Here is a 57,671-nt window from a genome sequence, read left to right as displayed (position 1 = left end):
GCTTTCGCTGCCGGATTACTGGCGCCGGATGACGATTACAGCAAACTGCTGTCGCCTGAGTTTGCCCGTTTCTTCAGCCAGTACAGCATCGCCGTTGGCTCCACGGGAAATCTTGGGTTATCGATCGGAATTATCAGCGCGCGACTTGGTTTTCGCGTCACGGTGCATATGTCGGCCGATGCCCGGGCCTGGAAAAAAGCGCTACTGCGCAGCCACGGCGTAAACGTGGTGGAGTATGCCGAAGATTACGGCGTGGCCGTTGCGCAAGGGCGCAAAGCGGCAGCAGCGGATGCGAACTGCTTTTTTATTGATGATGAGAACTCTCGTACCCTCTTTCTGGGCTATGCCGTCGCCGGACAGCGTCTGAAAGATCAGTTCACACGGCTTGGCAAAGTGGTGGACAACGCGCATCCGCTGTTTGTCTATCTGCCATGCGGCGTGGGTGGCGGGCCTGGCGGCGTCGCCTTTGGTCTGAAGCTGGCGTTCGGCGATGCTGTACACTGCATTTTTGCCGAACCAACGCATTCTCCTTGTATGCTGCTGGGCGTGTATACCGGGCTACATGACAGCATTGCGGTGCAGGATCTGGGGATTGATAACCAGACGGCGGCCGATGGTCTCGCGGTCGGGCGCGCTTCCGGCTTTGTCGGACGGGCAATGGAGCGCCTGCTGGACGGCTTCTACACCGTCGATGACAACACGCTTTACCAGCAACTTGGCTGGCTGGCGCAGGAGGAAGGTATCCAACTGGAGCCGTCGGCGCTGGCGGGAATGTCCGGGCCACAGCGGATTTGCAGCGATAGTGGCTATCATCAATTGCACGGCTTTAGCTCCGAACAACTGGCACAGGCCACCCATCTTGTATGGGCCACCGGCGGTGGAATGGTACCCGCCGATGAGATGGCGCACTATCTGGCTAAATCCCGCTAAATCAGCCGCTCCGGCGCAGCCAGTCCATCAGTTCGACAGGGGAGCGTCGTTGGTGCAGCAGATCGCGCATTACGCGCATATGCGGCGCGCTGTGGCTGAAAAAGTGGTAATAACCGTGGCACAGCGCGCTTTTTCCCTCGATGATGCGGTGCTTCGGGCAATCGCCCCGGCAAAAACGCAGGACGTCGCAACGCTGACAGGCTTCGCTAAGGCTGGCTTTTTTACTCTCCCCGAAAGCGGCTGCTTCGTGGCTGGCGTTGAGGGTTTTAATCGGGATCTGATGCAGAAAAGCGTGGCCGCAGGTCTCGCCAAAACTGCACATTTGCGACGGATAGCGGCTCCAGACGCCGAGCGTGGAGTCAAATAACTGCACATAAACCCGGCCAATATCTTCCCGTACCCAGATGTCAAATACGGCGGTAAGAAAGTTTCCCCAGGCTTCGCCGCTGACCGATTCGGCAGACAAGCGCCCATGTGCGTCCTGTTCCACCAGCGGAATAAACTGCAAAAACGGTGTACCGAGCGCACGCAAATAGCAATACAGGCGCTGTGGCTGCTGACTATTGAGATTATTGACGACGCACAGCAGGTTGTACTTGACCCGATGTTTCGCCAGCATCGCAATAGCATTAAGGACTTTTGGGTGCGATGGTTTGCCGCTACGGTTCACACGGTAAGCATCATGCAGATCCGCCGGGCCATCGATGGAAACACCCACCAGCCAGCCATTGTCGTGAAAAAAATGGCACCAATCCTCATTCAGTAGAATGTCATTCGTCTGGAAGGCATTTTCAATACGTTTGCCGTTGGCGTACTTTTTTTGCAGTTCGGCAACGCGCTGAAAGAATTCCAGCCTGCAGAGCGTCGGTTCGCCGCCCTGCCAGACAAACGGCACTATTTCGCCCGGCTGGGCATCGATCTGCTGGCGAATAAACGCCTCCAGCGTGGTGTCATCCATAACATTTTGCTGCGGTTTTTCGAGGTAAAAACAGTAGCGGCAGTTAAGGTTGCAGCGTGAACTGGCGGGCTTAGCCATAACGTGGCAGCCTGGCATGCAAATGTCCTCACAAAAAAAGAATAAGCTGACGGATATGCGTTACAGCAAACAGTAATGCGAGGGAAAGCACTGCGAGGGAGATCAATAATTTGTCACGTGTTGCGCCGGGCAAGGCGAAATCGCTTTTATTGACGTCCATTAAGATACGCTTATGGGTATAGCGCCAGAGCAGTAACGCTGCCAGCGCCAGAATGATGAGCGAGATCCAGAAAGGTATGTCCGAATGTTGCCAGTTATGCCTGACGGCCAGCGCCATCAGCGCGCCGTAGCCGAACAGAGTACGCAACCATGCCAGCGATGTCCGCTCCGGTTGCAGACCAGGATCTGTTTCGCGCCGGGCTTTGCGGTTATTCGGCATAAAACACCAGCACCATTACCACCAGTGCAACCGCCAGCAGCAACACGCTTATTAACATCAGCACATGTGTATAAGGCAGATCTTCTTTCAGGCGCATCGCTTTTTCATTGCGCAACCAGCGCAGATAGCCATAGAGCGCCAGTGCGCCGGAGAAGAGACACAGTAGCAGTGCCAGCACTTCACGGATCAGCGGCGTGGCAAACTGCGGCGCCAGTTGATCCAGCCCGACACCTGCCGCGAGAAACCCCAGCGCGGTACGGATCCAGGCAAGAAAAGTACGCTCATTCGCCAGCGAGAAGCGGTAGTCTGGCGCTTCACCGACGCGGGAAATTTTCATCTTTTCTCCTTCCACGTTGATAATCCTGCCAGCGTTGTACCCTCTTGCAGCGGTAAAGGGAAAACTGAACCGGGCAGGTCTTCAAGGTAGCGGATAAACTGATGCTTTTCGACTCTTTCGCGCAACGGAAAACCGGCACCCTGACGGTGCCGGGCAGGAGAATTAATGCAGCGGCGGCCAGTACGCTTTGTTCGCTTCCAGCAGATCGTCGAGAATAGCTTTCGCCACCGTTGCACTGGGCACGGTTTTCGACAGCGTGATGGCCTGCCACAACTTCTGGTAGGAGCGCTGTTCCCAGGCATCGACCACCAGTTTTTCTACAGCTACCTGCTGGCTCATCAACCCTTTCTGAAAATGTGGTATATCACCGACCGTCAGCGGCTCCGGGCCGTTTTTCCCCACCAGACAAGGGATTTCCACCATCGCATCGGCATCAAAATTATGAATAGCGCCGTTGTTTGGCACAATCAGCAACATGCGCTCCTGGGTGTTAAAGGCAATAGCAGTTGCCAGATCGACAATGTAAGAAGCATGCTCGTCAATCTCCAGCTCACCAGCGGAGGATTTACCGGCGGCAATAATCGCCCGGCAGGCGCCAAACACCTGCTTCTCACGATGATCCATCACCTCATTGGCACGCGTACGTTCAGGGTTACTGTGGGCAACCACATAGTCCGGGAAGAGGTAATACTTCAGATAAGTGTTCGGCATGGTATCCGGGTCGAGCGCCTGCACATCTTTCGCTTTGGCGAACGTATCGTTCCAGCTCGCTTCGGTATGCGCGTTATCCGCAGGCGGAACATAACCATGTTTCGCCACATATTCGCGCAATTTCGGCATTAGATCGTTACCGTTCATATCTTCAATCGATGTCCACCAGCCGAAGTGGTTAAGCCCGTAGTAGCGTACCCGCATCTCTTTGCGGTCTTTCAGGCCGACAATTTGCGCCATCCGTCCTTCAATGCCGATAGGCATATCGCAGATGTTAAGAATTTTGGCCTGCGGACGCAGGCGGCGCGTGGCTTCCGCGACAATCGCTGCCGGGTTGGAGTAGTTAAGCATCCACGCATTGGGCGAATATTTTTCCATATAATCAACCAGCTCCAGCACGCCGCCGATAGAACGCATACCGTAAGCGATACCGCCAGGCCCGCAGGTTTCCTGGCCTAATACACCATGGCGCAGCGGGATTTTTTCATCTTTTTCACGCATCGGGTATTTGCCGACGCGGATATGTGCCATCACAAAATCGACGTCGGTAAAGGCTTTTTTCGGGTCGGTGGTGTAGCTGAATTCAATCTCCGGCGCTTGCTCCTGTAGGATAATTTTGCAGGCTTCGGCGATGGTTTCCTGGCGCGCGCCATCGTTGTCATAGAATTTTAGCACCCGCAGCGGGAAGCGATCGCGGTTAGCCAGCAACATCAAAACGATACCGGGAGTAAAAGTGCTGCCGCCGCCAGCGATAACAACTGAAAACTGTTTCATGATACTGCCTCCGTCATGGTGGATGGTTCATTGGTCAAAGGGGTTTTCATCAGGGATTCAAGCTGGTCACGCAGTAAAGGAACATGCAGGCCGACAATCACCTGGATGGCGTTGCCGCGTCGCACGACACCGTGCGCGCCCAACGCTTTAAAGACGTCATCGCTTTGGGTTTTCGCCATATCGACCAGCGTGATGCGCAGCCGCGTCGCGCAGTTGTTGACGTTTTCGATGTTTGCCGCACCGCCCAGCGCCTGCAAAAATCCGCCAGCCTGGCCCAGCGAGTCTTTCGCTGCCGCCGTGGTTTGCCCGCGCGCCGCTTTGTAATCGGCCTTGCTGTAGAGTTTGATTTCACTCGCTTCCCGGCCAGGCGTTTTCAGGTTTAAGACGGCGATCAGCGTGCGGAAAACGATGAAATAGAGCGCGGTAAAACAGAGGCCGACGGTAATCTGGGTGAAAATCATCGCCGCATGGTTATGGAACATCGGGATCCAGTTTTGTGGCAGAAACTGGTCGAGCAGTCCGCCGCCCATATTGCCCACCACGCCGAAGCTATACATCACCGTCGCCATCGTCGCTGCCAGTACAGCGTGGACGGCAAACAGTAGCGGGGAGATAAACAGGAAGGTAAATTCCAGCGGTTCGGTAATACCTACCAGCACGGCAGTCAGCGTTGCGGGGATCAGCAGACCCGCGACTTTAACGCGGTTTTCCGGCGCGGCGGTATACCAAAGCGCCAGCGCAATGCCGATGGAGCCGAACACTTTCGAGTTACCGTGCAGCGCAAAGCCGCCTTCCGGGAACAGAACTTTCAGTGGTTCGGTACTCTGGCTAAATGCCTGTAGATGTTGCGCCCAGTACATCTGAATACCGCCTTCTACAGCCGCCGGGCCGAAAATAAAGGGACCGTAGACAAAGTGGTGCAGCCCGGTCGGGATCAGGATGCGTTCCAGGAAGGTGTAAATCCATACACCCAGAGCCCCGGCAGAGCGCAGAAAATCCTGCAACGACGCAATACCAAGCTGCACTTTTGGCCAACCCAACAGCGTCAGCCATGCACAAGGGATCATCACAAGGAAGGCGATAATCACCACAAACGAGGTGCCCTGGAAGATGCCGAGAAACACGGGCAGCGGTTTGTCGAAAAAGCGGTTATGGATGGCGGTGACAATGCCGGAAATCGCAATCGCCCCAATAATGCTGGTGTCGAGTGTTTTGATCCCGGCAATTAGCGCTAAACCGCTGCCCGCCGTGGGTTCAATGCTGAAATCGACGCCAAAAAAGTGACCCCAGGTCATCCCCATGGCGTTAATGAAGTAGTTCCAGGTCAGAAAACTAATCAGCACTGCGAGGCAGGCTCGCCCTTGCGCCTGTTTTGCCAGGCCAATCGGTAAACCGACAGCGAAAATCAGCGGCATATTGCGAAACACCGCCCAGCCGCCCTCTTCGATGATATGCACACATTGCGCAAACAGATTGTCGGGTGCAGTTAACGTTTCGCCGACAAACAGGGGATTACTCAGCATGATGGTGATACCTACCACCATACCGGCAAACGGGAAGAGCAGCACCGGTGTGAACATGGCGCCGCCGAAACGTTGTATTTGACTGAGCATCTTAGAATCCTCATGTAACAACTTGTAGGGGTAGAGGCCTTGTTGGTTTTTTGTGGGCCTGCGAGCAGCATAAGAAGCCGCCACCGCGCCAACATGGTGCGCCGCCGCGATTCGTGATCGCTTTCATGGTTTTATTTCACACACTCATGTCTACTTTTCAGGCAAAACATAGACATGTTCAGAGGCGATGTTTCCGCTGACGGGGGCAAAGAGGTCTACAGGTGATCTATAAATCTATTGCCGAGCGATTACGCCTGCGGCTCAATTCATCGGATTACCATATCGGCAGCCCGTTACCGGGCGAAAAGGCGTTAGCGCTGGAGTTTGGCGTGGCGCGGATGACGATTCGCAAGGCAGTCGATCTGCTGGTGGGTTGGGGATTAGTGGTACGCCGTCACGGTAGCGGGACATTTGTCGCACGCAAAGATGTCCATCATGAAACGGCCAATCTGACCGGGCTGGTTGAAGTACTGCGCCGACAGGGCAAAGAGGTGCAGAGTCAGGTTTTGCAGTTCGAAGTGATGCCCGCGCCACCTGCAATAGCCAGCCAGTTACGCATCCAAATTAACGAACGGATCTACTTCTCGCGGAGGGTGCGCTACGTGGAGGGAAAACCGCTGATGCTGGAAGACAGCTATATGCCGGTGAAGCTGTTCCGTACGCTGTCATTGGGGCATCTGGAGGGGTCGAAATTCGATTATATCGAGAAGGAGTGCGGCATCACTATCAGCGGTAACTACGAAAGCCTGACGCCAGTGCTGGCCGATAAACAGATGGCCAGCTTGCTAAACGTGGCGGAACAAACGCCGCTGCTGCGTATTACTTCGCTCTCCTACAGCGACAGCGGCGAATTTCTTAACTACTCAGTAATGTTCCGCAACGCCAGCGAGTATCAGGTGGATTACCACCTGCGCCGTATTCATGCCGGGACGCTATCAACCCATCCCCCAAAACAGCACCGCCAGAAGCTGTGGGGTGATAATACGTAAAAACATCACCAACGGATAAACCGTCGCATACGAGAGCGCCGCTGCACCGCTGGTGGCATGCAGGCCGTTGGCAAACGCTAGCGCTGGCGGATCGGTCATCGACCCGGCCAGCATGCCGCAGAGAGTCAGATAGTTCATCTTCACCAGCATTCGCGCCAGCAAACCGACGGTTACCAGCGGAATGGCGGTGATAAAGATGCCATAACACATCCATTTCACCCCATCGCCCTGGGTCAGCGTGGCGATAAAGTCGCCACCGGATTTCAGCCCCACCACCGACAGGAACAGCACAATTCCCAGTTCGCGCAGCGCCAGGTTCGCGCTGGGCGGCATAAACCAGTACAGCTTGCCGATCGTGCCAATTCGCCCAAGGATCAGTGCCATAATCAGCGGCCCGCCCGCGAGACCCAGCTTCAGCGCCGCCGGAAACCCCGGTATATACAACGGCACCGATCCCAGCAGAACGCCAAGCCCAATACCAATAAACACCGGCAGCATTTGTACCTGCTGCAATTTGTGCTGCGCATTGCCAACCTCGTTAGCCACTGCTTCGATTGCTGACGGACGCCCGACAAGATTAAGGATATCGCCGAATTGCAGGCTGGCGTCGCTGCTGGCTACCAGCTCCACACCGGCACGGTTCAGGCGGGAAATCACGACGTCATAGCGCTCCTTGAAGTGCAGATCGCGGATTTTTTTCCCCAGCACTTTTTCGTTGGTCACCACTACGCGTTCGACGCGCAAATCCGTGCCGCGCGTCGACAAAGAGGTATCGACTTCTTTGCCTATCACCAACTGTGCGTTATGCAGATCGTTCGGTAGCCCCACCAGATGCAATAAATCTCCGGACTGAATCAGCGTGATCGGCGAGGGCACCATCAGCAAATCATCTCGTTTGAGACGCGAGCAGATGATTTTGTCGCTGTTAAGAATGGGAACGTCCTGAATCGCCATATTGTTGAGATTCGGGTTTTCCACGCGGATATTAATGGTGCGGATCGGCGAAGTGCCATGGCTGAGCGTTGCGTCGTGCTGTAGTGCCTCTTCATCGATATTAACGCGAAACAACACGCGCATCAGCCACATACTGAGCAAAATACCGCAAATACCAAACGGATACGCCATGGCATAGCTCATCCCCATCAGGTCGAGCTGCGGGCCAGGAATGCCTAAATCACGCAGGATTTGCTGCCCCGCGCCAAGCGCTGGCGTATTGGTGACCGCACCGGAAAAAATCCCCAGTACCACCGGCAGTGGAATAGCAAAAAGTTTATACAGAATGGTGGTGACAAGACCGCCGAGAACAACGATTAAAACAGCGAACAAATTCAGGCGCAGACCAGAAATGCGTAAAGAAGCGAAGAACCCCGGCCCCACCTGAATGCCGATGGTATAAACAAACAGGATCAGGCCAAATTCCTGCACAAAAAGCAGTATCTGACCGTTTATAGAGATACCCAGTTTATCCAAAAGGTGGCCGACAATTATCCCGCCAAACAGCACACCACCAATACCAAAACCCACGCCACGAATTTTCACGTTGCCAATCCACAACCCGACAACGGCTACCAGCGCCAGTACGCTTACCGTTAATGCGATATCACTCATGATCTTTTCCCTGTACATGATGACTGCAAGGAGTTTGGCAGAACCCGTAATAGCTGTATAGGTTATACCCTACATAGTGTACGGAATTTCTTTGCTTCAGAATGTGGCGAAGATTGCACCCGCAGAAAACCGTTGCCCTGAACAAAAGTGGGTCTGATGGTGCGCTGGTTCCCGGAAAAACGCGGATATGCCACAGGGAAGGTAGCGGCTATATTTCGCAGGATATTGGTTCCATCTTTGGCGGCTGCTGGCAGCACTGATGTATCAGCAAACGGCAAGCTGGAATCTGGTGTTTGGCTGCGCCATCACGCTTGATATTCTCTGTGCGCTGCTGGCTTTTTTGTGTTCAAACCCTGGCGGCAGCGTTTTTTGCAACGCGTTCGCGCATAACAATAAAGGCTCCGCATTTGGAGCCTTTTGTTCTGACGCCGTTAGCTATTTAACGCCGGGCGATTACTGATGGCAATCCGCTGTGGCGCTGCGCTTTCCGGCACATTGCGCAGTAGATCGATATGCAACAAACCGTTGGCAAAGGTCGCGCCGGAGACTTCCATAAAGTCTGCCAGCGTAAAGCTCAGGCTGAACGGCTGTATTACCAGCCCCTGATGCAACCATTTCGGCTCGTTGGCCGGTTTTTCCGGCGTGCCTTTAATGGTCAGGCGGCTATTTTCCAGTTGAATATCCAGTTCTTCCTGGCGGAAACCGGCCAGCGCAAGGGTGATGCGGTAGTGGTTATCGTCGCCTTTTTCAATGTTGTAAGGAGGGAAAGACTGCTGTTCAGTGGTGCTTTGCAGGGCGTTAGCCAGTTTGTCGAAGCCAATCCACTGACGAAAAATCGGGGATAAATCATAGTTACGCATGGGTGTTTCTCCTTCTAAGAAGCGAGTGAATACCTGCGAGCACAATGGCTCACATATGCCCCCTGTCGGCGGGCATGTCGGAACCGGGCCGCCAGAGGCGGCCTGGAGTAATTAGTTAATTTCGATGCGACGCGGTTTTTTCTCTTCCGGGATCACGCGTTCCAGATCGATATAGAGCAGGCCGTTCACCAGGTTGGCGCCATTGATGTGAATATTTTCCGCCAGCTGGAATTTGCGTTCGAAGTTGCGCTCGGCAATGCCCTGATAGAGGTAAGTACGCTCTTTTTGCTCGTCACTGTGGGAGCCTTTTACCACCAGCAGGTTGTCCTGCGCGGTGATTTCCAGTTCGCTCTCAGCGAAACCGGCCACAGCAATGGCGATGCGGTAGTGGTTTTCATCCACTAATTCAACGTTGTACGGAGGGTAACCGCCATTGCTCTGGTTCTGGTTGTTTTCCAGCAGATTAAACAGACGGTCAAAACCAATAGCTGAACGATAAAGCGGGGAGAGATCGAAATTACGCATACTTAAAAACTCCTGAAATCAGCGAGATTTTTCCATGCCTTCCTCAATGGACAGGCCGTTACCGTAACCCAACACCCTTCCGGCGTGTTTTGTGGTTACATTTCTAAAATATGGCTGAAGGGTCTGATTTCAAGGGCGGAATACCGACTTTTTTTTGCACTTTCTGGCGCAATGCATAGACTAGGATCACAGCACAAAAGGACAAAGTGCGAGTACCGCCACAGAGCGGAACCCGAATGCTATTTCTTTCCCAAAAGGGAGGCTATAACCGCCTGAGTAGCATTCAAACTACAAATAACGATGATTAATCGATGATGAAAACAACGCTTATAGTTTCTGCTTTGCTTTACGGAATGATGTTGTCAGGTTGCTCAAGCGTCATGTCGCATACCGGCGGCAAAGAAGGGGTTTATCCGGGAACGCGCGCCAGCTCGGCCATGCTTGCCGATGATGACACAGGCATTGGTACCAAGTCGCTGGTGGTGCTGGATATGCCTTTTACCGCTATCATGGACACCTTACTGCTGCCGTGGGATCTCTTCCGCAAGGATGATTCCATCAAATCGCGGGTTGAAAAGAGCGAACAGGCAAACCTGGCGACCGACTCGGTGATCCCGCCAGCGCCCATGCCGGCTCCCTGATTTACAGTCTGGTTTGCGTCATCCATAACTGGCGGAAACCGTCTACCTCTTCCATCCAGGCGATCAGCTTTCCGTCTGGTGAAAACACCACGGCCTCGGCAGAAGGCGGATTTTCGCGATCGGATGTCAAAAAGGTGATGTCGCCGCGCCCGGCATCGCATAGCGCAATGCGGTTTTCCAGTACAAATCCCAGCGCATTGCCAGAGGGATGCCAGTTAAACGCCGACTGGATACCGCTTGCGGTAAAGGTTAATTGGCGCGGTTCACCACCGTTCGGGCTTATTAACCACAACTGCACAATACCGCGCTCGTCACGCATCAAAAACGCAATCTGCGTGGCCTGTGGATTGCTGCGCACCCAGTGACGCGGCACGTTCACTAAGCCAGGATAACGGCGCTGGTGAGTGAATGTCAGGCGTTTTTGCACCACGCCTTTTGGCGGTGCGGGCAGGGTTTGTTCGCTGCCTGACAGCGGCGCATCACCTGCGGTTTTCCAGCCTTGTTCATCGCCAGGCAGCGCGACGATAAACAGCTCCGGCACTTTTTCACCGCTGGTCGAAAGCGTATCGCCGATAAACGCCAGTCTGTCGTTGCCGACCCATCCCTCTTCATAAGCACGATTGATATCGTTGCTGCCCGGCACTGGCGTGGATGTTGTACGGCTGATCAGTACGCACCAGTGGCTGCCACCATATTCACGTGGATGCGTGCAGGGTGGCGTTACCGGGCCAAACGGTACCGCAACGCCGACATTGCGCAGATCTTTTGCCGGAGAAAGCGTATGCATAACGTGGTCGTTATAGGTAAAGCTGACGTTTTCACCGTTCGGGCTGAACACATGCACGTGTGTGCCGCCGCGCAGCGCGCCCGGAGTGTAAGGCGCGGTGATATCCAGCGCATCCAGATTCCGCGTCACGCCCTTTTCCGTAATAACGCCCCGGCGATGGTGAAAATCATATTGCCAGTTGTCATCAGGGTTTTCCGGGCCATGGATAAAGACATATTTTTCCGCCTGCGGGCTAACCGTTACCACGCCGACATGCGCGCCTTCCCTTGCGGTATAAAGCACTTCAACCTCACCGCTGTATACGTTAACACGCTCAATAGTTTTCCCGGTAAACGACGCGCCGGAAGGACGAACATCGAAAACCAGCCACTGGCTGTCCGGTGTCCAGCTATGAATATTGGTCAGTTGATGGTGGCGCGCAGCGAAGGTGAGTTGTTTCATTAGCGGATAAACCCGGAAGCGGAGTAAGCGCTTCAGAGTAATGTATCCGTGAGGAAATGACTACGATTCCGGAAGGCGCACAGGCAAGGGCATGGTCTCCCTGCCTGCGAGAATCGCTTAGTTCAGGGCAAACTTCTCAATGATGTAAGCAACGCCGTCTTCAAGGTTGGATTTGGTGACAACGTTCGCAACTTCTTTCACCAACGGAATGGCGTTATCCATCGCCACGCCCACTCCGGCATACTCAATCATCGCGATGTCGTTTTCCTGATCGCCAATCGCCATGATCTCGTCCTGCTTGATATTCAGCGCCTCGGCAAGGGATTTCACACCGGTGCCCTTATTGACGCGTTTATCCAGAATTTCGAGGTAGTACGGCGCACTTTTCAGCACGGTATACTTCTCTTTCACTTCCTGTGGGATACGGGCAATAGCCTGATCGAGGATCACCGGATCATCAATCATCATGACTTTGAGAAACTGCATTGCGGGATCCATCTTTTCCGCCTCGCAGAACACCAGCGGGATCGTTGCCACGTAAGATTCATGCACTGTGTAGTAGCTGATGTCCCGGTTTGCGGTGTAAAGCGTATTGCGATCAAGGGCGTGGAAATGGGAACCGACTTCGCGGGAGAGTTTCTCCAGATAGCGATAATCATCATAGCTCAATGCCGTTTGCGCCACCGCGCTGCCATCGCTGGCATTCTGTACCAGTGCGCCATTGTAGGTGATGCAATAATCACCTTCGCGCTCCATATGCAGCTCTTTCATGTAGCTGTGAACGCCCGCATAAGGTCGACCCGTTGTCAGCACCACATGAATACCGCGCTGGCGCGCAGCGGCGATAGCATTTTTGACAGCGGGAGAGATGGTGTGATTTGGCAGCAGCAGCGTGCCGTCCATATCGATTGCAATAAGTTTTATAGCCATGAGATCCCCTGATGAGATTTTTCAGAACCCATGCTAACGCGATTCCGCTCAAAAAACAGCAGATCGGCGGGGAGAAAAGGGGGGATAGAAAGGGGAACCGGGATTCCCCTTTTGAGCTTTAAAATGGAGGATTCGGCCTGTAGGCCTGATAAGCGAAGCGCCACCATCAGGTGCTTTCCGCCGGGTGACGCTGCGTTCACCCGGCCCGACCTGTGAGCCGTTAAATATCGAGATTTGCCGCTTTCAGGGCGTTCTCTTCGATAAACGCACGACGCGGCTCAACGGCATCGCCCATCAGCGTAGTGAACAACTGGTCAGCCGCGATGGCATCTTTCACGGTCACGCGCAGCATGCGACGGCTTTCCGGATCCATGGTCGTTTCCCACAGCTGATCCGGGTTCATCTCACCCAGACCTTTATAACGCTGAATAGCGAGACCGCGACGGGACTCTTTCACCAGCCAGTCCAGCGCCTGCTCAAAGCTGGCGACTGGCTGACGGCGCTCGCCGCGTTCGATAAAGGCGTCATCTTCAATCAGGCCGCGTAGTTTTTCACCCAACGTGCACAGACGGCGATATTCGCCACCGGTAACAAATTCATGATCCAGAGGATAGTCGGTATCGACGCCGTGCGTACGTACGCGAATGATCGGCTCGAAGTAACTCAGTGCGCTATTTTCACGCACATCAAACTTCCACTGGCTACCGTGCTGTTCGTTCTCATTTAGCTCAGTAACCAGCGTGTTCACCCAACGGGTCACTTTCTGTTCGTCGGAAAGATCGGCTTCCGTCAGCGTCGGCTGATAGACCAACTCTTTCAGCAGTGTACGCGGGAAGCGGCGCTCCATACGGCCGATCATTTTCTGTACCGTATTATACTCGGCAACCAGTTTTTCCAGCGGTTCGCCCGCCAAAGCTGGCGCGCTGGCGTTGGTGTGCAACGTTGCGCCGTCCAGCGCGATGGCGATTTGATACTGATCCATCGCATCGTCATCTTTAATGTACTGTTCCTGTTTGCCTTTCTTCACTTTGTACAGCGGCGGCTGAGCGATGTAGACGTGACCACGCTCAACGATTTCCGGCATCTGACGGTAGAAGAAGGTCAACAGCAGCGTACGGATGTGCGAGCCATCGACGTCCGCATCGGTCATGATGATGATGCTGTGATAGCGCAGTTTATCCGGATTGTACTCGTCGCGGCCAATGCCGCAGCCCAGCGCGGTGATAAGCGTCGCCACTTCCTGCGAAGAGAGCATCTTGTCGAAGCGTGCTTTCTCAACGTTGAGGATCTTACCTTTCAGCGGCAGAATCGCCTGGTTCTTACGGTTACGGCCCTGCTTCGCAGAACCGCCCGCTGAGTCCCCTTCCACTAAGTAGAGTTCGGACAGCGCCGGGTCGCGCTCCTGGCAATCCGCCAGTTTGCCCGGCAGACCGGCCAGATCCAGCGCACCTTTACGGCGGGTCATTTCACGCGCTTTACGCGCGGCTTCACGGGCGCGCGCCGCATCAATAATCTTGCCAACCACAATTTTCGCGTCGGACGGGTTTTCCAGCAGGTACTCAGCCAGCAGTTCATTCATCTGCTGTTCAACCGCCGATTTCACCTCAGAGGAGACCAGTTTATCTTTGGTCTGTGAGGAGAATTTCGGATCCGGCACTTTTACCGAAACCACAGCGATCAGCCCTTCGCGGGCGTCGTCGCCGGTGGCGCTGACTTTGGCTTTCTTGCTGTAGCCTTCTTTATCCATATAGGCATTCAGCGTACGGGTCATCGCTGCACGAAAGCCTGCAAGGTGAGTACCACCATCGCGCTGCGGAATGTTATTGGTAAAGCAGTAGATATTTTCCTGGAAGCCGTCGTTCCACTGCAATGCTACTTCCACACCGATACCGTCTTTTTCCGTGGAGAAGTAGAAAATATTCGGGTGAATCGGTGTTTTATTCTTGTTGAGATACTCAACAAACGCCTTGATGCCACCTTCGTAATGGAAATGGTCTTCTTTGCCGTCGCGCTTGTCGCGCAGACGGATAGAAACGCCAGAGTTGAGGAAGGACAACTCACGCAGGCGTTTCGCCAGAATTTCATATTCGAATTCGATAACGTTGGTGAAGGTTTCATAGCTTGGCCAGAAACGCACCATCGTACCGGTCGACTCGGTTTCACCTGTAACCGCCAGCGGGGCCTGCGGCACACCGTGCTCATAAATCTGACGGTGGACTTTGTTGTCACGCTGGATAACCAGCTCCAGTTTCTGCGACAGGGCGTTAACCACAGAAACACCTACACCGTGCAGACCGCCGGAAACTTTATAGGAGTTATCGTCGAACTTACCGCCTGCGTGCAGAACGGTCATGATCACTTCTGCTGCGGAAACGCCTTCTTCCGGGTGAATACCGGTCGGGATACCACGGCCGTCATCCTGTACAGAGACAGAGTTATCGCTGTGGATGGTGACAACAATATCTTTACAGTATCCTGCGAGTGCTTCGTCGATAGCGTTATCTACCACCTCGAATACCATGTGGTGCAGACCGGTGCCGTCATCTGTATCGCCGATATACATACCCGGGCGCTTACGCACCGCATCCAGCCCTTTCAGGACTTTGATACTGGAGGAGTCATAAGAATTCGACATCAACGTTTCTCGCTCATTTTGTCTTGGGTTAATCCGTTATTTTACCCTTTTCCACGGTGAACATCTTCGAATTTTTGTCCGACATGTCCATTACGTGCTCGGCGCTGATCGCGCTGACAAAAACCTGTGACTGCGTGGCTTTTAACCGGCTGGCTAACAGACCACGCTTCTCGTCATCAAGTTCAGAGGCAAAATCATCTATCAGGTATAAACAGCGTCGTCCGCTTTCACGCGTTAAAAACTCCCCCTGCGCCAGACGCAGCGCGCACATCAGGAGTTTTAACTGCCCGCGCGACAGCGTATCTTCAACTGGCGCACCGTCCGCCCTGATGCGGAAATCCGCTTTATGCGGGCCGTGAGCGGTGTAAGTCAGCATGCGGTCACGCTCAAAATTGCGCTCCAGCACCTCACTGTAATCGGTCTCCTTTTCCCACCCGCGCTGAAATGAAAAAGTGAGGGAGAACTCCGGTAAAAACTGGCGGCAGGTGTCTGCCATATCTTCCGCAATGGCGGTGCTGTATTCGGCACGCCAGCGGCTTAGCTGATCCGCCAGTGGGATCAGCTCCTTATCCCACGGACGGAGTTGCGCATAGTGGCTCACCTGGCGCAATGCGGCGTTGCGCTGCTTCAGCAGGCGCTTGAGATTACTCCAGGCGGTAAAAAACCCGCTCTCATTGTGAAAACAACCCCAATCAACGAACGCTCTTCGATATTTGGGGCCGCCGTTAAGCAAAGTAAACCCCTCGGGGGTGATGAGCTGCATCGGCATCAGCAGAGCCAGTTCAGCCACTTTGTGACCGTCGGTGCCGTCAATGCGCACCTTGCCTTCGCCGAGCTTATCTTTGGTCAAACCAATCGAGGTTTCGCGCTCTTCGCCCTGCAATCGCCCATGTAAAACAAAGGATTCCTGCTCATGACGAATAACGCGGCCGATTTGCAAACTGCGAAACGCCCGGCCATGACCGAGCGTGTAAATAGCTTCCAGCACGCTGGTTTTACCGCTGCCGTTGGCGCCAACGAGGAAATTAAAGCCGGGAGATAACGCGAGATCTGCATTCTCGATGTTACGGAAATCTTTGATCAGTAATCGGGTTAGCGACATGATTTACTCATCACCAGGGCGTTATCGTCGCAGTTAGTCTGGTTACGGCCAGCGCACAGCAACCGGAGCGTACTGAAGCACGTGAGGATTGCGAGCACTGCCCGGAGCCAGAATAACAAGTAAGATAGCCCGATACTTTTCTACAAACGCATTGGCATAACGACATAGGCTGCGCTTTGACTGGCCGCATCCTCAATCTGCACACTCGAAACTGAATCCGTCAGCAGGATGCGCACGTTCTCGCACTTCAGTGCGTTCAGTACGTCCAGCACATAGCTGACGTTAAAGCCGATTTCCATTTCGCTGCCAGCGTAGGTGACGTCGAGGAACTCTTCGGCTTCTTCCTGCTCCGGGTTATTGGCAGTAATTTTTATCTGGTTCTCGCTGACATACAGACGCACACCACGGAACTTCTCGTTGGAGAGGATCGCCGCGCGGGCAAACGCCTGCTTGAGCGAATCGCAACCCGCTTCCAGCGTTTTGTCCGGGTTTTTTGGCAATACGCGACGATAATCAGGAAAACGTCCATCAACCAGTTTGGAAGTGAAGATGAAGTCACCAACGTGCGCGCGAATATTGTTGCTACCAATCTGCACACGCAGCGGCGTATCGCCACCATCGAGCATACGCATCAACTCAATTACGCCTTTACGCGGCACGATCACCGAATGGTTCGGCAGCGATTCGCCAATCGGCATCGAACAGACCGCCAGACGGTGGCCGTCAGTGGCCACGGTACGCAGCTCCTCGCCTTCGGTTTCGAACAGCATGCCGTTTAAGTAGTAACGTACGTCCTGATGCGCCATGGAGAACTGTGTCGCTTCGATCAGACGCTTCATTGTGGCCTGCGGCAGCGTGAACTCCACTTCGCTTTGCCAGTCGTCCAGATTCGGGAAGTCCGCAGCGGGTAACGTGGATAACGAGAAACGGCTGCGCCCGGAACGGATCAGCATGCGCTCACTTTCCAGTTGCACGGCGATTTCCGCACCTTCCGGCAGACCGCGACAGATGTCGAAGAATTTACGCGCCGGCACCGTGGTTGCGCCCTGTTCATGCGGCTGAACCAGCGCAACGCGCGCCACCATCTCCATTTCAAGGTCGGTGCCAGTCAGCGACAGCGCGCCTTCAGTAACCTGAAGCAGCAGATTACCGAGAATAGGCAACGTCGGGCGACCGCCCAATGGGCCGCTAACCTGTTGCAGCGGCTTTAATAAATGTTCACGTTCAACGGTAAATTTCATAGCGTCACGAAGATAATGTTCTGATTAAATTGGAAAAATCTTCTTTTATATCATGGCTTTCTTCACGCAACTGCTCAATCTTACGGCAGGCATGTAGCACGGTGGTATGGTCGCGACCCCCAAAAGCATCACCGATTTCCGGCAGGCTATGGTTAGTCAGCTCCTTTGCCAGCGCCATCGCCATCTGGCGCGGACGGGCTACCGAACGGGATCGACGCTTGGAGAGAAGATCCGCAACCTTGATCTTGTAGTACTCGGCCACTGTCTTTTGAATATTGTCGATGGTGACCAGTTTTTCCTGTAGCGCCAGCAGATCGCGCAACGCTTCACGGACAAAATCGATGGTGATCGCGCGGCCGGTGAAGTTGGCATTGGCAATCACGCGGTTCAGTGCCCCTTCCAGCTCGCGCACGTTCGAGCGCAGTCGCTTGGCAATAAAGAAGGCCACTTCGCCAGGCAGACGAATATCGTTTTCATCTGCTTTTTTCATCAGGATCGCGACGCGGGTTTCCAGTTCCGGTGGCTCGATCGCTACCGTTAAGCCCCAGCCAAAGCGAGATTTTAAACGATCCTCAACACCATTGATCTCTTTCGGATAGCGATCCGACGTGAGGATGATCTGCTGATTGCCTTCCAGCAGCGCGTTAAAGGTGTGGAAAAACTCTTCCTGGGATCGTTCTTTATTGGCAAAGAATTGAATATCGTCAATCAGCAGGGCGTCAACGGAACGGTAGTAGCGTTTAAACTCTTCGATCGCATTGTTTTGCAGGGCTTTTACCATATCCTGGACAAAGCGCTCGGAGTGCATATACACCACTTTGGCATTCGGCTTTCGCGCCACAATGCCGTTACCCACTGCATGCAGCAGATGCGTTTTACCCAGACCTGTACCGCCATATAAAAACAGCGGGTTATAGGCGCCACCGGGATTATCCGCAACCTGCCGAGCCGCCGCGCGAGCCAACTGGTTGGATTTACCTTCGACGAAGTTATCAAAGGTATGTTTCACATTAACGTTAGAACGGTAAGTTGGCTCTGCCGGCGCAGGAACGTTGTCCCAGCCTGGACGTGCCGCTGGCGCTGCGCGCTGAACGACGACCTGCGCCGCCTGTGCGGGCGCAGAAACTGTCGCTGGTTCTCTCAACGACTGGCTGACCGGGCGGGAACCCACCTCAAAACGCAGCTGTGGGGTATCCGAACCGCAGAACTCATTCAGCAGGCCGTTGATATTATTAAGATATTTATCTCTTACCCAATCGAGCACAAAACGGTTTGGCGCGTACAGTGCCAGCGTGTTATCGCTCAGTTCCGCCTGCAATGGGCGTATCCACATACTAAATTCTGTGGCTGGTAACTCATCCTGCAATCGGGCAAGACACTGCTGCCAAAGCGAAAGTGACACGGCGGACTCCACTCGAACGAAAATCGATAAATAAAAGACAGAAGCATTTAAGTTTTTTGACGCACATCGATAAGACCCAACCGGGTGACGTGCGAACCGCTATCTACGGTTTGTGCCCTAAGAACGATCCTGGATCGCGATCGGGACCGCGGATCATAGCGTAAACCGCCGCAGAGATCTTCTGTTTCTCACAGATTCTTTATGATTTATCCACAGGGCAATTCGGAATCGGCTAAGTGTAATCGATCCTCGAGGGAATGCGGGACGTTTTAGTCCGCATATTGGAAAATTTAATGAGTAATGAAGATTTCTTGCTTAAACGATCTAATGAAGATCCTGAAGGATCCTTGCGCTTTGCCGTTTGCCCCGTATAATTCTGCCTCCGGCGCGTCTTGCTCGTTTTCAGCCGTCGAATACAGCTTATTTTTTGCGCCATTATGTGCAAAAATACGCGCGCTATACTCTAAATAATTCGAGTTGCAGGAAGGCAGCGACGCAGTGAATCCCCAGGAACTTACTCCAGTAAGAGACTGGGGTGAGCGAGGAAAGCCAACGAACATGCAACCTGAAGTATGACGGGTATATAAGGAAAGAGAATTGACTCCGGAGTGTACAATTATTACAATCCGGCCTCTTTAATTACCCATGGCTTACGCGCCTGTCGTTCGATATCCGTTCAGGCATACGCAAAAGTCAGTGAATTTATTCAAGTTTAGGTAGAAACCGCCATGAAACGCACTTTTCAACCGTCTGTACTGAAGCGCAACCGTTCTCACGGCTTCCGTGCTCGTATGGCTACTAAAAATGGTCGCCAGGTTCTGGCTCGTCGTCGCGCTAAAGGCCGCGCACGTCTGACCGTTTCCAAGTAAAAGCTAACCCCTGAGTGGTTAAGCTCGCTTTTCCCAGGGAGTTACGTTTGTTAACTCCCACTCATTTCACTTTCGTCTTCCAGCAGCCACAACGGGCTGGCACGCCGCAAATCACTATCCTCGGCCGCCTGAATTCGCTGGGGCATCCCCGTATCGGTCTGACCGTCGCCAAGAAAAATGTTAAACGCGCCCATGAACGCAATCGGATTAAACGTCTGACGCGTGAAAGTTTCCGTTTACGCCAGCATGAATTGCCAGCAATGGATTTCGTGGTGGTGGCGAAGAAAGGGGTTGCTGACCTCGATAACCGTGCTCTCTCGGAAGCGTTGGAAAAATTATGGCGCCGCCATTGTCGCCTGGCTCACGGGTCCTGATAGCCCTGATTAGGGTCTATCAACGCCTGATTAGTCCGCTACTTGGGCCGCACTGTCGTTTCTCCCCAACCTGTTCGCAATACGGAATTGAGGCATTGCGTAGGTTTGGTATGTTAAAAGGCAGTTGGTTGACAATGAAACGCGTATTAAAATGCCACCCTTTACACCCGGGTGGCGACGATCCCGTCCCGCCAGGACCTTCTAAAACCAGAGAACACTAACGATGGATTCGCAACGCAATCTTTTTATCATCGCTTTGTTGTTCGTGTCTTTCATGATCTGGCAAACGTGGGAGAAGGATAAAAATCCTCCTCCGGCGCAACAGCAGACCACGCAGACTACGACCACCGCAGCGGGTAGCGCAGCCGACCAGGGCGTACCAGCCAGTGGCCAGGGGAAACTGATCACGGTGAAAACCGATGTGCTTGAGCTGACCATCAACACCCGTGGTGGTGATGTTGAACAGGCACTGCTTCCGACGTACCCGAAAGAGTTGGGCTCCAATGAGCCGTTCCAGTTACTGGAAACTACGCCGCAGTTTATCTATCAGGCGCAAAGCGGCCTGACTGGTCGTGACGGCCCGGATAATCCGGCTAACGGCCCGCGCCCACTGTATAACGTAGAAAAAGATGCGTTTGTGCTGGCTGATGGTCAGAATGAACTGGCGATCCCGCTGACTTACACCGACGCGGCTGGCAATACCTTCACCAAAACCTTCACGCTGAAACGCGGCGAATATGCGGTGAACGTAGGCTACAGCGTGCAAAACGCCGGTGGTAAACCGTTAGAAGTGGCAACGTTTGGTCAGTTGAAGCAATCCATCAATCTGCCTTCTCACCGCGATACCGGCAGCAGCAACTTTGCGCTGCATACCTTCCGCGGTGCGGCGTATTCCACCTCTGACGCGAAGTATGAGAAATACAAATTCGACAACATCGCCGATAACGAAAACCTGAACGTCAGCTCCAATGGCGGCTGGGTTGCGATGCTGCAACAGTATTTCGCTACCGCGTGGATCCCTCGTAGCGAAGGCGCGAATAACTTCTATACCAGCAACCTGGGCAATGGCGTAGCCGCTATCGGTTATAAATCCCAGCCGGTACTGGTGCAGCCGGGTCAAACTACCGCGCTGAACAGCACCCTGTGGGTCGGCCCGGAAATTCAGGACAAAATGGCTGCTGTGGCACCGCACCTGGATCTGACCGTGGATTACGGCTGGTTGTGGTTTATTTCTCAGCCGCTGTTTAAACTGCTGAAGTGGATCCACAGCTTCCTGGGTAACTGGGGCTTCTCCATCATCGCAATCACCTTTATCGTTCGTGGCATCATGTACCCGCTGACCAAAGCGCAGTACACCTCCATGGCGAAAATGCGCATGCTGCAACCGAAGATTCAGGCTATGCGCGAGCGTCTGGGTGACGACAAACAGCGTATGAGTCAGGAGATGATGGCGCTGTACAAAGCGGAGAAAGTGAACCCGCTGGGCGGCTGCTTCCCGCTGATTATTCAGATGCCTATCTTCCTGGCGCTGTATTACATGCTGATGGGTTCCGTTGAACTGCGCCATGCGCCGTTCGCACTGTGGATCCACGACCTGTCTGCACAGGACCCGTACTACATCCTGCCGATCCTGATGGGCGTAACGATGTTCTTCATCCAGAAGATGTCGCCGACCACGGTGACCGACCCGATGCAGCAGAAGATCATGACCTTTATGCCGGTCATCTTCACGGTGTTCTTCCTGTGGTTCCCGTCAGGTCTGGTGCTGTACTATATCGTCAGCAACCTGGTGACCATCATTCAGCAGCAGCTGATTTACCGTGGTCTGGAGAAGCGCGGCCTGCATAGCCGCCAGAAAAAAAGCTCCTGATACGCTGTAGGCCGGGTAAGCGAAGCGCCACCCGGCAAAAGGAACAACAAACAAAGGGCGGTCAGTTGACCGCCTTTTTTTATTTTGAGATTTCGGAAAACATACCATGAGCCATAACGACACTATCGTCGCACAGGCAACCCCACCGGGACGCGGTGGTGTGGGCATCCTGCGCATTTCGGGCGTAAAAGCGCGAGACGTGGCGCAGGCGGTGCTGGGCAAGCTGCCTAAACCGCGTTATGCCGACTATCTGCCGTTCCAGGACGCCGATGGCAGCGCACTGGATCAAGGCATTGCGCTGTGGTTCCCTGGCCCGAACTCCTTTACTGGGGAAGATGTACTGGAGCTACAGGGGCACGGCGGCCCGGTTATCCTCGACCTGCTGTTAAAACGCATACTGACTTTACCAGGGTTGCGTATTGCCCGACCGGGCGAGTTCTCTGAGCGTGCGTTCCTTAACGATAAGCTCGATCTGGCGCAGGCTGAAGCAATTGCCGATTTAATTGATGCCAGTTCCGAGCAGGCTGCGCGCTCTGCGCTGAACTCGTTGCAGGGCGCTTTCTCCGCCCGAGTTAATCATCTTGTGGAAGCACTTACTCACCTGCGCATCTATGTAGAAGCAGCTATCGACTTCCCGGATGAAGAGATCGACTTCCTTTCAGACGGCAAAATCGAAGCTCAGTTGAACGACGTTATTGCCGATCTGGACGCGGTACGAGCCGAAGCGCGTCAGGGAAGCTTGCTGCGTGAAGGGATGAAAGTGGTTATCGCTGGTCGCCCAAACGCCGGGAAATCGAGCCTGTTGAACGCGCTGGCCGGGCGTGAAGCCGCTATTGTGACTGATATTGCAGGCACCACGCGCGACGTATTGCGCGAGCACATACATATCGACGGTATGCCGCTACACATTATCGATACCGCTGGTTTACGCGAAGCCAGCGACGAAGTGGAACGTATCGGTATCGAACGCGCCTGGCAGGAGATTGAGCAGGCCGACCGCGTGCTGTTTATGGTTGATGGCACCACCACTGATGCGGTTGATCCGGCGGAAATCTGGCCGGACTTTATTGCCCGTCTGCCCGCCAGATTACCGATCACCGTGGTACGTAATAAAGCTGACGTTACAGGAGAATCGCTGGGTATCAGTGATGTGAACAATCACTCACTTGTGCGTCTCTCTGCGCGCACCGGCGAAGGCGTTAACGTACTGCGTCAGCATCTCAAGCAAAGTATGGGTTTTGACACCAGCATGGAAGGCGGTTTCCTGGCGCGTCGCCGGCACTTACAGGCGCTCGAGGCGGCCGCAGAGCATCTGCAACAGGGTAAAGCACAACTGTTGGGAGCCTGGGCTGGTGAATTGCTGGCTGAAGAACTGCGCCTTGCGCAGCAGAACCTGAGCGAGATCACCGGCGAGTTTACCTCCGATGATTTACTGGGCCGTATCTTCTCCAGCTTTTGTATTGGTAAATAATCGTACGGGACGGCCGTAAAATGGCCGTTCCTGTTATAACGACGAATTATCGTAACGTGCTGAATTAACCAATCAAAGTGTAAATATCTCCGTCAGGGCTTTTCAGATGCCAATTTACACATTAAAACCTATGAACCATGGGCGATAATATTCACCATCGGTTCAATTCGAACCGATTCAGACCATTATCACGGAGAGAAAAATGGCTACGCATTTTGCACGAGGGATAATTTCTGAAGGGCATCTTGTCTCCACCCGACTACCGCTGTCCTGTCACGATATGGCCCGCCAGCTTCCTGCGCATCGCCGCACACGTTTTCTTGCTTCCCGTGCATTACTCGCTGAAATGATGTTTATGCTGTATGGCACCAGCGAACTGCCAGATATAGTCATTGAATCCAGCGGCAAGCCGAAGTTTGCCGACGCTAGTCTGCCGCACTTTTCGCTGGCCTATGCAGGGAACCTGGTGGGCGTCGCCATTACGACTGAAGGCGTTTGTGGTCTGGATATGGAGTTGCAACGTGCAACGCGCAGTTTTCACGCGCAGAAGCCCCTTTTAAGCAATAATGAGCTACTGTGGATCAATAACCAAAACGATCCTGGCGAAGCGCAAACCCAACTTGTAACACTGCGCCAGAGTGCAATGAAATTGATCCATCGAATGCACGACGATCAAGGACTGCTGCAACTGTTGCCGGGATCCGGCCGTCTGCGCCTGATGCCGCTAACGCGTGTTGAAGTGATGTGTGATGCAGAAGATGTGCTGATCTGGTCTGTAGCGGTATCACCTGCCATCGAAAGCCTGAAAATATGGGAATTCGATAGCCGTACAGGGTGGCGTTATCTCTCCGATGTGCAAACGCGCGCCAACGATCCCGCCTCCCGTTTAATGCGTTTCACCAGCTTGCCCGCAGAGAAGACCCTGATCCTTAATTGATCCCATAATGAGGAATCATCATGTCTGTTGAACTCAAGGTTGTGACCCTGCTCGGTAGCCTGCGTAAAGGTTCTTTTAATGCCATGGTCGCGCGCACATTGCCCAGGCTTGCGCCCGCAGGCATGGGCATCACGCCGCTACCTTCGATTGCCAATATCCCGCTGTACGATGCCGATATTCAGCAGGAAGAAGGTTTCCCGGAAAGTGTGCGCGAGCTTGGCGAACACATCCGAGCGGCTGACGGCGTGGTGATTGTGACGCCGGAATATAACTACTCGGTACCGGGCGGCCTGAAGAATGCAATTGACTGGCTGTCTCGCTTACCAGAGCAGCCGCTGGCGGGTAAGCCGGTGCTGATTCAGACCAGTTCAATGGGCGTGATTGGCGGAGCGCGTTGCCAATATCATTTGCGCCAGATCCTGGTGTTCCTTGATGCGATGGTGATGAACAAACCGGAGTTTATGGGCGGGGTGATTCAAAGCAAGGTTGATCAGCAGGCGGGAGAAGTGATCGATCAAAGTACGCTTGACCATCTGACTGACCAGCTTACGGCTTTCGGCGATTATATTCAGCGCGTTAGGCCGTAATGGAAACCCCTCCCGCAGCGCGAGAGGGAAAAGGCATTAATGCGCGTCGATAAAGACGATTTTCAGCAGGAACAGCACCGCAACCACAATCACGCATGGGCTGAGTTCGCGCAGGCGGCCAGTACCGATTTTCATCACGCAGTAAGAGATAAAGCCCAACGCGATACCTTCGGTAATCGAGAAGCTGAACGGCATCATTACCGCAGTGATAAACGCTGGCACAGCTTCTGTCAGATCATGCCACTGCACACGTGCCAGGCTGGACGTCATCAGCACGCCCACATAGATCAGCGCACCCGCAGCAGCATAGCCCGGCACCATACCCGCTAGCGGCGACAGGAAGATTACCAATAGGAACAGCAGGCCAACCACAACCGCCGTCAGGCCGGTACGGCCACCAACAGAAACACCGGAAGAAGACTCGATATACGCGGTAACAGAAGAGGTGCCGATAAAGGCGCCAGTTACCGAAGAGATACTGTCGACAAACAGCGCTTGCTTCATGCGCGGGAACTTACCACTTTCATCCACCAGCCCGGCTTTATCGGTCACGCCAATCAGCGTACCGGAGGAATCAAACAGGTTCACCAGCATAAACGAGAAGATCACACCCGCCAGGCCAATATTAAAGGAACCGACCAGATCCACATTACCGACAACGCTTGTCACGCTCGGCGGCGCAGAAACAATACCGTGATACTGCACATCGCCCAGCAGCCAGCCCAGCAGGGTGGTGACAACAATCGACACCAGCACAGCGGCGTGAATACTGCGCGATGCCAGAATAGCAATAATAAAGAAACCAAGAACGCCCAGCAGAACGCTGTGGGAAGTCAGGTTACCGATGCTCACCAGCGTCTCTTTGTTCGGCACGATTACACCAGCATTTTTCAGCCCCATCATGCCAATAAATAGCCCGATACCGCTGGTGATACCCACACGCAGACTGACCGGAATATTAGCGATCATCCAGTAACGAACACGGAACAAAGTCAGCAGCAACAGACCTACCGCTCCCCAGAAGATTGCGCCCATGCCGATCTGCCAGGAAAGCCCCATGGCACCAACAACCACAAACGCAAAGAAGGCGTTCAGACCCATTGCCGGCGCCAGCGCAACTGGCAGGTTAGCTACCAGCCCCATCAGGATGCTGCCGAATGCAGCAATCAGGCAGGTGGTCACAAATACTGCGCTGGTATCCATCCCGGCGACGCCCAGAATCTGGGGATTAACAAAAACGATATACACCATCGTCAAAAACGTCGTGAAACCTGCGATCACTTCGGTGCGTGCCGATGTGCCGTGCTCGCGTAGTTTAAACACGCGGTCAAGCAACCCCTGGCCCGGGGCCTGGGTAGTGTGTTGTTGGCTCATTATCAATTTCCGGAATTAGGGAGGGAAAATCGTCGCTATCCTATACCAAAATGAGACAATATTGACGGTTATCACACACTTTTTTTCATTGAATTTGCTTATACGGCAACGATTGCGCTTCGCTATCTGCGTTAAGTAAACGTTAAACTCGCAATAACAGGAAATGGCATGTCCCACATTGATGCAATATTCTTCGACTGTGACGGCACCCTGGTCGATAGTGAAGTTATTTGTTCCCGCGCCTATGTGCATATGTTTAAGGCTTTTGGCATCACGCTGGATCTGAAAGAGGTCTTCAAACGCTTTAAGGGTATGAAATTATATGAAATTATTGATGTCATCGCCGGGGAGCGCGGTGTCAGCCTGGCGAAAGAGGAGCTTGAACCCATTTATCGTGGGGAAGTGGCGCGCCTGTTCGACAGCGAACTGGAGGTGATTGCCGGTGCGAACGCATTGCTGGACGCAGTGAGTGTACCGATGTGTGTAGTTTCTAATGGCCCGGTCAGCAAAATGCAACACTCATTAGGCAAATTAGGCATGCTACATCACTTTCCTGACAAACTGTTTAGCGGTTATGACATCCAACGCTGGAAGCCCGATCCGGCGTTAATGTACCATGCTGCCAGAGCGCTGAATGTTGATCCTGTGAACTGTATTCTGGTGGATGACTCCTCCGCTGGGGCACAATCTGGAATCGAGGCAGGGATGGAAGTCTATTACTTCTGCGCCGACCCGCATAACAAACCCATTGATCACCCTAAGGTGACGACGTTCACTGATTTAGCGCAGTTGCCGGAACTCTGGCGTGCGCGTGGGTGGCATGTTACGCGTTAATCTATACCCTAAATAATTCGAGTTGCAGGAAGGCGGCGACGCAGTGACAAATTCGTCGGGAACGAATTTGCCCAACCGAAGGTTGGCCTCTTTGAACGCTGTAAGCAGCGGCCCCGAAGGGGTAAGGCTCAGGGATGAGCCGAATAAAAAAGCCAACGCACATGCAACTTGAAGTATGACGGGTATAAACCACTAAACAGGATGTTTTTATGGCTCAGACAAACCGTTCTCTCCCGGTATTTAAGTACCACCCTCAGCCCCTGGATACGGGCGTCTTTTCACAAAGAAAAACCGTGACTTGCGCCTGCTGTGAACAACTAACGGACGTGTATTACACCAACCCGTTTTACACCACTGCGGATGTCGATACCCTTTGCCCGTGGTGCATTGCGGATGGATCCGCCGCACAAAAATTTGGCGGCAGCTTTCACGATAAGTCCAGCATTGAAGGTGTGGGCAGCCTGTTTGATGACGAGGGTGAATTTACCGGTTTCAAAAATCCGTGGCCGGAAGCCAGTTTGCAGGAACTGACACAGAGAACACCAGGATATTGTGGCTGGCAGCAGGAGTACTGGCTGGCGCATTGTAATGATTTCTGCGCGTTTATCGGCTACGTCGGCTGGCAAGATATTGCCGACAAACTCGATCAGTTCGCAGATATTCAGGCCGACTGCGATGCCTTCGGCATGGATTATGAGAAATTACCGGAACACTTGCTCGACGGCGGCGACTGCCAGGGATATCTCTTCCGTTGCTTACACTGTGGCAAGCTACGGTTATGGGCGGATTTTTCCTGAGCAGCTCCACGGAATAAGGAACAATAGATGTCGAAATTACTCGAATGTTAACATGATAAATTCACCTTTGGGAATTGGGTTAAGCGTTCATCTGCCGTTCTGATTGCTGAATAAGCTATGCAGTATGCCTGATACTCATACTGCATTTCATTAGCACAACCGCTATACCCTAAATAATTCGAGTTGCAGGAAGGCGGCGACGCAGTGACAAACTCGTCGGGAACGAATTTGCCCAACCGAAGGTTGGCCTCCGGTGAGAGACAAATCTGCCGGGAGCCGATTTGAACGCTGTAAGCAGCGGCCCCGAAGGGGTAAGGCCCAGGGATGAGCCGAATAAAAAAGCCAACGCACATGCAGCTTGAAGTATGACGGGTATATGAAGATAAAGGTGAAAGGGCGCTCAGTTAGGCTTTGATTGCAGATATGCGTTTTTCATAACGCTTTTCACTTCCCTGAGCACCGTTCTTAACCATCTCGCCAGAACCTACCAGAATAGTTGCTGGTAGGTTCGCGCTGATTTATGGAGATCCCTCAGCCTTTCCGGGGGGCCGAAGGGATCACTCAATACTCATCGCCGTTTCCACCGGTATAAAGCTATTGATAATGCGGACATAGTGCTTACGTTGCGCTTCGGTAAAGTCGTTATAAACGGCCAGCGTAAACACCAGCAAATTGCGTGAATCGGGGTTGTGCTGCGGATGTTGGGGCAGTGTCACAATCGAAGAGACTTGTCTGACCCAGGCGCCATCTTCAAGGAATTTATTGGCGGTTTGCAGCACCTGTAATTTGGCCGGACCGATTTCATGGCGCAGATTTTTTCCTTCCACCTCAAATCCCGGCACAAAGCGCTTCATTTTATCCCACTGCTTCTCGCAAAAATCGTCCACCGTTTGGCCTTGTTCCAGCGTGGTGCGGTTAATCAAAATGTTGTATTGATTATTGTCTTTGTCCATATATCGCAGAATATTAATGGACTGGTCTTCCTGCGGCATAAGAGTCGTGAAAGTGCCTTCATTAAGAGGATAAGTCATGGGAGTTTTGTTCATGTAAGTCCTTTTCATCCTTAATGGTGTTATCGGGATAAGGGAATAATCTCAACGCGGCGATTTTGCGCCCGTCCTTCTTTGGTGTCGTTGTTGGCGATGGGTCGGGTATCGCCAACACCTTCCGTAATAAACCGCTCGGCGGGTAGCCCCGTATGCTCGACCAGCCAGTTTTTAATGACTTGAGCGCGCTCGGTAGAGAGCGCCAGATTCGTGGCGGAAGAGCCGGTATTGTCGGAGTGACCAATAATGAGAAACATTTTTTCTGGCGAACGTTTGATGGCCGGAATGATATCCAGCAGCGTTTTTTCGCTGTCAGACATCAGATTGCTGCTGCCGTTTTCAAATAACGGCACGGTATTTTCCAACGCGAACAGTGATACGTTTTGGTTCGACATAGGCGTTGTAAAGATCTCACCCAAAGGTGAAATCTGTCTGACCTGCTCGCGAATTTCCTTGATATTATACCGGGCATAGTAGAAAAATCCGCCAACCAGACAGGCAAACAGAAACAGTAGCCCGATGGTGACGGGCCGCAGTGAACTGCGGTGCGGTGCTGGTGCGTTGAGGGGTTCCGGCTCCTGCCATACTACTATTTCTGGCTGTGGTGGTAATGGCAACGATGGCAAAGGCGGCATGGCAATTGAGGTGGAAAGCGCGGGCAGAATGCCATATCGCTCCGACAACCACTGTGACCAGGCGCCGTGGCGGATGAACCCTCGCCCATAGTCAGCAAGCATGACGCCAGCCAGATTGAGTGGGGTATTGGCTAATAAGGTTTGCAGCACGTTCATCAGGCGGCTTTCGGCAAGCCAGGCGATAAAAGTACTGCCGAGCGCGTATCGCTGTATGGCGTACAGATCCTGGCCGTCATCGTGGGCATTCAGTTTGTCCACAAGCTGCCGGAAGCACGACTCCAGCGTCAGTTGCCCATACGGTGGCATCATCAGAGAACTTGTCCATATCGCCCTGTCGGGATCGTGTGAATGGCGTTGCTGGCTCAGACGGGTATAAAAAACCGGTATGCAGGGCAGGCGTCTGCTGAGCCGAATGGAAGAGAACACAAACTGCCAGGAGGTTAGCTGTTCCGTCAGCACCGTACTGTTTTCCACACCATCAGCAAGGATGGGGAAAAGGGTCACGACTGCCATTGATGGATGTGTCTCTTCCTTGTGCGCGAGCCGGTTGGCGAGCGTTGTCGCATGCTCTGCAACCATCCAGATGATATGGCCGTTGTCCGTGGTTGACAGATTCGCGTGGTGGAACCATTTCTGGGCAAACGGGCCAATAATCAACACCATTAGTCGGGGCGTGGTTGCTGGCGTATCAAAATAGTCTGCCTCCGGTTCGGGTTCCGCCTCCACTCGCGCAAGCCAGGTACGGGGCGCGCAGGTGGCGCTCAGTGAAGCCAGCGCGTCGGTCTCCCCCTCAACCTGTTTCAGCAGCGTGAGCATCTTTCTGGCGTAGCGGAACATCAGGCTACTATCGGTGCGAAGCAGAGCCGCAATCTGTGATATAAAATCGCTATCGGCCTGGTTTTGATTATGGCCGTAGAAGTAATGCATTAACGAATAACGCTGCCACGAGAGCGCGTTGTCTTTCTGATTGGTCATCAGACGCTTATCAAAATAGCCGCATAACAGCCGACACAGTGCTTCACTCTCTTCGGCCGTCTGGTTCTCTTCCTGCAAGGCCTTATTGAGCTGTTCGATGAGCGAAATGAGCCTGAGCTGAAAATCTGCCGCAGAAGGAATGATGCCGTCGAAAGCTATCAGGGTATCGATGCCAATCAGTCGGCAGAAAAAGTTTTCGCTTTTCACCATGGTTTCTCCATAACTGCGCCCCAGCCAGAGGTTACCGACCAGGAACATACCCGAACGACAGCGGGATACGCGGCATTGACGGTTTTAAATTCGAGCGAGAGTGTGAGGTTGCCATCCGGGGATTCCGCCCGCAGCGCCTGGGCATCGAGCGTGCGTTTATAGAGCAGCACGTTTTGCGGGGTATACACGCCAAGATGCAGGTTATCCGCTCCCTGGTCGTTGGATTGCCAGTCGGCGGCCTTCAGTGTGAACGCTTTTTTGTACCAGACGTACTGACGGGCAAGCCACTGCGCCTCATCATCGGGCGGCGTCGGGAAAAAATTGGTCTTCTCCGCACCCATCACTTCCGGCAGCGCGGTGCCATTTTGCAGGCAAATGCCAGCCTGATACTCAAATGCTCTTAGCGGGCGAGTGTTGCCTGTGGTGTAAGGCGCAAGGCTTGCTGCATCTTCGACTTCCAGTCCCAGTAAGGTTCTGATGCGTTTTTTGGAGTTGTTGTCTCTCTCCCACCAGGCCTTATCCACCGCGCCCTGCGCTTTTGCATCATTGGAGTGATCGCCCCAGACTTTGCTGTGATCCTTGCGCTGATAGAAATGCCAGAGCAACAACTGGTGGGGATGGTAAATGTCATAACCGTGGGTGAATGCGCGCACCGCCATGGCTATCTCTTCGCCGGCGAAAAAAATCTGTGGATCGTTCGGCACGATGTTAACGAAATCGCCATAAGTGAAGATAAACCCGCCCGCGAGATAGCTCCCCCGCACCGGTTCTGAGGCGGTAAAAGGGGTGGAGCAGAGCATGGGGATACCCTGCGGATTAAATTCGCGGAATATCAGGCGACTGACATGGCGCTTTTTGCTGGCTTCTTCATCTTCGCCGGGGCAATAAGGCGGTGGGTAGGTGGAGAGTATCGGCCGCTCACTTTTGCACTCTAACTGGCGCAGCATGGCGATCATTTCGTTATCCCAGTTCGGGATAAAACGACTGTGGGAATCGATTTGCAGGAACCAGGCTTCCTGTTCATATAGTGTTTCCGCCATACTCCGTGCCCAGCAGGCACCCTGGCTGGCGTAATAATGCACGCTAATAACATCCACCCGAGCCTGGCGGTAGCGAAACGCAAATACCTCATGGCTGTCAACGATGCGGCTACCTTCCGGGGTCATGCCGCTTTCTTCGAACAGCGACAGGTTTTCGTCGTCCTGCCAGCAAATAGCGATGTGTAGATTCTCGGGGTGAGCGGCATGGCGCAACATATCCTGTAGCGTTGGGATTAGCTCCGGGTCGCGATAGCTGGCGATGCTGATAAAAATTGTCGCAGGGGTATCCATTTTTCCCAATCCATTCAAAAACTGATTACTGAATATCAAAAATTACTTCCGCTTTGGCGTTGAAGGTTCCGCCTGCGGGGGCGGTTTTACTGCTGGCGAAGAGCGTGGCGTTCCAGGCAAACTCGGCGGGACCCTGGCTGGTGATACTGGTTTTCTGTTCTGATGTACTGCCGTCCAGTTTCATCGCTTTGCCTGCGCCATCGGTGATTTTGATGCCCAGTCGATCCAGATTTCCTCCGGCATCTTTCGCGCGGATATAGGCACCATCTGAGGAGGGTGTACTGGTGATCATCGAGGCTTTTGCGGAATAGGTGCCATAGTCGCTTTTGCAAGTAATGTTGAAATTCAGGTTGCGGGTCACGCCCTGACGGAGCAAGGACGGGGTGACATCGTTGAAATCAACCGTTTTGGCACTGTCGGTGTTACAGGTGGGGGTGCTGATGATTGAGATATCGCCAATAGCGAGTTTCATGATGAAAGAGGACGGATCGGCGGTCATCAGGTAGTTATAGGCAATATCCCCGGCGGGCAGAACGGTATCGCCGTTCGGATTGCTCAGGCGTAAATTATTCGCCGTTTTAAAAAACTGGATGCGGTAAAAAGAGGCGGCGGAGTAGTCAAATGTTCCCACTGACTGGCCACCGGGAAAGGTGATAAAACTCTTTGAGGGAAAGTTGCCGAATGCGCTGCCGTTGTTCCAGAGCAGTTTAATCCCAATACCTGGAATATTGGTCTGGTAGATGCGCGTTGTTGCGTCTTGTCCTGTCAGGTATAGCACCTGCTTGCCGTACTCGGTGCCGACATCACAAGCGTCATAGCCGATATTCTGGCCTGCAGCATTGCTGTCGAACTGGGCTATCGGGGTTGAGGTGTCTGCGGCGGCATCCGCGTTGATGCGAATCACCTGCGAAGGAATGGCAACCGCAGTCGGCGCACCGCGCGCCAGTGTACAAACAGCAGAGGCGGCGGGAGACAAAGCAAGGGCACAAAGTGTAGTGGCGATCCTTAACATCCTTTTATTCCTTTTCTTGGTTCAGCATGGCGACTATCTCTGGGGGATACATTTTTAAGAGGTCAGCAAAACTTTTGCCGATGCTCTCTTCCGCATACTTCAGCACCTGAATGAGCGGGCTACTGGGTTCGGTCATTGCAAACCAACTGCGAACTTCCTGTAATCGGTGCAACGCATCGGCGCGGTTGTTGATACGCTGGCGTACTTCCGTTACGGCAGGGGGCGTGACGGGGGAGGGATCCACAGCTACAGGAGGCGCTTCAACGACGGTTTCGACACTCTCCTGAACCGGCGGTGTTTCTTCAGGCGCGACGGGCGGGGCAGCGACCGCGACAGGTGCGCCACTGCCGAAATCATTCGCGAAGAGGGCCAGCAAACCGGTAAGCATGGCAAGATCAGGTGTGTCGTGTGCGAGCGTTTTAGTGAGCGTCTCCTTTATCTCCGCCAGGAAATAGTGCGCCTGCGTGAGGGGGAGGATGCTGTCATGGGCGCTGAGTTGCCATTCATGGATCATCGCTGCAATGTCCGTATCTGACAGCGCGCCTTCTTCCCGTGGGATCTGATGCGCTTTTTCAAACTCTTTGATGGTGATTTGCAAACCAGAGACTTTCGGCAGTGGTTGATTGCGCAGATCGGCGAGCAGGCCGTTGGCGTCTTCCAGTTCAGCAAAGGCGTTGGCGCGCAGCATCGGGGTAAATTCCCCTTCGTCTAAAAGCTGCGGATGTAGATCGTCCGGCCAGGCGCACAGCAAGGCATTTAGCGCTTCCAGCCCTTCCGCCAGCGCCGGTAGCCCGATTTTACGCAGCCTACAGCGCATCAGGATGATGACCAGCCTGATGTCTTTGCTTTTTTGCAGCAAGGTCTGGCATTCGCGTTCGGTATCGGTCCAGTTAATGGGTTCCGCTGCTTCAAAAAAACTGCCATATTCCACGTCCAGCCTGGGCTGGAGGCGGGATTGCAACATAATGAAGGCGGGATCGTAATCCAGGTTCTCGCCGCAGGCGTCGCTGCCCGCGATGGGAGACATCAGCGGCTGGTAGTAATCGCAACAGGTCAGACGGTATGTTTGGTTCATCGCATGTATCTTTTAGCTGTGAGTAGAAACGGTAACTAGCGGTGATACATTTCCGGCTCGAAGCTCATGCCGAAAACCGGGTCATCACAAGAATTACGCTCAAGCCAGCTGGCGTAACCAAGCTGGTGGGAGCCATCAAGCCGGGCCTGAGGCACCTGGTCGGCAGCCAGTACCAGTTGCACATCCCAGGCATATTCAAAGCCGATAAAACTGCGTACCAGCTCACGCAGTACCGCCATATCGCTGCCCCACGGGCTGAACAGCATGTACTGGGTGAGCGTCAGCGGCCCCATCAGCAATTTGAATTTATGTTGTCTGTCCAGCACGGTATTGCCGAGGATCGCGCCGTCGCCCAATAGACCGGCGCAGTGGCTGTCACCGAGCGCGGTTTGATCGCTGCTTTCCAGATAAATCCATTGCAGCTCAAACTCTTCCATATGAATCGGCACGCCAAAGTAGTAATGCATCGCTCCGAGCAACCCGTCCGGATTACGGGCTTCGCGAACCAGGTGTGCGGAAGAGGCCAGCCGGGCGTGTATGGGTAAGGGGGCGGGGGAGAGTTCAGCCGGATCCAGCCCGATCAGGCTGCCGACATAAAATGAAAAGCGCTCGTCGTCCTGCCTGTCCAGCGAGGCTGTGTCCTGCGATAAAAACCATGCGCGGTAAAACAGGCTGAGCGCCCGGTGATGAAAAATATCGACAAAATCAATTAGCGTGTGGTCGTGCTGCTCATAGCGGGAGTAGGCCAGTTCGGAAAGGTGGAGCGGCATGGCGCCCTGAGCACCCCAGATACCTAAGCCAAAAAGCTGAAGTTTGATTTTGTCGTCCTGCTGACTAATCGCAGCGATTTCACGCGGCGAAAACGTCATACTGGCAACTTGCCCCAGGCGGAAACGTTCCTGTGATGGTAGCAGGGCTTTACCGGGTGCGGGCAGCTCCGGGGTGCGGGCGGCAATGGCACGCATCATGCTGATAAAACCCGCCTCCCAGGGCTTGCTGTCATCAAACCAGGCGTCGATGGATTTCATAATGCGCCTCGTCTGCCGGGTCGTGCCTTCCAGCGTGCGATTAAGCCACGCTGCATAGAGTGCAGTTCGGTTTCGGTAAAAATGTTAATTGCCGCATGCCGCGCCAGGTAGTTCTCCATCACCAGGCCAAAGAGGTAAGGGCTAATGCCGGAAAATCCTTCTTCATCGACGGTTAAACTACAGCGCACGCCGCGCCCATAAACCAGTAACCCCTCTTCCGACAGGCGGCGAACCACAGGCTCGGTTTTGCACCCGACAAGGCTGTTTATTTGCGCCAGGGTTTCGGTATCGGCAGTGCTGGTGAACAGCCGCAGCATATTACGCAGCGACTCGCCACCACGGGCGTGTTCCATCTCGGATAACGGCAGATAGTTAAAGCTAAGCTGGCGAATAAGCCGCCATGCCGCTTCACCGACGGCGAACGGCGAACGCGGCGCGCTGGGTGAGCTCACAAAGCGGGCACCGTGAATCGGGACGGAGTCGGACATGGTAAGCTCAAGGCTGCCGGTACTGGTCAGTAAACGAGGCAGATCGCGGTTTGTCACCATGGCGTCAACCAACAGATAGCGAATATGCTCGCCGTAAGGCGCTTCTTGTTGGTCTACCAGCGAAATAAAGATCTCCGTGCCGCTATAAGGCGTGCGGGTGTCATATTTACGATGGCTCGCCTCTTTCACCCTGACTTCACGCCTGACTGAGAAATAACGACCAAAGTTTCCGGTGTCGCAGTGCCGGGTCTGATAGAGCGGATTAAAGGTCAGCTCTTCGCTGGTTTCTGCCTGTAAGCCAAAGACCTTATCAACGGAAAAGACTTCATAGTCCATCGGGCGGCTGCGATCCGGCACGATGTGGAAGTTATTCAAGGCGCGGTTGACTTCAATTCTATCCACGCGTTTGGGAAACAGATTGATCACCGCTGTGCAGTGCAGCAAAAAGTGCGAGGCATCCAGATGCGGCACCAGATCCTGAGATAATTTGTTCAACAGAATAATAATTTCGACTTCGTTAGTGCTGTTGCCTTCCAGCGCTGCTGACAATTGAGTGAGCGAAAAAAAATAAAATCGCTCGCGACAAGTAATATATTCCTGAATCAGGGTGTGACCGTGGAACATATTCCATTGCAAGGGCAACAGGCTCTGATCGGGTGCCAGCCCTTCGAATTTTAATCCCTGATTTACAATGACATGATTCTGCGGTTTTTCACTATCACCACCGCGCACCACCACCGCAACATGGCTGCCATGCAGTAATTCAAACGTATGTGAAACAACACGCTCATCACCCTGAATATAAATTGGTAATTCATCCAATCCTTTCAAATCTGAAAAAACTAAATCCCCCTGTAAGCGCAGTTTAATGCGCAGCGCACCTTTCAGTTGCTGGTGGTTAAGGCGATGAATTTCAAGGTTAGGAATATCCGGCGGAACAGAGGTTAACCGTACTTCTTCGATATCCAGCGGCCATAGCGTGACATCCTGATTGTTTCTGAATTCACAGCGCGTCATTTCTCCGGGAAGTAACCGACTGTAAAAAATACTTTTTTTGGGGATAGTATAACCGTGCGATAAATCCCCTTCTTTTAAATTTGGCTGTAGCTGTACGACACCCATCGAAGGCGTGGGTGAATTGTAGTTCGGGTAGATGATATCCAGTAATCGCTGGGTGAATTTAGGAAATTCAGCATCGAATTTTATCTGCGTTCTGGCAGATAAAAAACAGAAAGCCTCAATCAGTCGCTCCACATAGGGATCGGCAGTTTCTATCCCTTGCATCCCCAGTCGTCCGGCAATCTTCGGATGCCGCTCGGCAAATTCACGCGCCATCTCTCTGACAAACGTCAGTTCCTGGTTATAGTAATCTAGAAAGTTGTGTTCCACCTTGTATCCCGTCAAATTTCGCAGCATCTTTGATATATCACCAGGATTCTAAAATTAAATACAGCCATTATGATCCCACTATTTACACTTCCAGGTGAAAATAGGACTATTTCTTGGGCTATATTCTTAAATTCCATTCTATATTCTATATAAGGGTTTTTATTTTTGTGAAGACTGTTTACATTAGACTTAAGTAGCATGTTATTGCCTCTATATAAATGCCTCTGCATGGACAGGTAAACATCTGTTCCACTACGTAGTGGAAGACATTGACGTCGATTAATATGGGATGAATTTTGTTGTGGCGATTAGCAGAAAAAATATATTTGGAAAACTTAATGTAAGTTTGTTTAAAAGCGTGGAGAGTGCCACTACGCTGTGCAAATTACGCGGTAATCCATACGTTGAGTTGGTTCACTGGTTAAATCAGATATATCAACAACAAGACAGTGATATCCGCCATATTGTCAGGCATTTTGAACTTGATGCCGAAATTCTTGAACATGATTTTTCTCAGGCATTAATGCGTCTGCCGGATGGGGCCAGTTCTATTTCTGATTTTTCTTATCATATTGAACTGGCAATTGAGCGTGCATGGATATTTTCCAGCCTGGAGTGCCATAACAATATTATTCGCAGTGGTCATTTACTGATTGCGTTGCTAACCACGATGGAATTACGCCGTGCGCTCTTTAGTATTTCTTCGGTATTCGAAAAAATACCGTTGGAACAGTTAAGCAAAGACCTTGGCTATATTATTCGCGACTCAGCAGAAGAGAGCGAAGCAGGCGGCGCGATGGTTTCCTCAGAAGCGGGTGTACCGGGCGAAGCCAGTAACGCCATCGGCACTGCGCAGGGCGGCGGGCTGTCGCAATACACGACAGACCAGACGGCGCTGGCGCGTGAAGGAAAAATCGATCCGGTGTTGGGGCGTGATAAAGAAATCAACACCATGATCGATATTCTGCTGCGTCGTCGACAGAATAACCCGCTGCTGACCGGGGAAGCCGGGGTGGGAAAAACGGCGGTGGTGGAAGGTCTGGCACTGGCAATAGTGTCCGGAGAGGTTCCTCCTGCGCTACAAAAAGTTCGTCTGTTGACTCTGGATGTCACGGCGCTTTCTGCCGGAGCCAGCATGAAAGGCGAATTTGAAGCGCGTTTAAAAGCGGTGCTGGAAGAGGCTGTCAATTCAGTCGACCCGGTGATTCTATTTATTGATGAAGTACACACGTTGGTGGGCGCAGGCGGCAATGCCGGTACTGGGGACGCCGCTAACCTGATGAAGCCGCTGCTGGCGCGTGGGCAGTTACGCACCATTGGTGCGACAACCTGGAGTGAATTTAAGCGCCACATTGAAAAAGATCCGGCGCTGACGCGACGCTTCCAGGTATTGCAGGTCGAAGAACCATCAGAAGATTTGGCGATTGCCATGCTGCGTGGTTTGCTGCCAGTGCTGGAAAAACACCACAGCGTCTGGGTGATGGATGAGGCGGTTCGCGCCGCTGTGCGTCTCTCTCATCGTTATATTCCCGCTCGCCAGTTGCCGGATAAAGCGATCAGCTTACTGGATACCGCCTGTGCCAGGGTCGCCGTTGCGCAGCACGCGCCGCCAGTAGAGTTACAGTTGCTGAAATTCCGCCAACAGTCGGCGCAAGTTGAACTGTCATTACTGGAAAAAGCGATTGGTTTCGGTAAGGAGGACAACAAACACGTCCAGCCGATTCAAAGCTCTATCGACGAGCATGCGGAAGAGGCGACGGTGCTGGAGCGCCGCTGGACGCAGGAGTGTGAACTGGTTGCAGCGATTATTGATACCCGTCAGCAACTTCTTACCGCCACCGTTGAAGACACGGAAATGGCGGAAGCGGAAAAAGTCAGCTATTTGCAGTCTCGTCTGAACGAACTGGAAGCGACGCTGAGCGAGATTCGTGGTGAACAGGCGTTGGTACAAACGGAAGTGAATGCCAGCATTGTGGCTGCGATCGTCGCGGACTGGACGGGCATCCCGGTTGGTCAGGTATTGAAAGATGATGTCAGTGCAGTGATGGAGTTGCCGCAACGTCTGGCGGAAAAGGTGATTGGTCAGACATATGCATTAACCTGCCTGAGCCAGAGTATTCAGACCGCGCGCGCAGGTCTTGCCGATCCGCAAAAACCGTTTGGCGTGTTCATGCTGGTTGGTCCTTCTGGCGTCGGGAAAACCGAAACCGCTCTGGCGATTGCCAGCCAGCTTTATGGCGGTGAGCAGAATCTTATCACCATTAATATGAGTGAATATCAGGAAGCGCACACCGTTTCTTCGCTAAAAGGCTCACCGCCGGGTTATGTGGGATATGGCGAAGGTGGTGTATTAACTGAAGCTGTTCGCCGTAAACCTTATAGCGTTATTTTGCTGGATGAAGTGGAAAAAGCGCACTCCGATGTGCATGAACTTTTTTTCCAGGTATTTGATAAAGGCTCAATGGAGGATGGTGAAGGTCGACATATTGATTTTCGCAATACCATTATTTTGCTGACCAGTAATATCGGTAGCGACATTATCAGCAGCACATGTGCCGATCCGCAAGCCATGCCGGATGAAGAAGGTTTGCTGACATTATTACAACCAGCATTATTAAGGGTGTTTCCGGCTGCATTTTTAGGTCGTGTGACCGTGATTCCTTATTTACCGCTGGCGACAGAATCATTACAGCATATTGTCAGAATCCATTTAAACCGCATCATAGAGCGGGCAAAAGCGCAGTACGACATGACGCTCACTTTTAGTGATGAGCTGGTTCAGCACGTGGTTGAACAATGTCCGGTTGCCGAAACTGGTGCCAGGATGCTGATCCGTTTTATCGAGAAAAATATTTTACCAAAAATTGGTAGCGCGGTTTTAAATCAGCTCGGTACCGCAGCACAGAGTAAATCAATAGTCATGCGCTGCATTTTATCTGAAGAAAAAGAGATTGATATTGTTATGCAAGTGGAGGAATAGCAAAGCACGAAATCTACAGGGAATACGGAATAGATCAAACACGGACTTAAGGTCATAAAGATTTAATTTTAATAACACTAATATAGGAAGTTTGTTATGTCTACATTCAAAACGACGTTGTACGCACTGGCGATGGCAACAGTATCGACCTCTGCGCTGGCCGCAACTCAGGGCACCGTAACCTTTAACGGTGAGCTGATTGCTGAAACCTGTGAAATTGCCGCTGACTCTCTTGACCGTCAGGTGCAACTGCCGACTATCTCCATTCAGACCCTGAATGCGGCAGGTACCAGTGCGGGTTCCAAAGGTTTTGAGCTGAACGTTGAAAAGTGCCCTGAGGGTATCACTAATGTTGCCGCGCATTTTGAAGCCATCGGCAACGACTCAGATCCAGGAACCGGTAACCTGCGTAACCAGTATGCCGGCACGGGAACTGCGGCAACTAACGTTCAGGTTCGTCTGTATAACTCTGATCAGAAACCGCTGAAAGTGGGCGAAACCGGCGCAGCTTTCCCCGTGACCGGCGGTAAAGCGACCATGCGTTACTACGGTGGCTACTATGCAATCGGTGCGACCACTGCGGGTCTGGTTTACGCGCAGGCCGATTACACTCTGGCGTATCCGTAATTTCTTTCCGTCAGGATTGACCCAGGGGCGAGTCATCGCCCCTGTTAAACCATTTCCATCAGATGGACCGTATTACGTGCAAGGCTGTGCTATGAAATATCAACATGCAATATTATTAAATACTTTTTTCTTTTTAATGCTGGTAACCCATGCTGCGTTTGCGGGGATGACCATTTCTGGTACACGTGTGATTTTCCCTGGTTCAGAAAAAGAGCAGACCATAAGAACCAATAATAAAAATAAAAAGCCTTCTCTGGTGCAGGTCTGGGTGGATGATGGTAATAAAAATAGTGATATAAATAATATTAAGGTGCCATTTATCGTTACGCCGCCGGTTTATCGTGTTGAACCCGGAAAGGGGCAGAGCGTACGCCTTATTTATAACGGTATGACCTTGCCGCAGGACCGGGAGTCAGTGTTCTGGTTTAATATGCTGGAAATCCCACCGGTGAATGAAAAGATGAAGGATACCGATCATCTGGAATTGGCATTCAGAACCCGCATTAAAATATTTTATCGCCCGACAGCGTTAAATAGCAACAGTGCTAACGAATTTGAAAAGCTGCATTGGGAAATGATTAGTCCAATGAAGGGAATTAAAGTTACCAACCCAACGCCTTACTATTTTTCATTTGATTCTGCGGTGGTAAGCTCTGGTTCATCAAAATATCCGCTGGTCGTGGATATGGTCCCACCATTTGGCAGTAAAGAGTTCTTGCTGGAGCAAAAAAATAAATCGATAACAACTATCAATAGCATTGATGTCCGCCTGATTAACGATTACGGCAGTGTTGTTAACTATCAGTTGGTTTATTCATCAGGTAACACGATTTCAATAAAAAAATAGTAAATCGCTGAGCTGCGTAGTTGTGAGGAATAATGACGTGAATCCGAAAAAGATAAAAAAATATACACGCCGCGTAATTCGTGAATCAAAATTCGCGGTTGCGATTCGCCATATCCTTATTGCTTCCTTAGGGGCCAGCGTTTCTGTGTTCGCTCACGCCAGAGACGGGGCTCAGGCAACCAGCGGTAAAAATGAAGGTGTGAATTTTAATAGTTCGTTCATTCACGGCACTAGCGTTGATGTCTCTCGTTATTATGAGGGTAACCCGGCACCAGCGGGAGAGTATATGGTGCAGGTTGCCGTCAATGGTCAAAGCCAGGGACAGCACAAAGTGATGTTTAAACCCGTTGCAGGCAGTATGAGTGCTCAGCCCTGCTTCGCTCAGGATGAACTGATCCGTCTGGGCATTAAGGTCGCGGCCAGACCAGCGGCAGAAGAGGGTGCGCAATGTGCCATGGTGGATGAGTGGGTGACAGGTGCAAGCGCGAACTATCTGACCAGTGATTTTTATCTCAACCTTTTGATTCCACAGGCTTATATTGTGCAACGTCCGCGTGGTTATACCGATCCTGCTTTGTGGGATTCCGGCGTGACGGCGGGCGTGCTGGACTATAACGCTAACGCCTATACTCAGCAGACAACCCGCCATTACAACGGGGAAAAGGATCACTCTGCCAGCGGCAACCTCGGGTTACTGATGGGGCTAAACTTTTACGACTGGCGGTTGCGTAAACGGATGAACACCAACTGGAGCAGCAGCGCGTCATCACATACCGAATCCATCATGACTTACCTTCAGCGTGATATTCCGGTACTGAGAAGCCAGTTGACGCTGGGCGATAGCTCAACCAGCGGCGATCTGTTCGATAGCATGATGGTGCGGGGGATTCAGCTACAGTCTGACGACCGTATGCTGCCGGATGGCCTGCGTTATTACACGCCGTTGGTTCGCGGCATTGCTGAAACCAACGCCAAAGTGCAGGTGACGCAACGCGGCCAGACGCTGTATGAAACTACCGTACCGCCAGGACCATTTGAACTGAGCGACATCGGCGCAATGGGCTATGGCGGCGATTTGCAGGTGACGGTGACAGAGGCGGATGGTCGCCAGCGTACGCAGATAGTGCCCTTTTCTGCGCCGCCGATGCTGCTGCACGATGGTGTGTACCGTTTTGGCGTGGTGGTCGGGAAGTTGCAGGATGATGCGCTCTCTGAAAAGCCAGGTGTCGCTCAGGGCTTCTACCAGTATGGGCTTGGCAACATGTACACCTTGTACGGCGGCGGACAGTTTGCCGATCACTATGCGGCGTTAGGTCTGGGCAATGCGTTCAATACGCCGCTGGGCGGGGTGTCGGTGGATGTCGCCCATGCGCGCAGCGAGCCAGGCGGCGGCAAAGTCTCTTCCGGCAACAGTTTTAATATTAGTTTTAGTAAGTATCTGGATGCGACGTCGACGGACGTTACCCTGGCGGCGTACCGCTACTCCTCAAAGGGGTTTTACAGTCTCAGGGATGCCGCGCTAGAGCGCTATGGCTCCAGAAATAATGATTATCTGGTGGATTATCGCACCCGGCAGCGTTTTACCGTGAACGTCGGCCAGCCGCTGTGGAACGGCAGCAGGATTAATTTTTCCGGTAACTTTTATAACTACTGGGATGAACGCTCTGCCTCCAGTCAGTACATGGTGTCGTATAACAAATCCGAGCGCTATTTTTCCTGGTCGGTATCGGCTTCCCGCTCGTATAACGGCGATGGCCGAAATGTGAATAACGTGATGTTGTCCATCAGTGTGCCGCTGGGGCGCAGCATCACCGAAAAACCGCTGTTCAGTACGATCTATTCAACTGCCTCGCATGACAATAACGGAGGCAGCGCGTTCCAGATGAATGCCATCGGTAGCCAGGGCATGCAGAACGAACTGAGCTACGGCATAGGGACGGCGGTCAATAAAACGAAGGATACATCAACGCAGGGGGCGTTTAACGGCAACGTCAATTACAACTCGCCGATAGGACAGTTGGGATCGACTGCATCCGTGGGAAATAAGTCGCGTCAGCTTTCACTGTCGGCCAATGGCAGCGTGGTGGCGCACCGCGGTGGTGTAACGCTGGGGCCGCGTCTGGGCGATGCGCCGTTTGCGCTAGTAGAAGCGCCGGGCGCAGAAGGCGCGAGGATGCTGAACGGTTATGGTGCGCGCATTGATGCCAACGGTTTTGCAATTGTGCCGTCGCTCACCCCTTATCGCGAGAACACCGTAGCGGTGAATACCGTGGGGCTGCCTGATAATGTGGATGTGCTGGAAAATGAAAGCATCGTTATTCCACGTATGGGCACGGTGGTCAAAGTAGATGTTAAAACGCAGGTGGGTGTACCTGTGGTGTTAATTGTCCGGGATAAGAAAGGGCAGCCTTTACCTATCGGCGCGGATATTTTTGATGAGCGTAATAATAGCCTTGGCATTATTGGGCAGGGCGGCATGGCATTTATTCGCGGCTGGCAGGCAGAAAATAGCAATTTGTACGTTAAAAATGCATCTGGCGATCGGTTGTGCACCATTTATTCCAACAGCGATATTGCCCGTAAGATTATAAAATCGCCCGGCTCGATTACACAGGCGGAGGTTGTATGTCATTAATGAAAAAAGCGCTGGCAATTGCACTGCTGGGGAGTCATGTGGCATATGTCTACGCGGTTGGGTATTCGATGGATGTTTATTTTACTGGCGCCTATACCGATGAAACCTGCGTTATAGAAATTAATAACGGCAGCAATAACGAAGTCGTACAATTACCCAAAATATCGGTGATGTCGCTTCAGAAAAATGGCAATGAAGCTGGCAGCGTGCCTTTTAATATTACCTTAAGAGAGTGCCCGGCTAGCAGGACGGTAGCCGTGTTCTTTAATAGCGCTATTTCTGGCGCGGATACGGCGACGGGTAATTTAATAAATAATTCAGGAACCGACATGAGCAACAATGTTCAGGTCAGATTACGTAAAGAAGATAGTTCGCAGGTTGTTATTGATGATGCTACGTCAGGGCAGGATTATCTTATTTCTGCCACCGCTGACCCATTAAGTCATAGATTCTTAGCGAGCTATTATGCGAAGGGTGACTCAGCCGTTACCGCCGGAAAAGTTCAGACGGTAGCGGGGATCGAACTTGTTTATAAATAGCAAGGAGTGGAATAAGCGAATTATCCGAACGTTAACCATCAGACCAGCCATGATTTATACATAAACGGTGAACAAAGAGTATTTATCCATATGAGCAAGAGTAATTCACAAAAATTTATCGCACGTAACCGTGCACCGCGCGTACAAATTGAGTACGACGTAGAAATCTATGGCAGTGAAAAGAAAATTGAACTGCCATTCGTAATGGGCGTGCTGGCGGATTTATCCGGTAAACCGCTGGAACCATTGCCGCCTGTTGCGGACAGAAAATTTCTGAGCATCGACATCGATAACTTTGACGAGCGTATGAAAGCCATGCGTCCGCGCGTGGCGTTCGCGGTGCCGAATACCTTAACGGGTGAAGGGCAACTGATGGTCGATATGACCTTTGAAAGCATGGACGATTTTTCGCCAGACGCGATTGCCCGCAAAGTGGACTCGTTATCTCAGCTGCTCGAAGCTCGTACCCAGCTTGCCAACCTGCAAACCTATATGGACGGTAAAGCGGGTGCAGAAAGCCTGGTGATGAAAGTGCTGAATGACAAGTCGCTGCTGAACACCCTGGCATCGGCACCAAAACCTAAACAGGCTGATGAAGCCGCGTCCTGAATGTGAATCAGAGAGATAAAAATGGCAACTCAAGCACAAAACCATAAACAGGCCGCGCCGCAGGCCGCAACGCAAAATGATTTTAATGCGTTACTGACCCGTGAATTTAAGCCGAAGTCCGAGCAGGCGAAATCGGCGGTCGAAATGGCGGTGAAAACCCTGGCGGAGCAGGCGCTCGCCACCTCGATCATGATGACTGACGATGCGTATAAAAACATCGCTGCTATCATTGCGGAGATTGACCTTAAGCTGTCCGGGCAGATTAACCTGATTCTTCATCATGAAGAGTTTCAGCATCTGGAAAGCGCCTGGCGCGGTCTGCATTACCTGGTGAACAACACTGAAACTGATGAGAAGCTGAAATTGCGCTTTATGGACATTTCCAAAAATGACCTGCGTCGCAACATGAAGCGCTACAAAGGTATCGCGTGGGATCAAAGCCCGCTATTTAAGCAGATCTACGAAGAAGAGTACGGTCAGCTTGGTGGCGAACCATATGGCTGCCTGGTGGCGGATTACCATTTTGACCACAGCGCGCCGGACGTGGACCTGCTCTCTTCTATCGGTAAGGTGGCGGCGTCTGCTCATATGCCGTTTATTACCGGCGCTGCACCATCCGTGATGCAGATGGACTCCTGGCAGGAGCTGGCTAACCCGCGTGATCTGACGAAAATCTTTACCCAAAATCTGGAGTATGCCGCATGGAACTCCCTGCGTCAGTCTGAGGATTCTCGTTATATCGGTCTGGCGATGCCGCGCTTCCTTGCCCGTCTGCCTTACGGAATCAACACCAACCCGGTGGATAACTTCAATTTTGAGGAAGATACCGACGGCGCGGATCACGGCAAATATGTCTGGGCGAACGCCGCGTATGCGATGGCGGTTAACATTAACCGTTCCTTCAAGCATTACGGCTGGTGCACCATGATTCGCGGCGTAGAGAGCGGCGGCGTGGTGGAAGAACTGCCGTGTCATACCTTCCCGACCGACGATGGTGGCGTGGATATGAAGTGCCCGACGGAGATTGCGATTTCTGACCGTCGCGAGGCGGAGCTGGCGAAGAATGGCTTTATTCCACTGGTTCACCGTAAAAACACCGATTACGCGGCGTTTATTGGCGCGCAGTCATTGCAGAAACCGGCGGAATACTACGATCCAGACGCAACGGCCAATGCCAACCTTTCCGCGCGTCTGCCGTACCTGTTTGCCTGCTCACGTTTTGCGCACTACCTGAAGTGCATCGTGCGCGACAAAATTGGTTCGTTCAAAGAGCGTGAAGATATGCAGCGCTGGCTGAACAACTGGGTGATGAATTATGTCGATGGCGATCCGGCGAACTCTTCCCAGGAAACCAAAGCGCGTCGTCCGCTGGCAGCAGCGGAAGTGGTAGTGGAAGATGTTGAAGGTAATCCTGGTTATTACCAGGCGAAATTCTTCCTGCGTCCTCATTTCCAGTTGGAAGGTCTGACAGTCTCTTTGCGTATGGTCGCTAAATTACCATCGTTGAAAGACGTAGCGTAATTCAGACAGTTAACAAAGAAGAATAATCCCCGTTTTATTCTTAATAAAAAAACAGCTGCGCAGGGATCCTTGCGCGCTGTAAAAGGCAAAAAAATATTTTTGTCTTCGTTTCGCTCGTTACTCATAAAGTAACGTTATTAATTAAAGCTGATTAAGGAAATAGTATGGCTCAGGATATGTTTATTAAAATTGATGGCATCGAAGGCGAATCTCTTGATGCTACCCATAAAAATGAAATCGAAGTGCTGTCCTGGCATTGGGCAAGCAGCCAGAGTTCAAATATGCATAGCGGTTCCGGTGGCGGGGCGGGTAAAGCAAAGGTTGAAGATTTCTGCTTTGAGCATTATGTCGATAAGGCTAGTACTAATCTGCTGAGCTACTGCCTGTCTGGTAAGCATATTAAAGACATTCAGTTTGTGGTTCGTAAAGCTGGCGGCGATCCGCTGGAATATCTGACCATTAAATTCACCGATGTCATTATTACTCACATAGAAACTTCTGGCTCCCACGAAGACGAAACGCGTGCGCGTGAGCGCGTGACCTTCGCCTTCACGAAATTGACTCAGGATTATGTCATGCAGAACGCCGAAGGCACGAAGTCTGGCGTGATCTCTACCAGTTACGACGTGAAAGCAAACCTGCGCAGCTAATTACTGCCAGGCTCGCTGACAGAATTTTGCCGCTGCGGCGGCAAAATTCTTCTCAGGATGACGCAGACCAGATGGATTGAGTGGAAAAGTATGCTTAGCGGAAAAGAAAAAAAATTCATAAGAAAGGGAATGACGGTTTTTTTACTGTCACTCTTTTTGGCCGCCTGTAGTGGTAATAGCAGCCAGGTGGCTGATGGCGATGAAATAAAAATACATCTGCTGGCGGCAAGCGATATTAATCCAAACGAAATGGGAGAACCGGCACCTCTCAATATATTTATTTACAGCGTCAAGGATCTGGATGTTTTAACCAATGCGGATTTTTTTGAAATTGTTGAGGGGACCAGTAAACCTGTACAGGCGGCGGCTTCTAAAGTCTATGAAGCGATTCTACAACCTGGAGAATCGCGCACCATTCTGATTAAGCTCGACGGTAATACCCGCAGCCTTGCTTTCATTGGCGCATATCGCAGTCTTAACGATTCTCTTTGGCTGGTGAGTTGGGATCGACCAGAAAAGAAAACATCGTGGTGGCGGCCGAGTTTCTTTCGCGATGATTCGCTTGAGTTGAATGCGCATTTCCAGAAAACAGCAATAACAATTAAAGAAATGGATTAAACCGTGAGAACGAATAAAGTCGTCTGGAGTGAAGGGCTGTTTCTTCGTCCGCAGCTTTTTCAACAGCAAGAACGCTATTTTGAATACTATGCACATAAAAGAGCCTCGACTCTAAGCCCCTTCTTTTGGGGATTCTCTCAGTATGAAATCGACCGCGAGGCGTTGTCGTATGGCAAGCTGGTGCTGCGTACCGCGCGCGGCGTATTGCCGGATGGCACGCCGTTTGATGTGCCTGATCACGCCGATTTACCCGAGCCGCTAACGATTTTGCCTGAGCATTTGGGGAAGACGATTTATCTGGCGGTGCCGTTACGCCTTGATAATAGCGATGAAACCATCTTCAGCCAGCACGACGCCAGTTCACTGGCACGTTTTCGTGCGCAAGAGACGGAACTGTGCGACACCAACGCGATTCGTCAGGGGCCAAAACCGGTACAACTGGCGAAATTGCGGCTCAAGCTGGTTTCGCAAACTGAAATGACCGAATCGTGGATTGGCCTGCCGCTAACTTGCGTCAAGGCGATTCAGCCTGATGGCAGTGTGTTGCTGCATCTGGAAGACTATATTCCGCCCGTTACCGGTTATGCGGCGAATCCGCTGTTGAGCGAATGGCTGACTCACCTTAATGGCCTGGTCAAAATGCGCGCCGGGATGCTGGCGCATCGCCTGTCGGCATCTGACGGCAAAGCCAGTGCCAGCTCCGAGGTGGTGGATTATTTGCTGTTGCAGATTTTCAATAAATACGAGCCGATTCTCGATCACCTGCGCCATATCCCGGAGCTACCGCCCATCGTGCTTTATGAAGAGCTGGCGAAGCTGGCAGGAGAACTTTCGACGTTTGTGCGCACCAAAACGCGTCGCCCCAAAAGTGCGCCGGGTTACGATCACGCCAGCCTTTACCCTTCGATTCGTCCTCTGGTAGACGATGTGCATGACCTGCTTAACCAGATTCTGGTGCGGGCAGGGCAGCTTATCGACCTACAAGCTAAAGGCAACGGCGTCTGGGCGGCTTCAATTCTGCCGAATGAACTGCGCTCGTTCTCAAACCTGGTGCTGGCGGTTCACGCACAGCTGCCTATGGATGTGTTGCAGCAGCAGTTCCAGGCGCAGGCCAAAATCAGCGCACCGCAGCAATTGCATGAGCTGGTTCGCTCGCACTTGCCGGGCCTGGTACTACAAGGATTACCGGTGCCGCCGCGTCAGATCCCATACAGTACGGGTTATGTCTACTTTGATCTGCTCAAAAATGGGCCTTTCTGGGACAAGATCTCCACCACCGGCGCACTGGCGCTGCATATTGCAGGTGAGTTCCCCGGCCTGAAGATGGAACTGTGGGGAATCAGGAACTGATGAAAGACGATATCAAGGCGCAGGCGTCCGCTGAATCAATGGATTACGGGGATAGCTCACCACAGGCACTGGGTAAATTCCTGCTGGACGAGCAGGGCGACTGGATACAGGAGCCAGAATCGACACCAGAAAGAGAGACGGCGTCCATTGGCGAGCGTGCGAACCGTGGCGAGAACACGCTGAAAAGCGAAAGCGTACAGCAGCGAATTTTGCGCGTGAAGGCGGCGGAAAATCCGCTGCTTGAAGCCGCCCAGCCGCTACTACGCGCGCTTGGCGATATGCCGGAGCAGATAAGCGATATTACCCATGTCGAGATCCTCAAAAACACCCTTAAGAGCCAAATAACGCTGTTCGGTATCGTCTGTGATGAGGTGAACATTCCGTGGAAAAAGATGGCTATTGTGCGCTATTGCCTTTGCACCGCGCTTGATGAAGCGGCGCATACCACGGCCTGGGGGCTTGAGGCGGGCTGGTCGCAGAGCAACCTGCTGAACCACTTTGAAGGGGATAACGACGGCGGGAATAAATTCTTCCTGCTGGTTGGTCGCCTCTCCATGAACCCGACTGAATTTGCGGATGTGCTGGAGGTGCTGCTGCGTATTCTGGGGCTGGGCTTTGAAGGACGCTACAGCATTATTGAAGATGGCGACCGCCAGCTCAGCAAAATCCGCCAGCGCCTGCTGACCCTGATTCAAAGCACACGCAACACTACCCCGCCTGCGCTGTCGCCACATGGGTTGCAACCGCATGGGCCTGCGGTGCGCGAGAAGATAGTGATCCCTGTTCGACTGAGTGCGCTATGCGTCGGTGTTCTGGTGGTGTCGGCGTTTCTCTGGTGCAAATTCTGGTTACTGTCGCGTAGCGACGGCATCACCAATGGCATCTATGCCATGCAAAACCTCAGCGTGCCCGTGGCGCAACCTGCCATGCGTCTGAGGCTGGCGGTGCTGCTGCGTAACGAAATCAAGAAGCAACTTCTGAGTGTGGATGAGAGCCAGCAGCAGAGCAAAGTGGTGCTGAAAGGCGATACGTTGTTCCTGTCGGGTTCTGTTCATGTGCAGCCGGACATGGTGAAAGTTATTGAGCGTATCGCCAGCGAAGTTCGACGTGTGGACGGCGATGTGGTGATTGTCGGCCATACGGACGCCACCCCGATCAACCGACCTGGATTGCCGAATAACATTGTTCTCTCAGAAAAACGTGCCGCAGAAGTGGCGCAATATTTTATTTCGGCTGGGCTGCCTGAGAGCAAGGTGAAAGTCCGGGGCGTAGGAAGCAGTCAACCCGTGGCCTCCGATGAGACGCCTCAGGGACGGGCGAAGAATCGCCGTATTGAGTTTTTTGTCACGTATTAACGAGGACGACAATGTCTTATTTAAATAGGGTCTTCACCATGCGGTTTATGAAGACGCTGCTGATTGTGTGCGGTGTGGCATTACTGGTTGCTGCCATCTGGTTCCTGGGGCCGTTTTTTGGATTTGGTGAATCTCGTCCTCTGTTGAGCATTGAGTCACGCGCTATTTTTATTCTGCTGGCGGCCTTCTGTCTGGCGTGCCTCTGGCTGGGCTGGCCCATGTTTATTGCGCTCGCCGCAACGTTATGCGTGATTGTTTGGGTATTCGGCCCCTTCTTGCTGGTTGGTGAAAGCTGGCCTATTGCGGCGGTTAGCGTCAGGTTGGCGATCATTGCCGTTATTTTGCTGATCACGCTGTTATACGGCTTGTGGCTGTTACTGCTGGCGCTGAAAGACAATCCGTCATTGCTCAATAGGTTTGTGCGCCACATAGAGCCGATTGCAGAAGATAATAGTTCGGAAGTGGCGGCCGTGATTGGCAATGCGGTGAACTATGTCAACAAGAGTCGCGGTACGCTGTCATTTTTCCAGCGCGTGATTCTGGCGCGTAAGCCGCTGGATGTGCTGCCCTGGTATATGATGATCGGTACCACCGGGTCCGGGAAAACATCCGCGATTCTGGCATCTGGCCAGAATTTCCCGCTGCCGGAACAGCTTAACCTGGTTGGCAAATCGACATCGCCCACCCGCAACTGCGAGTGCTGGTTCGCCAATGATGCTATCTGGCTCGACACGGCCGGGAAATATATCAGCGAGCCGGAAAAGCACCTCAACGAGTGGCGCGCGATTCTGAAAGCGCTGAAAAAAAACCGTCCGGTTAAGGCGATCAATGGTGTTGTGGTGTCGTTTTCCGCCGCTGACATAATGTGCCGCAATAAAGCGGAACTGTTTGAACTGGCGGCCAGTCTGCGGGCAAAAGTTGAGGACGTGCGTCAGACGTTGGGTGTGCGGTTTCCGGTTTATGTGCTGGTGACGAAACTCGATCAACTGCCGGGCTTTACTGAGTATTTTAGGATCCTGACCGATCAGGAGCGCGAGCAGGTCTGGGGCGTGACATTCCCTTATGGCGATATCAAAACGGCCTCTGTCTCCGGGTTGCGCAGCCAGATCACGGAGGAGTTCTCCTTGCTTGAAGAGCGTCTGGAGCGCGAAATGATCGTGCGCCAGCAGGAGGAGTACGACCATCGCGATCGCAAAAAGATGTACGCGTTACCGCAAGATTTTCACCTGCTTTCTGGCATGGTGGCGGAAGTGATGCATAACATCTTTTTTGCCTCCCGCTATGATGAAACGCAAAGCTACACCCAATTACGCGGTATCTATTTTACCAGCAGCCATCAGCCGATCGATTTCAATTTGTTAAATAACCAGAGCGTGATTCGTAACTGGTCGAACTATGTTGAGCATAAATCGCCGGAAGTGATGGCCTTGCTGAGCGCGAAGTCAGATGACCAGGATTTTCTGATTAACGATGTCTCTTACGGGCGGCAATATTTTCTTAAACAGCCTTTTAGCGACGTTATCGTTAAAGATCTGCACCTGGCGCGCTATAACCTGGCGAATCAGTCAAAGTACCGCTTACAGCGTTTCTTTGGCCATATGCTGTGCATTGTGGTGGCTTTTATCTTGTTAAATGGCTTCTATAACAGCTACCACAACAACAGTGGCTATCTGGATGCCATTGAACTCAAGGTCACTACGCTGCGTGATGAGGTAAACCGCTTTAATCAGTCGGCGAGCGACACCATGCTACCTCGCCTGCTGGCACTGTCACACTATCTGCCGGAATACGGCACGCTGGAGGTGCTGAACCCAACATTGCCGTGGCGTTATGGGCTGTATACCGGCACGGATGTGGCGACGGCGTCGGATTCGCTGTACCAGTATTTCCTGCAACGTCTGCTGTTGCCACAGATTCAGCAGCAGGTCGTATTGGCGTTACAGGAAGCGATTGATGGTGGTGACGATGAACGAGTCTACAACCTGTTAAAACTCTATTTGCAGGTTTCCGGTCAGGGCAAATTTGACCAGCAAGAGATGATTAACGGCATTACCCAATTGTGGGAGCGCAACGGTAAACTCCAGCCTTATGAAGAGCGGCAGGTTTTTATCTCACATCTGACCCAGCTTTTTGCCGCACCGGATTGGCAGCGTTTTGGGCAGGAAGCGGATGAAGGGTTGGTGAAATATGCTCGTGCGTTGCTGGAGCGTGAAGATTTAGCCAGCCGCCTTTATAGGCGTATCAAAGTCTCACTGGTGCAGGATGTGCCAGCGGATTTAACCCTTGGTGAAATGGCGAAATCACAAGGCGACGACTTGTTCACCCTGAGTTCTGCGTATCGCGAGAGCGCCATTCCCGGCCTTTTTACCCGGGCGGGCTATTACGAGGCGTTTAAAAAAAAAATGGAACCGGGCCTGATGCTGTTAGCGCGTGAAGATGCTTGGGTGCTGGGGAAATCCAGCCCGGATGCGGCGCTGCCAAAAGTGGCTGTCGGCAGCGATGGCACGCTGGTGAACCCGGTACAGCAGCAAATCCTCGCGCTCTATCTGGATGAATATACCCGGCACTGGCAGGACTTTCTGAGCAACATTCGCATCAAAGAGAATGTGCTCACGCAGGATTACGGCAGCGCTGGTGTGGCGGCAAATATCTATATGCTGCGCACGCTCAGCGCCTCCAGCTCGCCATTGGTGAATTTAATTCAGCGCATCGTGAGAGAGACAACCTTGGTAAAAAGCGATGACAAATCGCTGCTGGACAATATCGGCACGAAAGGCCAGGTTTTAAATGCGGCGGCGAAGGTTAACCTCGCTTATGCCAGCATGGAAAAGAAGTTGCTCAGGGAGCGGGTGGATAGCCATTTTGCACCGTTGCGTGAGTTTGCCACCGGCAGTCACGAACTGGCGCAGGAAGGTAGTCCGGCGATGGGCGGTGCCGGGTTTGGCAAGCTAATGGGTGCGCTAAGCGAGCAATATACACTATTTGTGATTTACGACGATGCGCTGAAGAATGGCAATTCGCCGTCGCTGCCTAATAGCGCTCTGAAAATTAGCGCCGAATCGCAAACCTGGCCCGATCCGCTGAGCCATCTGGTGGGGCCGCTGCTGGATAGCGTGTATTACCACGCCAGTCAGGAGTCTATCGCCAGAAGCAATGAAGGGATTGAAGAGAGTCTTGGGCAAGTTTGTCGCGCCACATTAAAGGGGCGTTACCCTTTTGCCAATACCACTCGTGAAGTTAAAAGGGCGGATTTTGAGCGCTTTTTCGCGGTGGGCGGTCTGGTGGATGAATACTACAAAAAACATCTGGCGGATAAAGTCGATACTTCTTCTCAGCCGTGGCGCTACAAAGGCGAGATAGATACTGATGACGCGAATATATTGGCTTTTTTTGAGCAGGCGGCAGATATTCGCGAAGCCTTTTTTCAGGGGGAAAATGGCCGGAAGTTAGCGCTTGCGTTTGATATTTCAGTACAGCATCTGGATTCGTCAATTACGCAACTCAATATGAATTTTGATGGTCAGCAGGTTAATTATGCGCACTGGCCGGTTTCATCGGTGTCGGTTGTCTGGCCGACGTCGCGTTCGGTATCAAAAACGTCGATGAATGCGACCCCGAGAGTCGCAACCGGGGCTTCTTCGATGACGTTTAGCGGGCCGTGGTCGCTTTTTCGCTGGCTGGATAATGCCAGTGATATTACCTCAACTGATACCGATGAACTTATTTTGCGTTATTCGCTGGACTCCAGACGTGCGGACATTGAAGTGGCGGGGCTTACCTTCAAAGATCAACTGGTAATGGATATGTTGAAAGATTTCCGTTGTCCCGGTGAATATTAAAATCAGAGGGAAAGATGTCTCTACGCCTGTATTTACTTGTTGGTGAGTCGCGTGCGAGTCCGTTTTGCGGAAAGAGAAAAAAGCAGCGTCAGATAGAGGCTTTTATTTCTCAGGAAATTTTGTCAAACATGGCAATGGTAATGACAGATGATTATTTGCCTGCGGCGTATCCCTGGTGTTTTGTCATATCGTCCAGCACTGTACAGGATAAATACCACTATGTGGGAGCGTGTCGAATTCTTTGTAATGAGCAAGGGGAACGAACGCTGGTTGGAATATACAGCCCAGTATCGTATCGCTGGCTGAAGAATAATATGCAGGCTGAATTTCCGTTGACATTCTGGATGAGCAGAATTTTAAACATGATACAGGGAAATCATTTTTCTGCCCATAACACATCATTGCTACGGCAATGGCGAACAGCGTTGCAGCGCGCTTATTCTCCGTTCTGGGAATCTTTTGCGCTAACGCCAGCCTGGCGTTTTAAAAACCGTTCGCAGGCCTTACTCAGGGAGGGATCACAGGAAGACTATTGTATCCGAAATAGCGATGGTGTTGACGTTATGCCATGGAAAAACTGGCCTGACTGTACATCGCAAGAGCCAGGAATATGGTTGTGGCGAGAAAGTCGACACAGAAAAATATTGGATTCACAACGTATCAGGTGATTATATGTCACGTACTATTACATTAAGTAGTCCGGCGATGCCGTTGTTGCTGGGCGATCCCGCGTTAGTCATCTCAAAACTGGATGGCGAAGAGGCATTGTCGTCCCTGTATTCTTATGTGATTACGGCTAAAACCCCGGCTAACTCTTTAATACCCTGGCAGTCTGCATCGAATGTTGATTTGAAGGCATTAATCGGTAAAGAGATGACCGTTACCATTGAGCTGGACGGCAACGGTTTGGGGGATATTTTTGCAATTGGTAAAGATACTCGGGAAATTTCAGGGATGGTTCAACGTGCGCGTTATATCGGGCGCGATGGTAATCAGGCACTTTATGAAATTGTGATTCGCCCATGGTTACATCTGGCGGAATTAACCTCTGATTTCAAAATATTCCAACAAAAAAATGTTGTGGATATTATTGATGAAGTATTAGGGAATTACAACTTTCCGTTAGATAAAAGGCTGTCGGGAAGCTATCCACTGCTTGATTTCCAGGTCCAGTATGGTGAAACCGACTTCAATTTTATTGAGCGGTTAATGGAAGAGTGGGGGATTTATTGGTTCTTTGAGCATACTGAGCAACACCACAAACTTATTTTAGTGGATAATGTTGGGGCGCATAAACGCTTCCCGAGCGAAGCTTACCACGTTATTCAGTATGCCGCCGATCAACCGAAGATGGATCAGGAATATATTAGCCAGCTCCATTTTCAGGAGACCATTACCTCCGGTAAATGGGTCACAAATGACTACGATTTTACGAAGTCACGCGCCGATATTATGGCGTTGGACAGCAAGCCGCGTAAAACCAGTTTCAACGCGATGGAGATCTTCCACTGGCCTGGTGATTATGAGCAGCCCGGTATCGGCGAGCAACTCGCTCGGGTGCGAATGGAAGAGCTAGGGGCGCAGGGGTCACGCTGTGAAGGGTCAGGCGAACTGCGCGGTATTGCCTGCGGCTGCGATTTTGAACTGGTGAATTACCCGGTCGAGAAGGCGAACCGCGAATACATGATTTTGCGCAGCCATCTGATAGTGGAAGAGATTAATCAGGTTACCGGCCAGGACGAATTTCGCTATCACTGCGATTTTACCGTTCAACCAACCACCAAAATTTATCGTCACCCGATGACGGTACCAAAGCCGAAAACCAGTGGCCCGCAAACGGCCATCGTTGTTGGCCCTGACGGCGAAGAGATCTGGACGGATGAATACGGGCGCGTAAGGGTGCGTTTTCTCTGGGATCGCTACGGTAAAAACAGAGAGTTAGATTCCTGTTGGCTACGTGTGAGCCAGGCCTGGGCCGGGAATAACTTTGGCGGGATTTATATTCCCCGTATCGGCCATGAAGTGATTGTCGATTTTATCAATGGCGATCCCGACAGGCCGCTCATCATTGGTAGCCTGTACAACAACGTCACTATGCCGCCGTGGGATCTGCCAATGAATGCCACACAGAGCGGGCTGGTCAGCCGCACCGTTGGCGGTGGGCGCAGCAATTACAACGGCATTCGCTTTGAAGATAAGCCAGGTCTGGAGGAGTACTGGGAGCAGGCCGAGCGTAACATGACCCGCTTAACCAAGCAGAACGAAGTGCAGACGATCGGCATGAACTCCAACGTGAATGTCGGCCTGTCGCGGAACCTGTTCGTTGGGGCGAACTACATGTCGGATGTGATCGGTAATAGTAGTGCCATGATCGGCGGGGCGCTGGCGATTCAGGTGGGTGGTGCCCAGACCGACAACGTCGCGCTGGCGAAGGGGATTAACGTCGGCGGCGCGTTTATGACGAATGTGGGCGGTTACCACTCTTTATCGGTTGGTGGTGCTCATCAGGTAAACGTGGGGGGCTATCACTCGCTGGCTGTTGGTGGCGCGAGCACCACTGTTGCTGGCGGCGCCATGACGCTGACAGCAGGCGGCGAGCTGGTGATCTCGGCGAAGAAGATCAAAATCGTCGGTTCCGATAAGGTGGTTATTCAGGGGGGCGAAGTCGATATTAACCCTGGCGACTGCTGCAATAACTGTGGCTGTGGTGGAGGTGGTGGAGGTGGTGGTGGAATGATCGGCCTGCCGGGGTTACCTGTAATAGCGACCATGTTTGGTGTTGAGATTCCATTACCGCCGCTTCCGACGCCAACGCCAACGGAGACGCCAACGGAGACACCAACGGAGACGCCAACGGA

Annotated in this window: 48 protein-coding genes and 1 pseudogene (1 of these 49 running past the window's edge); 27 read left to right on the top strand and 22 right to left on the bottom strand. The window is 52.4% G+C overall.

The annotated features are described in order from the left end of the window. Positions 1-930, top strand: the 3' portion of a protein-coding gene (locus GA0061070_RS06780) for a D-serine ammonia-lyase (RefSeq protein ID WP_090134767.1). Its footprint begins 387 nt before the window's first position; the window shows 930 of its 1,317 coding nt (coding positions 388-1,317); its start codon lies beyond the left edge, outside the window; it ends in the stop codon at positions 928-930. 1 nt (position 931) lies between these two features. Here GA0061070_RS06780 and GA0061070_RS06775 read toward each other — a convergent pair whose 3' ends face one another. The 5 genes from GA0061070_RS06775 to GA0061070_RS06755 all read right to left on the bottom strand — a co-directional run bounded on the left by GA0061070_RS06775 (position 932) and on the right by GA0061070_RS06755 (position 5,780). Next, entirely contained in the window at positions 932-1,984 is a 1,053-nt protein-coding gene (locus tag GA0061070_RS06775) for a radical SAM/SPASM domain-containing protein (protein ID WP_167353546.1), read from the bottom strand. 10 nt (positions 1,985-1,994) lie between these two features. After that, positions 1,995-2,345 (bottom strand): DUF202 domain-containing protein, encoded by a 351-nt coding sequence (locus GA0061070_RS06770; RefSeq protein ID WP_090134763.1) that lies wholly within the window; start codon positions 2,343-2,345, stop codon positions 1,995-1,997. After that, positions 2,335-2,682, bottom strand: a complete 348-nt coding sequence (locus GA0061070_RS06765; RefSeq protein ID WP_090134762.1) for a YidH family protein — start codon at positions 2,680-2,682, stop codon at positions 2,335-2,337. The genes GA0061070_RS06770 and GA0061070_RS06765 overlap by 11 nt, the downstream gene beginning before the upstream one ends. A gap of 162 nt (positions 2,683-2,844) precedes the next feature. Continuing rightward, positions 2,845-4,167 (bottom strand): 6-phospho-alpha-glucosidase, encoded by a 1,323-nt coding sequence (locus GA0061070_RS06760; protein ID WP_090134760.1) that lies wholly within the window; start codon positions 4,165-4,167, stop codon positions 2,845-2,847. Beyond that, positions 4,164-5,780 carry an alpha-glucoside-specific PTS transporter subunit IIBC gene (locus tag GA0061070_RS06755; RefSeq protein WP_090134759.1) on the bottom strand — a complete coding sequence of 539 codons (1,617 nt, stop codon included), beginning with the start codon at positions 5,778-5,780 and terminating at the stop codon, positions 4,164-4,166. Before GA0061070_RS06755 ends, GA0061070_RS06760 begins: the two co-directional genes overlap by 4 nt. Positions 5,781-6,001: 221 nt before the next feature. Between GA0061070_RS06755 and GA0061070_RS06750 the strand changes: the two genes are divergently transcribed. Continuing rightward, on the top strand, positions 6,002-6,769 hold the full coding sequence (locus GA0061070_RS06750) for a GntR family transcriptional regulator (protein ID WP_090134757.1): 768 nt from the start codon (positions 6,002-6,004) through the stop codon (positions 6,767-6,769). On the opposite strand, the gene GA0061070_RS06745 is transcribed toward GA0061070_RS06750, so the two are convergent. Further along, complete coding sequence (locus GA0061070_RS06745) at positions 6,716-8,377, bottom strand: putative transporter (protein ID WP_090134755.1); 1,662 nt, start codon at positions 8,375-8,377, stop codon at positions 6,716-6,718. The genes GA0061070_RS06750 and GA0061070_RS06745 overlap by 54 nt on opposite strands. A gap of 209 nt (positions 8,378-8,586) precedes the next feature. Here GA0061070_RS06745 and GA0061070_RS25470 point away from each other — a divergent pair. Continuing rightward, positions 8,587-8,767 (top strand): annotated as a pseudogene (locus GA0061070_RS25470) (oxalate/formate MFS antiporter); the annotation flags it as partial. 41 nt (positions 8,768-8,808) lie between these two features. Here the strand turns inward: GA0061070_RS25470 and ibpB are convergent. Then, positions 8,809-9,237, bottom strand: coding sequence for a small heat shock chaperone IbpB (gene ibpB, locus GA0061070_RS06735; protein ID WP_007369405.1), 429 nt, complete (start codon positions 9,235-9,237; stop codon positions 8,809-8,811). Positions 9,238-9,348: 111 nt separating this feature from the next. After that, positions 9,349-9,762 carry a small heat shock chaperone IbpA gene (gene ibpA / locus GA0061070_RS06730; RefSeq protein WP_043956007.1) on the bottom strand — a complete coding sequence of 138 codons (414 nt, stop codon included), beginning with the start codon at positions 9,760-9,762 and terminating at the stop codon, positions 9,349-9,351. A 311-nt stretch (positions 9,763-10,073) separates the two neighbouring features. On the opposite strand from ibpA, the gene GA0061070_RS06725 reads away from it, so the two are divergent. Beyond that, positions 10,074-10,403: a YceK/YidQ family lipoprotein gene (locus GA0061070_RS06725; RefSeq protein WP_090134754.1), complete on the top strand. Its 330-nt coding sequence runs from the start codon at positions 10,074-10,076 to the stop codon at positions 10,401-10,403. A gap of 1 nt (position 10,404) precedes the next feature. Here the strand turns inward: GA0061070_RS06725 and GA0061070_RS06720 are convergent, their stop codons facing one another. The 6 genes from GA0061070_RS06720 to dnaA form a co-directional block, all read right to left on the bottom strand. Continuing rightward, on the bottom strand, positions 10,405-11,631 hold the full coding sequence (locus GA0061070_RS06720; RefSeq protein WP_090134752.1) for a YidR family protein: 1,227 nt from the start codon (positions 11,629-11,631) through the stop codon (positions 10,405-10,407). 117 nt (positions 11,632-11,748) lie between these two features. Next, a complete protein-coding gene (yidA, locus tag GA0061070_RS06715; protein ID WP_090134751.1) occupies positions 11,749-12,561 on the bottom strand; it encodes a sugar-phosphatase in 813 nt (270 codons plus the stop codon). A gap of 220 nt (positions 12,562-12,781) precedes the next feature. After that, positions 12,782-15,196: a DNA topoisomerase (ATP-hydrolyzing) subunit B gene (gyrB, locus tag GA0061070_RS06710; RefSeq protein ID WP_090134749.1), complete on the bottom strand. Its 2,415-nt coding sequence runs from the start codon at positions 15,194-15,196 to the stop codon at positions 12,782-12,784. 28 nt (positions 15,197-15,224) lie between these two features. After that, positions 15,225-16,298, bottom strand: coding sequence for a DNA replication/repair protein RecF (recF, locus tag GA0061070_RS06705; RefSeq protein ID WP_090134747.1), 1,074 nt, complete (start codon positions 16,296-16,298; stop codon positions 15,225-15,227). A gap of 140 nt (positions 16,299-16,438) precedes the next feature. Further along, positions 16,439-17,539, bottom strand: coding sequence for a DNA polymerase III subunit beta (gene dnaN, locus GA0061070_RS06700; RefSeq protein WP_090134745.1), 1,101 nt, complete (start codon positions 17,537-17,539; stop codon positions 16,439-16,441). A gap of 4 nt (positions 17,540-17,543) precedes the next feature. Beyond that, entirely contained in the window at positions 17,544-18,941 is a 1,398-nt protein-coding gene (gene dnaA, locus GA0061070_RS06695; protein ID WP_090134743.1) for a chromosomal replication initiator protein DnaA, read from the bottom strand. A gap of 728 nt (positions 18,942-19,669) precedes the next feature. Between dnaA and rpmH the strand changes: the two genes are divergently transcribed. From rpmH to GA0061070_RS06660, 7 genes are all read left to right on the top strand, one after another. Then, positions 19,670-19,810, top strand: a complete 141-nt coding sequence (gene rpmH / locus GA0061070_RS06690; protein ID WP_000831330.1) for a 50S ribosomal protein L34 — start codon at positions 19,670-19,672, stop codon at positions 19,808-19,810. 14 nt (positions 19,811-19,824) lie between these two features. Continuing rightward, positions 19,825-20,184, top strand: coding sequence for a ribonuclease P protein component (rnpA, locus tag GA0061070_RS06685; RefSeq protein WP_035886831.1), 360 nt, complete (start codon positions 19,825-19,827; stop codon positions 20,182-20,184). After that, entirely contained in the window at positions 20,148-20,405 is a 258-nt protein-coding gene (gene yidD / locus GA0061070_RS06680; RefSeq protein ID WP_090134741.1) for a membrane protein insertion efficiency factor YidD, read from the top strand. Before rnpA ends, yidD begins: the two co-directional genes overlap by 37 nt. A gap of 2 nt (positions 20,406-20,407) precedes the next feature. Further along, a complete protein-coding gene (gene yidC / locus GA0061070_RS06675; RefSeq protein WP_090134739.1) occupies positions 20,408-22,054 on the top strand; it encodes a membrane protein insertase YidC in 1,647 nt (548 codons plus the stop codon). A gap of 106 nt (positions 22,055-22,160) precedes the next feature. Next, positions 22,161-23,525 (top strand): tRNA uridine-5-carboxymethylaminomethyl(34) synthesis GTPase MnmE, encoded by a 1,365-nt coding sequence (gene mnmE, locus GA0061070_RS06670; protein WP_090134737.1) that lies wholly within the window; start codon positions 22,161-22,163, stop codon positions 23,523-23,525. Between the two features lie 202 nt (positions 23,526-23,727). Next, positions 23,728-24,462, top strand: a complete 735-nt coding sequence (locus GA0061070_RS06665) for a 4'-phosphopantetheinyl transferase family protein (protein WP_090134735.1) — start codon at positions 23,728-23,730, stop codon at positions 24,460-24,462. A 20-nt stretch (positions 24,463-24,482) separates the two neighbouring features. Further along, positions 24,483-25,049: an NADPH-dependent FMN reductase gene (locus GA0061070_RS06660; RefSeq protein ID WP_090134734.1), complete on the top strand. Its 567-nt coding sequence runs from the start codon at positions 24,483-24,485 to the stop codon at positions 25,047-25,049. A 36-nt stretch (positions 25,050-25,085) separates the two neighbouring features. On the opposite strand, the gene GA0061070_RS06655 is transcribed toward GA0061070_RS06660, so the two are convergent. Then, a complete protein-coding gene (locus tag GA0061070_RS06655; RefSeq protein ID WP_090134732.1) occupies positions 25,086-26,423 on the bottom strand; it encodes an NCS2 family permease in 1,338 nt (445 codons plus the stop codon). 168 nt (positions 26,424-26,591) lie between these two features. On the opposite strand from GA0061070_RS06655, the gene yieH reads away from it, so the two are divergent. Together yieH and cbrC are read left to right on the top strand one after the other, a co-directional pair. After that, positions 26,592-27,257, top strand: coding sequence for a 6-phosphogluconate phosphatase (gene yieH / locus GA0061070_RS06650; RefSeq protein WP_090134730.1), 666 nt, complete (start codon positions 26,592-26,594; stop codon positions 27,255-27,257). Positions 27,258-27,466: 209 nt separating this feature from the next. Further along, the gene (gene cbrC, locus GA0061070_RS06645) at positions 27,467-28,054 is read left to right on the top strand and encodes a PF03691 family colicin E2 tolerance protein CbrC (protein ID WP_090134728.1); all 588 of its coding nucleotides are present in this window, start codon (positions 27,467-27,469) and stop codon (positions 28,052-28,054) included. Between the two features lie 557 nt (positions 28,055-28,611). Here the strand turns inward: cbrC and GA0061070_RS06635 are convergent. From GA0061070_RS06635 to tssF, 7 genes are read right to left on the bottom strand one after another with little or no spacing between them, the layout of a single operon-like run. Continuing rightward, complete coding sequence (locus GA0061070_RS06635) at positions 28,612-29,100, bottom strand: DcrB-related protein (protein ID WP_090134725.1); 489 nt, start codon at positions 29,098-29,100, stop codon at positions 28,612-28,614. Positions 29,101-29,126: 26 nt separating this feature from the next. Then, positions 29,127-30,920: an OmpA family protein gene (locus tag GA0061070_RS06630; RefSeq protein ID WP_090134724.1), complete on the bottom strand. Its 1,794-nt coding sequence runs from the start codon at positions 30,918-30,920 to the stop codon at positions 29,127-29,129. Beyond that, a complete protein-coding gene (locus GA0061070_RS06625) occupies positions 30,914-32,251 on the bottom strand; it encodes a GlcNAc-transferase family protein (RefSeq protein ID WP_090134722.1) in 1,338 nt (445 codons plus the stop codon). Before GA0061070_RS06625 ends, GA0061070_RS06630 begins: the two co-directional genes overlap by 7 nt. Before the next feature lie 25 nt (positions 32,252-32,276). Further along, complete coding sequence (locus GA0061070_RS06620; protein ID WP_090134720.1) at positions 32,277-33,263, bottom strand: fimbrial protein; 987 nt, start codon at positions 33,261-33,263, stop codon at positions 32,277-32,279. A 4-nt stretch (positions 33,264-33,267) separates the two neighbouring features. Continuing rightward, positions 33,268-34,338, bottom strand: a complete 1,071-nt coding sequence (locus GA0061070_RS06615) for a type VI secretion system protein TssA (protein WP_090134718.1) — start codon at positions 34,336-34,338, stop codon at positions 33,268-33,270. A 35-nt stretch (positions 34,339-34,373) separates the two neighbouring features. Further along, positions 34,374-35,366, bottom strand: coding sequence for a type VI secretion system baseplate subunit TssG (tssG, locus tag GA0061070_RS06610; protein WP_090134716.1), 993 nt, complete (start codon positions 35,364-35,366; stop codon positions 34,374-34,376). Continuing rightward, positions 35,363-37,243, bottom strand: coding sequence for a type VI secretion system baseplate subunit TssF (gene tssF / locus GA0061070_RS06605; RefSeq protein ID WP_090134714.1), 1,881 nt, complete (start codon positions 37,241-37,243; stop codon positions 35,363-35,365). Before tssF ends, tssG begins: the two co-directional genes overlap by 4 nt. A 301-nt stretch (positions 37,244-37,544) precedes the next feature. Between tssF and tssH the strand changes: the two genes are divergently transcribed. The 14 genes from tssH to GA0061070_RS06535 all read left to right on the top strand — a co-directional run. Next, a complete protein-coding gene (gene tssH, locus GA0061070_RS06600) occupies positions 37,545-40,223 on the top strand; it encodes a type VI secretion system ATPase TssH (protein WP_167353545.1) in 2,679 nt (892 codons plus the stop codon). 96 nt (positions 40,224-40,319) lie between these two features. Continuing rightward, positions 40,320-40,850, top strand: a complete 531-nt coding sequence (locus tag GA0061070_RS06595; RefSeq protein ID WP_090134709.1) for a fimbrial protein — start codon at positions 40,320-40,322, stop codon at positions 40,848-40,850. A gap of 91 nt (positions 40,851-40,941) precedes the next feature. Next, positions 40,942-41,697 (top strand): fimbrial biogenesis chaperone, encoded by a 756-nt coding sequence (locus GA0061070_RS06590; protein ID WP_090134708.1) that lies wholly within the window; start codon positions 40,942-40,944, stop codon positions 41,695-41,697. A 37-nt stretch (positions 41,698-41,734) separates the two neighbouring features. Beyond that, positions 41,735-44,332, top strand: a complete 2,598-nt coding sequence (locus GA0061070_RS06585; protein WP_090134705.1) for a fimbria/pilus outer membrane usher protein — start codon at positions 41,735-41,737, stop codon at positions 44,330-44,332. Then, a complete protein-coding gene (locus tag GA0061070_RS06580; RefSeq protein ID WP_090134703.1) occupies positions 44,323-44,871 on the top strand; it encodes a fimbrial protein in 549 nt (182 codons plus the stop codon). The genes GA0061070_RS06585 and GA0061070_RS06580 overlap by 10 nt, the downstream gene beginning before the upstream one ends. Before the next feature lie 90 nt (positions 44,872-44,961). After that, positions 44,962-45,480: a type VI secretion system contractile sheath small subunit gene (gene tssB / locus GA0061070_RS06575; protein WP_006178500.1), complete on the top strand. Its 519-nt coding sequence runs from the start codon at positions 44,962-44,964 to the stop codon at positions 45,478-45,480. A 21-nt stretch (positions 45,481-45,501) separates the two neighbouring features. Beyond that, a complete protein-coding gene (gene tssC / locus GA0061070_RS06570; RefSeq protein WP_090134701.1) occupies positions 45,502-47,001 on the top strand; it encodes a type VI secretion system contractile sheath large subunit in 1,500 nt (499 codons plus the stop codon). A gap of 164 nt (positions 47,002-47,165) precedes the next feature. Beyond that, entirely contained in the window at positions 47,166-47,651 is a 486-nt protein-coding gene (locus tag GA0061070_RS06565) for an Hcp family type VI secretion system effector (RefSeq protein ID WP_090134699.1), read from the top strand. A 90-nt stretch (positions 47,652-47,741) separates the two neighbouring features. After that, positions 47,742-48,269 carry a type VI secretion system lipoprotein TssJ gene (gene tssJ / locus GA0061070_RS06560; RefSeq protein ID WP_244153052.1) on the top strand — a complete coding sequence of 176 codons (528 nt, stop codon included), beginning with the start codon at positions 47,742-47,744 and terminating at the stop codon, positions 48,267-48,269. A 3-nt stretch (positions 48,270-48,272) separates the two neighbouring features. Then, the gene (gene tssK / locus GA0061070_RS06555; RefSeq protein ID WP_090134695.1) at positions 48,273-49,619 is read left to right on the top strand and encodes a type VI secretion system baseplate subunit TssK; all 1,347 of its coding nucleotides are present in this window, start codon (positions 48,273-48,275) and stop codon (positions 49,617-49,619) included. Continuing rightward, on the top strand, positions 49,619-50,974 hold the full coding sequence (gene tssL / locus GA0061070_RS06550; RefSeq protein ID WP_090134692.1) for a type VI secretion system protein TssL, long form: 1,356 nt from the start codon (positions 49,619-49,621) through the stop codon (positions 50,972-50,974). The genes tssK and tssL overlap by 1 nt, the downstream gene beginning before the upstream one ends. 11 nt (positions 50,975-50,985) lie before the next feature. Further along, entirely contained in the window at positions 50,986-54,813 is a 3,828-nt protein-coding gene (tssM, locus tag GA0061070_RS06545; protein WP_244153051.1) for a type VI secretion system membrane subunit TssM, read from the top strand. A gap of 14 nt (positions 54,814-54,827) precedes the next feature. Then, a complete protein-coding gene (locus tag GA0061070_RS06540) occupies positions 54,828-55,481 on the top strand; it encodes a T6SS protein Cts1T (RefSeq protein ID WP_090134690.1) in 654 nt (217 codons plus the stop codon). A gap of 4 nt (positions 55,482-55,485) precedes the next feature. Further along, positions 55,486-57,671, top strand: a 2,186-nt coding sequence (locus GA0061070_RS06535) for a type VI secretion system Vgr family protein (protein WP_090134689.1), incomplete at its 3' end; no start/stop codon positions are given.

Origin of the sequence: Kosakonia oryziphila (genome assembly GCF_900094795.1) — a bacterium.
Classification (GTDB): domain Bacteria; phylum Pseudomonadota; class Gammaproteobacteria; order Enterobacterales; family Enterobacteriaceae; genus Kosakonia; species Kosakonia oryziphila.
The sequence above is the reverse complement of the archived record's forward strand: the minus strand, read 5'-3'. Positions and strand labels throughout refer to the sequence as shown.

What these genes read in the sequence shown, in the direction of transcription:
- recF (WP_090134747.1), bottom strand. Translation starts at nt 16,298, where the DNA reads ATGTCGCTAACCCGATTACTGATCAAAGATTTCCGTAACATCGAGAAT.
- GA0061070_RS06770 (WP_090134763.1), bottom strand. Translation starts at nt 2,345, where the DNA reads ATGCCGAATAACCGCAAAGCCCGGCGCGAAACAGATCCTGGTCTGCAA.
- tssJ (WP_244153052.1), top strand. Translation starts at nt 47,742, where the DNA reads ATGCTTAGCGGAAAAGAAAAAAAATTCATAAGAAAGGGAATGACGGTT.
- GA0061070_RS06655 (WP_090134732.1), bottom strand. Translation starts at nt 26,423, where the DNA reads ATGAGCCAACAACACACTACCCAGGCCCCGGGCCAGGGGTTGCTTGAC.
- GA0061070_RS06755 (WP_090134759.1), bottom strand. Translation starts at nt 5,780, where the DNA reads ATGCTCAGTCAAATACAACGTTTCGGCGGCGCCATGTTCACACCGGTG.
- cbrC (WP_090134728.1), top strand. Translation starts at nt 27,467, where the DNA reads ATGGCTCAGACAAACCGTTCTCTCCCGGTATTTAAGTACCACCCTCAG.
- GA0061070_RS06595 (WP_090134709.1), top strand. Translation starts at nt 40,320, where the DNA reads ATGTCTACATTCAAAACGACGTTGTACGCACTGGCGATGGCAACAGTA.
- GA0061070_RS06660 (WP_090134734.1), top strand. Translation starts at nt 24,483, where the DNA reads ATGTCTGTTGAACTCAAGGTTGTGACCCTGCTCGGTAGCCTGCGTAAA.
- GA0061070_RS06590 (WP_090134708.1), top strand. Translation starts at nt 40,942, where the DNA reads ATGAAATATCAACATGCAATATTATTAAATACTTTTTTCTTTTTAATG.
- tssC (WP_090134701.1), top strand. Translation starts at nt 45,502, where the DNA reads ATGGCAACTCAAGCACAAAACCATAAACAGGCCGCGCCGCAGGCCGCA.
- dnaN (WP_090134745.1), bottom strand. Translation starts at nt 17,539, where the DNA reads ATGAAATTTACCGTTGAACGTGAACATTTATTAAAGCCGCTGCAACAG.
- GA0061070_RS06725 (WP_090134754.1), top strand. Translation starts at nt 10,074, where the DNA reads ATGATGAAAACAACGCTTATAGTTTCTGCTTTGCTTTACGGAATGATG.
- GA0061070_RS06580 (WP_090134703.1), top strand. Translation starts at nt 44,323, where the DNA reads ATGTCATTAATGAAAAAAGCGCTGGCAATTGCACTGCTGGGGAGTCAT.
- yidA (WP_090134751.1), bottom strand. Translation starts at nt 12,561, where the DNA reads ATGGCTATAAAACTTATTGCAATCGATATGGACGGCACGCTGCTGCTG.
- GA0061070_RS06625 (WP_090134722.1), bottom strand. Translation starts at nt 32,251, where the DNA reads ATGGATACCCCTGCGACAATTTTTATCAGCATCGCCAGCTATCGCGAC.
- GA0061070_RS06745 (WP_090134755.1), bottom strand. Translation starts at nt 8,377, where the DNA reads ATGAGTGATATCGCATTAACGGTAAGCGTACTGGCGCTGGTAGCCGTT.
- GA0061070_RS06630 (WP_090134724.1), bottom strand. Translation starts at nt 30,920, where the DNA reads ATGGTGAAAAGCGAAAACTTTTTCTGCCGACTGATTGGCATCGATACC.
- gyrB (WP_090134749.1), bottom strand. Translation starts at nt 15,196, where the DNA reads ATGTCGAATTCTTATGACTCCTCCAGTATCAAAGTCCTGAAAGGGCTG.
- tssM (WP_244153051.1), top strand. Translation starts at nt 50,986, where the DNA reads ATGTCTTATTTAAATAGGGTCTTCACCATGCGGTTTATGAAGACGCTG.
- GA0061070_RS06635 (WP_090134725.1), bottom strand. Translation starts at nt 29,100, where the DNA reads ATGAACAAAACTCCCATGACTTATCCTCTTAATGAAGGCACTTTCACG.
- yidC (WP_090134739.1), top strand. Translation starts at nt 20,408, where the DNA reads ATGGATTCGCAACGCAATCTTTTTATCATCGCTTTGTTGTTCGTGTCT.
- GA0061070_RS06760 (WP_090134760.1), bottom strand. Translation starts at nt 4,167, where the DNA reads ATGAAACAGTTTTCAGTTGTTATCGCTGGCGGCGGCAGCACTTTTACT.
- GA0061070_RS06615 (WP_090134718.1), bottom strand. Translation starts at nt 34,338, where the DNA reads ATGAACCAAACATACCGTCTGACCTGTTGCGATTACTACCAGCCGCTG.
- mnmE (WP_090134737.1), top strand. Translation starts at nt 22,161, where the DNA reads ATGAGCCATAACGACACTATCGTCGCACAGGCAACCCCACCGGGACGC.
- GA0061070_RS06540 (WP_090134690.1), top strand. Translation starts at nt 54,828, where the DNA reads ATGTCTCTACGCCTGTATTTACTTGTTGGTGAGTCGCGTGCGAGTCCG.
- ibpA (WP_043956007.1), bottom strand. Translation starts at nt 9,762, where the DNA reads ATGCGTAATTTCGATCTCTCCCCGCTTTATCGTTCAGCTATTGGTTTT.
- GA0061070_RS06565 (WP_090134699.1), top strand. Translation starts at nt 47,166, where the DNA reads ATGGCTCAGGATATGTTTATTAAAATTGATGGCATCGAAGGCGAATCT.
- GA0061070_RS06720 (WP_090134752.1), bottom strand. Translation starts at nt 11,631, where the DNA reads ATGAAACAACTCACCTTCGCTGCGCGCCACCATCAACTGACCAATATT.
- tssL (WP_090134692.1), top strand. Translation starts at nt 49,619, where the DNA reads ATGAAAGACGATATCAAGGCGCAGGCGTCCGCTGAATCAATGGATTAC.
- GA0061070_RS06775 (WP_167353546.1), bottom strand. Translation starts at nt 1,984, where the DNA reads ATGCCAGGCTGCCACGTTATGGCTAAGCCCGCCAGTTCACGCTGCAAC.
- GA0061070_RS06620 (WP_090134720.1), bottom strand. Translation starts at nt 33,263, where the DNA reads ATGTTAAGGATCGCCACTACACTTTGTGCCCTTGCTTTGTCTCCCGCC.
- ibpB (WP_007369405.1), bottom strand. Translation starts at nt 9,237, where the DNA reads ATGCGTAACTATGATTTATCCCCGATTTTTCGTCAGTGGATTGGCTTC.
- yidD (WP_090134741.1), top strand. Translation starts at nt 20,148, where the DNA reads ATGGCGCCGCCATTGTCGCCTGGCTCACGGGTCCTGATAGCCCTGATT.
- yieH (WP_090134730.1), top strand. Translation starts at nt 26,592, where the DNA reads ATGTCCCACATTGATGCAATATTCTTCGACTGTGACGGCACCCTGGTC.
- tssB (WP_006178500.1), top strand. Translation starts at nt 44,962, where the DNA reads ATGAGCAAGAGTAATTCACAAAAATTTATCGCACGTAACCGTGCACCG.
- GA0061070_RS06665 (WP_090134735.1), top strand. Translation starts at nt 23,728, where the DNA reads ATGGCTACGCATTTTGCACGAGGGATAATTTCTGAAGGGCATCTTGTC.
- tssG (WP_090134716.1), bottom strand. Translation starts at nt 35,366, where the DNA reads ATGAAATCCATCGACGCCTGGTTTGATGACAGCAAGCCCTGGGAGGCG.
- rpmH (WP_000831330.1), top strand. Translation starts at nt 19,670, where the DNA reads ATGAAACGCACTTTTCAACCGTCTGTACTGAAGCGCAACCGTTCTCAC.
- GA0061070_RS06765 (WP_090134762.1), bottom strand. Translation starts at nt 2,682, where the DNA reads ATGAAAATTTCCCGCGTCGGTGAAGCGCCAGACTACCGCTTCTCGCTG.